General features: G+C 39.7%; 43 protein-coding genes. 16 read left to right on the top strand and 27 right to left on the bottom strand.

The features are described 5' to 3' along the window. Nucleotides 1-42: 42 nt before the first annotated feature. The 3 genes from QNI22_RS39510 (at nucleotide 43) to QNI22_RS39500 (ending at nucleotide 1,987) form a co-directional block, all read left to right on the top strand. Nucleotides 43-375 (top strand): hypothetical protein, encoded by a 333-nt coding sequence (locus tag QNI22_RS39510; protein ID WP_314520100.1) that lies wholly within the window; start codon nucleotides 43-45, stop codon nucleotides 373-375. A gap of 3 nt (nucleotides 376-378) precedes the next feature. Beyond that, on the top strand, nucleotides 379-1,143 hold the full coding sequence (locus QNI22_RS39505; protein ID WP_314520098.1) for a hypothetical protein: 765 nt from the start codon (nucleotides 379-381) through the stop codon (nucleotides 1,141-1,143). A gap of 484 nt (nucleotides 1,144-1,627) precedes the next feature. Then, nucleotides 1,628-1,987 (top strand): hypothetical protein, encoded by a 360-nt coding sequence (locus tag QNI22_RS39500; protein WP_314520096.1) that lies wholly within the window; start codon nucleotides 1,628-1,630, stop codon nucleotides 1,985-1,987. A 335-nt stretch (nucleotides 1,988-2,322) separates the two neighbouring features. Here QNI22_RS39500 and QNI22_RS39495 read toward each other — a convergent pair whose 3' ends face one another. Continuing rightward, on the bottom strand, nucleotides 2,323-2,952 hold the full coding sequence (locus QNI22_RS39495; protein WP_314520094.1) for a hypothetical protein: 630 nt from the start codon (nucleotides 2,950-2,952) through the stop codon (nucleotides 2,323-2,325). Nucleotides 2,953-3,272: 320 nt separating this feature from the next. Here QNI22_RS39495 and QNI22_RS39490 point away from each other — a divergent pair, with 320 nt between their 5' ends. Then, entirely contained in the window at nucleotides 3,273-3,926 is a 654-nt protein-coding gene (locus tag QNI22_RS39490) for a phospholipase D family protein (protein ID WP_314520092.1), read from the top strand. 72 nt (nucleotides 3,927-3,998) lie between these two features. Here the strand turns inward: QNI22_RS39490 and QNI22_RS39485 are convergent, their stop codons facing one another. The 8 genes from QNI22_RS39485 to QNI22_RS39450 all read right to left on the bottom strand — a co-directional run bounded on the left by QNI22_RS39485 (nucleotide 3,999) and on the right by QNI22_RS39450 (nucleotide 10,702). Beyond that, nucleotides 3,999-4,553, bottom strand: a complete 555-nt coding sequence (locus QNI22_RS39485) for a hypothetical protein (protein ID WP_314520089.1) — start codon at nucleotides 4,551-4,553, stop codon at nucleotides 3,999-4,001. 211 nt (nucleotides 4,554-4,764) lie between these two features. Further along, the gene (locus QNI22_RS39480; RefSeq protein WP_314520088.1) at nucleotides 4,765-7,422 is read right to left on the bottom strand and encodes a COR domain-containing protein; all 2,658 of its coding nucleotides are present in this window, start codon (nucleotides 7,420-7,422) and stop codon (nucleotides 4,765-4,767) included. Nucleotides 7,423-7,612: 190 nt separating this feature from the next. Continuing rightward, nucleotides 7,613-8,101 carry an N-acetylmuramoyl-L-alanine amidase gene (locus QNI22_RS39475; RefSeq protein WP_314520087.1) on the bottom strand — a complete coding sequence of 163 codons (489 nt, stop codon included), beginning with the start codon at nucleotides 8,099-8,101 and terminating at the stop codon, nucleotides 7,613-7,615. A 76-nt stretch (nucleotides 8,102-8,177) separates the two neighbouring features. Further along, the gene (locus QNI22_RS39470; protein ID WP_314520086.1) at nucleotides 8,178-8,363 is read right to left on the bottom strand and encodes a hypothetical protein; all 186 of its coding nucleotides are present in this window, start codon (nucleotides 8,361-8,363) and stop codon (nucleotides 8,178-8,180) included. Between the two features lie 3 nt (nucleotides 8,364-8,366). Next, complete coding sequence (locus QNI22_RS39465) at nucleotides 8,367-8,693, bottom strand: hypothetical protein (protein WP_314520085.1); 327 nt, start codon at nucleotides 8,691-8,693, stop codon at nucleotides 8,367-8,369. Between the two features lie 147 nt (nucleotides 8,694-8,840). Continuing rightward, nucleotides 8,841-9,257 carry a hypothetical protein gene (locus tag QNI22_RS39460; protein WP_314520084.1) on the bottom strand — a complete coding sequence of 139 codons (417 nt, stop codon included), beginning with the start codon at nucleotides 9,255-9,257 and terminating at the stop codon, nucleotides 8,841-8,843. Between the two features lie 158 nt (nucleotides 9,258-9,415). Continuing rightward, nucleotides 9,416-9,661, bottom strand: a complete 246-nt coding sequence (locus QNI22_RS39455) for a helix-turn-helix domain-containing protein (RefSeq protein WP_314520081.1) — start codon at nucleotides 9,659-9,661, stop codon at nucleotides 9,416-9,418. Between the two features lie 591 nt (nucleotides 9,662-10,252). Further along, nucleotides 10,253-10,702 (bottom strand): hypothetical protein, encoded by a 450-nt coding sequence (locus QNI22_RS39450; protein WP_314520079.1) that lies wholly within the window; start codon nucleotides 10,700-10,702, stop codon nucleotides 10,253-10,255. A gap of 95 nt (nucleotides 10,703-10,797) precedes the next feature. Here QNI22_RS39450 and QNI22_RS39445 point away from each other — a divergent pair, with 95 nt between their 5' ends. Further along, the gene (locus tag QNI22_RS39445) at nucleotides 10,798-11,052 is read left to right on the top strand and encodes a hypothetical protein (protein ID WP_314520076.1); all 255 of its coding nucleotides are present in this window, start codon (nucleotides 10,798-10,800) and stop codon (nucleotides 11,050-11,052) included. A 22-nt stretch (nucleotides 11,053-11,074) separates the two neighbouring features. Here the strand turns inward: QNI22_RS39445 and QNI22_RS39440 are convergent, their stop codons facing one another. The 5 genes from QNI22_RS39440 to QNI22_RS39420 form a co-directional block, all read right to left on the bottom strand. Beyond that, nucleotides 11,075-11,422, bottom strand: a complete 348-nt coding sequence (locus tag QNI22_RS39440; protein WP_314520074.1) for a hypothetical protein — start codon at nucleotides 11,420-11,422, stop codon at nucleotides 11,075-11,077. Between the two features lie 303 nt (nucleotides 11,423-11,725). Continuing rightward, nucleotides 11,726-13,906 carry a VapE domain-containing protein gene (locus QNI22_RS39435; protein WP_314520072.1) on the bottom strand — a complete coding sequence of 727 codons (2,181 nt, stop codon included), beginning with the start codon at nucleotides 13,904-13,906 and terminating at the stop codon, nucleotides 11,726-11,728. Nucleotides 13,907-13,993: 87 nt separating this feature from the next. After that, complete coding sequence (locus tag QNI22_RS39430; protein WP_314520069.1) at nucleotides 13,994-14,509, bottom strand: BT4734/BF3469 family protein; 516 nt, start codon at nucleotides 14,507-14,509, stop codon at nucleotides 13,994-13,996. A 60-nt stretch (nucleotides 14,510-14,569) separates the two neighbouring features. Continuing rightward, the gene (locus QNI22_RS39425) at nucleotides 14,570-16,165 is read right to left on the bottom strand and encodes a DEAD/DEAH box helicase (RefSeq protein ID WP_314520067.1); all 1,596 of its coding nucleotides are present in this window, start codon (nucleotides 16,163-16,165) and stop codon (nucleotides 14,570-14,572) included. Nucleotides 16,166-16,180: 15 nt separating this feature from the next. Then, a complete protein-coding gene (locus tag QNI22_RS39420) occupies nucleotides 16,181-16,552 on the bottom strand; it encodes a helix-turn-helix domain-containing protein (RefSeq protein ID WP_314520065.1) in 372 nt (123 codons plus the stop codon). Between the two features lie 2,551 nt (nucleotides 16,553-19,103). Here QNI22_RS39420 and QNI22_RS39415 point away from each other — a divergent pair. Continuing rightward, nucleotides 19,104-20,630: a hypothetical protein gene (locus tag QNI22_RS39415; protein ID WP_314520063.1), complete on the top strand. Its 1,527-nt coding sequence runs from the start codon at nucleotides 19,104-19,106 to the stop codon at nucleotides 20,628-20,630. Nucleotides 20,631-20,825: 195 nt separating this feature from the next. Here QNI22_RS39415 and QNI22_RS39410 read toward each other — a convergent pair whose 3' ends face one another. From QNI22_RS39410 to QNI22_RS39400, 3 genes are all read right to left on the bottom strand, one after another. Then, the gene (locus QNI22_RS39410) at nucleotides 20,826-21,287 is read right to left on the bottom strand and encodes a hypothetical protein (protein ID WP_314520060.1); all 462 of its coding nucleotides are present in this window, start codon (nucleotides 21,285-21,287) and stop codon (nucleotides 20,826-20,828) included. 346 nt (nucleotides 21,288-21,633) lie between these two features. Next, nucleotides 21,634-21,870: a hypothetical protein gene (locus QNI22_RS39405; RefSeq protein ID WP_314520057.1), complete on the bottom strand. Its 237-nt coding sequence runs from the start codon at nucleotides 21,868-21,870 to the stop codon at nucleotides 21,634-21,636. 86 nt (nucleotides 21,871-21,956) lie between these two features. Continuing rightward, nucleotides 21,957-22,139, bottom strand: a complete 183-nt coding sequence (locus QNI22_RS39400) for a hypothetical protein (RefSeq protein ID WP_314520055.1) — start codon at nucleotides 22,137-22,139, stop codon at nucleotides 21,957-21,959. A gap of 418 nt (nucleotides 22,140-22,557) precedes the next feature. Between QNI22_RS39400 and QNI22_RS39395 the strand changes: the two genes are divergently transcribed. Both QNI22_RS39395 and QNI22_RS39390 read left to right on the top strand, forming a co-directional pair. Beyond that, a complete protein-coding gene (locus QNI22_RS39395; protein ID WP_314520052.1) occupies nucleotides 22,558-24,438 on the top strand; it encodes a M1 family metallopeptidase in 1,881 nt (626 codons plus the stop codon). Nucleotides 24,439-24,533: 95 nt separating this feature from the next. After that, nucleotides 24,534-25,904, top strand: coding sequence for a leucine-rich repeat domain-containing protein (locus QNI22_RS39390; protein ID WP_314520050.1), 1,371 nt, complete (start codon nucleotides 24,534-24,536; stop codon nucleotides 25,902-25,904). 784 nt (nucleotides 25,905-26,688) lie between these two features. Here the strand turns inward: QNI22_RS39390 and QNI22_RS39385 are convergent. Further along, nucleotides 26,689-27,012, bottom strand: a complete 324-nt coding sequence (locus tag QNI22_RS39385) for a nuclear transport factor 2 family protein (RefSeq protein WP_313981682.1) — start codon at nucleotides 27,010-27,012, stop codon at nucleotides 26,689-26,691. Nucleotides 27,013-27,035: 23 nt separating this feature from the next. Continuing rightward, complete coding sequence (locus QNI22_RS39380) at nucleotides 27,036-27,827, bottom strand: SDR family oxidoreductase (RefSeq protein WP_314520048.1); 792 nt, start codon at nucleotides 27,825-27,827, stop codon at nucleotides 27,036-27,038. A gap of 128 nt (nucleotides 27,828-27,955) precedes the next feature. Here QNI22_RS39380 and QNI22_RS39375 point away from each other — a divergent pair, with 128 nt between their 5' ends. Continuing rightward, complete coding sequence (locus QNI22_RS39375; RefSeq protein WP_314520045.1) at nucleotides 27,956-28,363, top strand: winged helix-turn-helix transcriptional regulator; 408 nt, start codon at nucleotides 27,956-27,958, stop codon at nucleotides 28,361-28,363. A 122-nt stretch (nucleotides 28,364-28,485) separates the two neighbouring features. On the opposite strand, the gene QNI22_RS39370 is transcribed toward QNI22_RS39375, so the two are convergent. Both QNI22_RS39370 and QNI22_RS39365 read right to left on the bottom strand, forming a co-directional pair. Continuing rightward, nucleotides 28,486-28,986 carry a hypothetical protein gene (locus QNI22_RS39370; protein WP_314520043.1) on the bottom strand — a complete coding sequence of 167 codons (501 nt, stop codon included), beginning with the start codon at nucleotides 28,984-28,986 and terminating at the stop codon, nucleotides 28,486-28,488. 132 nt (nucleotides 28,987-29,118) lie between these two features. Further along, nucleotides 29,119-29,313, bottom strand: a complete 195-nt coding sequence (locus QNI22_RS39365; RefSeq protein WP_314520041.1) for a hypothetical protein — start codon at nucleotides 29,311-29,313, stop codon at nucleotides 29,119-29,121. A gap of 213 nt (nucleotides 29,314-29,526) precedes the next feature. On the opposite strand from QNI22_RS39365, the gene QNI22_RS39360 reads away from it, so the two are divergent. Both QNI22_RS39360 and QNI22_RS39355 read left to right on the top strand, forming a co-directional pair. Then, on the top strand, nucleotides 29,527-30,450 hold the full coding sequence (locus QNI22_RS39360) for a helix-turn-helix domain-containing protein (RefSeq protein ID WP_314520038.1): 924 nt from the start codon (nucleotides 29,527-29,529) through the stop codon (nucleotides 30,448-30,450). A gap of 106 nt (nucleotides 30,451-30,556) precedes the next feature. Next, complete coding sequence (locus QNI22_RS39355; protein WP_314520037.1) at nucleotides 30,557-31,090, top strand: VOC family protein; 534 nt, start codon at nucleotides 30,557-30,559, stop codon at nucleotides 31,088-31,090. 305 nt (nucleotides 31,091-31,395) lie between these two features. Here QNI22_RS39355 and QNI22_RS39350 read toward each other — a convergent pair whose 3' ends face one another. Beyond that, the gene (locus tag QNI22_RS39350) at nucleotides 31,396-31,758 is read right to left on the bottom strand and encodes a winged helix-turn-helix transcriptional regulator (RefSeq protein ID WP_314520036.1); all 363 of its coding nucleotides are present in this window, start codon (nucleotides 31,756-31,758) and stop codon (nucleotides 31,396-31,398) included. Nucleotides 31,759-31,869: 111 nt separating this feature from the next. On the opposite strand from QNI22_RS39350, the gene QNI22_RS39345 reads away from it, so the two are divergent. Continuing rightward, nucleotides 31,870-32,733, top strand: a complete 864-nt coding sequence (locus QNI22_RS39345) for an SDR family oxidoreductase (protein WP_314520034.1) — start codon at nucleotides 31,870-31,872, stop codon at nucleotides 32,731-32,733. A 593-nt stretch (nucleotides 32,734-33,326) separates the two neighbouring features. Here QNI22_RS39345 and QNI22_RS39340 read toward each other — a convergent pair. From QNI22_RS39340 to QNI22_RS39320, 5 genes are all read right to left on the bottom strand, one after another. Further along, on the bottom strand, nucleotides 33,327-34,202 hold the full coding sequence (locus tag QNI22_RS39340) for a hypothetical protein (protein WP_314520031.1): 876 nt from the start codon (nucleotides 34,200-34,202) through the stop codon (nucleotides 33,327-33,329). Nucleotides 34,203-34,553: 351 nt separating this feature from the next. Continuing rightward, a complete protein-coding gene (locus QNI22_RS39335) occupies nucleotides 34,554-34,940 on the bottom strand; it encodes a hypothetical protein (protein WP_314520028.1) in 387 nt (128 codons plus the stop codon). A gap of 431 nt (nucleotides 34,941-35,371) precedes the next feature. After that, entirely contained in the window at nucleotides 35,372-37,918 is a 2,547-nt protein-coding gene (locus QNI22_RS39330; RefSeq protein WP_314520025.1) for a TonB-dependent receptor, read from the bottom strand. Between the two features lie 558 nt (nucleotides 37,919-38,476). After that, nucleotides 38,477-39,655, bottom strand: a complete 1,179-nt coding sequence (locus tag QNI22_RS39325) for a T9SS type B sorting domain-containing protein (protein ID WP_314520022.1) — start codon at nucleotides 39,653-39,655, stop codon at nucleotides 38,477-38,479. Continuing rightward, on the bottom strand, nucleotides 39,652-40,224 hold the full coding sequence (locus QNI22_RS39320) for an RNA polymerase sigma factor (RefSeq protein ID WP_314520020.1): 573 nt from the start codon (nucleotides 40,222-40,224) through the stop codon (nucleotides 39,652-39,654). The genes QNI22_RS39325 and QNI22_RS39320 overlap by 4 nt, the downstream gene beginning before the upstream one ends. 216 nt (nucleotides 40,225-40,440) lie before the next feature. Between QNI22_RS39320 and QNI22_RS39315 the strand changes: the two genes are divergently transcribed. The 4 genes from QNI22_RS39315 to QNI22_RS39300 form a co-directional block, all read left to right on the top strand. Continuing rightward, entirely contained in the window at nucleotides 40,441-41,373 is a 933-nt protein-coding gene (locus QNI22_RS39315; protein ID WP_314520018.1) for a PorP/SprF family type IX secretion system membrane protein, read from the top strand. Between the two features lie 96 nt (nucleotides 41,374-41,469). Beyond that, entirely contained in the window at nucleotides 41,470-44,355 is a 2,886-nt protein-coding gene (locus QNI22_RS39310) for a leucine-rich repeat domain-containing protein (RefSeq protein ID WP_314520017.1), read from the top strand. A 67-nt stretch (nucleotides 44,356-44,422) separates the two neighbouring features. After that, nucleotides 44,423-45,589, top strand: coding sequence for a T9SS type B sorting domain-containing protein (locus tag QNI22_RS39305; protein ID WP_314520016.1), 1,167 nt, complete (start codon nucleotides 44,423-44,425; stop codon nucleotides 45,587-45,589). Between the two features lie 318 nt (nucleotides 45,590-45,907). Further along, on the top strand, nucleotides 45,908-46,107 hold a 200-nt coding region (locus tag QNI22_RS39300; protein ID WP_314520014.1), incomplete at its 3' end, for a hypothetical protein.

Genomic DNA, 46,107 nt, shown 5'->3' with positions numbered 1-46,107 from the left:
TAATATAATAATACTAATGCTTCAAATACGTATTTACAAGTAGTGGGATTACCTTTTGTAACTACTGATTTAAATTACATAAATGACCAACGTTCTTTTATTATGAAGAGACCAGATGAATACGATCTAGTTGTAAGATATAAATTAAAAAAAGGAACTATTACTACTCTTGAAACAGTTGGTCTTAAATCGGGGACCTCAGGTTCTAAAGAAACACAAACACTGGAAGCAAAGCATATTCCGCTTGTTAAGAGAGAAGGCAGTGGACGAATTACAGGAGGGGCTTTAAACTTTGGGTTTAGAACACAAGAAACAGTAAGAATTCACTTGAAACCTAAGGCTATAGGAAGTCCAGAAATAATTTGGAGAAGATAAATTATGAAAAGAAATAAGGAGTATGAATTGCTTTATAAAAGCTTTTATAAACTGAGAAGATCATTTGGACTTTTTTTTGATAAAGCCACATTCTATAAATATAGCAATAAAGATTTGTATTCAATCTTTGACTTGGGTGCGATGTCAGCAAAAATTAGGCTTTTAAGTCAAGAGAGTGTAGAAAAGTATTTTAATGCTTTTGAGCAACAGTGCTACAAAGAATATCAGGAAAGTGATTCTGAATATGAGTTCAATAGGTTCTTCGTTCAAAAATTTGTTGAACACCTTTTAAATGAAATAGAAAGGAACTATTCAAAAAATGAGTTCTTTATTCGAATGAGCTATCTTTTTGATTTATTTTATTTTTTTCATGGTAAAAACATATCACTCGTTTGTGCTGCTTTAATTGACAGGTTAGTTGGAGAATATCATTTGAAAAATACTACAAATAATCAAAAGGAACAATATGTTGGCTTAGTCGAAGGTATTGTTGATTTTGCAGCAGAGGGAGATGCGCAAGTTGATAATCGTTTGCTCAAATCTGCTTCAAGCGTATTTGGTCTTTTGGAAGGAGCACATAATAGTAAAACATTTCGTAAGTGGGATCATTTTATGAAAACAGTGTTTTTACTAAAAAAAATAGGTACACCTGAAGCATATGAAGTACTGGTCAGACAGCAAGACCATCCAGATGAACGAGTAAGAAAAACGATTCAAAGAGTATTAACTTCTTGGAATCAAGACTTAGAGTCTACAAGGATTATTTAGTTGAATATAAATTGATTTCTACGGCATACCACCCCAGCTCTACATTCGGGATTTGTATTCCCGAACAGTTCTTCTGACCCATTTGCAATGGGTTCTGCGTTGCAGTCAGGTAGTAGGGTAGAGCTGTTTTTAGCTCAACCAAGTACATAAAGTAAAACGGCACAGGTATGAATCTGTGCCGTTTTGTTTTAGGAGATACGGAAGCTTGTTTGGCTTTTGTATCTCGAATAAAGGCATCAATGTTCGAGAATATCTAACTCCTTGAACTAGGTAGGGGCAAAAAAACTTGGACGACCTTTGTTGCCGAAATAATTATCTTCATCAACCTTGCAAAGTCAGGCGTTATTGTCTGACTTTTGCTTTTTAGGAATAAAGTATCATTTCATATAGCTTGCAATTGCGTATATGGTAAGCATTTGAACAGGAATGTGTTTGCCAGTTAGCCTAAATAGAATACTTTTCCTGCTTATTAATTATATAAAGTATGGCAGTTTATCATGATGCCGCCATAATTACACTGGAACACTTTTCTGCTGATGAGTTAGTGATTCTGCTCTTAACACCCTTAAAAACTAAAATTAAGCTTTCCTTTACAGGAATATATGACTGGGGGTTTACACCATTTAGTACACAAAATGAATTGTTTGATCTTCATGTGTATGATAAAAGGGTGCCTGTTCCTCAAACCGTGGCAGATATTAATGATATTCCTGAGTCTTATTTACAAGCAATACAGGAGTATGATTATACACTTGTTATTTTAGATGCTTCAGTAGGGATGGGTGGGTTTGTGATTTGTGAAAAGTTCACTGAAAGTATACTTGATACCTCTCCCTCCGAATAAGACTTTCAACTGGCGTTACCTTATTTTTTTCCAACAGCTAGGAAGCTGCTCGGGTTAGATTGCTTTGCTTGAAACGTTGAAATAGCCGAAACATTCGAGCTTGTAAAGGTAAGCTGTCTTTCATTCCGCACAGCTATCAACTCAACTGCTCTCTTAGAGTATAGTGTGGCTTGGATGGTTACAGTAGGTAAGTATCCTGCTGGATGGGATTTGCCCTGTTCAGAGCCTGCAATATTGCTAAGATTTGCGGTATTAGAATGAAGCTATCCAGTGGAGTTGCCAGAAAAACGGACTTTTGGAATAATAAAAGTGGCTCTGCTATAGAGCCACTTTTATTAAAAATCTTTTTTTATTTTCTCTGATTTTTCTTCTTTTCTAAGGTGTTCTATATTTTTAATTAACTCTTCTCTTTCTGAGGACTTAAAGTATAAGCTAATATAATCTTCCGCTTCTTCAGATTGTCTTTCTTTGTAAACTGTTTGAGTAACCCTTAAACTAGCTTTCTGACTTTTCCAGTTCCATTGTTCTGAATCAGAATGCTTTTCTTTCCATATATGATGCTGGTTATTAAGAGGTGGTCCAAAATACTCTTTTAAACTTGTAATGATATCTGGATCATATTGGCATATTACCTCAATCCCGTAAATACTTTCCTTATAAGCTTCTACTTTTATATAGTATATCTCACTGTCTCCAATATGAGTATATTTCTTTCCATCATAAATATATTCATCCAGGCCATCAAGTGATACAAAATGAAAATAGACGGATTTTCTAAAGCCACTAGCATATTTATGATCTGCTTTAACTAACGTAAATCCAGATATTCCAGGCATAGGATATTTTCTGCTAAATGCATCCATAGGCAGAAACTCAAACTCTCCATAACTGTAAACATTACTTCCCAGTTTCAAGTCTTGAAAGCCATTCTTTTCGTCGATTTTTGAAATATTATTCTGACCCAAGCAAGTTTTTGAAACAACTTGGTATAGAATAAATACTACTAGGCTTTTGATAATAAAAGAAAGTGAATTCCTACACATGAGCAATATAAAGTACAGTTTAACAAGAGACAGTCAAATATACTCAAAATAGATATCTTTTTGTTGTTCCTGAAACCAGGCATTTTACCAAAAAAGATATCTATTTTAGCAGCTCCAGGTGACTGGCTACCAAAAAATAGATATCTATACAATCTTACATTAGTGTTATTACTAATATAAATTGAAAGTCTAGATTTGTTTTATTTATGATCTTTAAAGTCTGCACTTTTAATTTCTTTTATATGGCTAAATTCTTAAACACATCCAATATAAGCAGTGCTATATCAGATGTAATTGTAAAAGCTAAAGAGTACATAGTTATTATGTCACCTTATCTTAAACTAAGACCACTACTAATACAAAGGTTAAGAACAGCAGGAAATAAAAATGTTGATATACATTTCATCATTGGTAAAGAAAAGCCTTCTGAAGATGAGATAAAGCAACTTAGAACAATAAAGAATCTGGAAATAAGCTACTATCAGGAGTTGCATGCAAAATGCTATCTAAATGAAAAAACGGCTATTATTGCATCTATGAACCTGTATGAGTATTCAGAGTTAAATAATAGAGAAATGGGTATATTGGTTAATAGGGAAAAGAAAGAAGATGAAGAATTATATAACGAAATATTTGAAGAATGTAATGACATTCATGACCATTCAGCAGAATTCTATAAAAAATTCACATTTGTTAAAACTACACATTGTATTAGTTGTAAAGCTTCACGTGGTTTAACCAGTTGGCAACCTTACTGCACTATTTGTTATACTAACTGGGTTAATGATGGGAAGCCTAATAATAGAGTAGAAACATATTGCAACAAGTGTGGTAATAAGAGAAACGGTATTACATATAGTAAGCCTATATGTTACGATTGTAAATCCATTAATTGATATTATATGATGAACGAAAAAGCCCGGTTTTTGACCAGTTTTTTTGAAAAAAACGAATGATATACAATTGGATTACTGGAAAGGTGTATAGTTATCCTTTTTTAGAGATGTTAAAACATTCATCAACACTTGGTTGGAAAACTTGAAATTCTCCATCTGTTCGGTTAGGTTTGACGGATCTTTTACACCATGTAACAGGTTATTTCTCAATCTGTAGACAATGCAAAGCAATCCTAATAGATTAATTCCAACATTATTTGAGGTGTCCTTTAAAAATTCTTCGATAGCTATCTGTAAATCATTTCCCTTCTTTGCTTTTGTACCGTATAGACTAGTTAGTTTAATTTCATCCAGATTTCCATCTGCAAGGATATACCTATTTTTAAAATACTTAATCTGCGCTTCAAAAACTGTGAAGTCAATTGTTGAACTAGTTAAAAGTTTATCATTGACTACTTGTGTTAGAGCCGGAAAGTTCGCCTCTGTATTACAAGCATATTTTTCGAATGACATCCAAAGCAAACAGAAACTAAGAATCCTTTCTTTGTCTTTCATATTTTTAAGAATGGAACCTTGTGGAAAGAAATTCTCAATCCATTCAAATTCGGTATTGGTAGATGTATCCATATTCTGTTAGATAAGTATGTAGAACAATATCAGAATTACTCTCTATTCTTAAAAGAAAATTTGGTATAACAACGAGGTGTGTCGCAACCTTCATCAGTCATTTACTGACACACTTTTCTCAGAATAGTTTCTTAACATAAGAGCTATTACACTACCTTCTTAATAGGCAAACTCTTACTCTGAGGCGATTCATCTACCTTTGATGCCTTAATCACTTGGTGAACATATTTACAAAAAAATGGTACAAACGACTTTTTTCGGTATTTCGCTCATGATACGATAAACATATTTTTATTTCTGCGCCAGGACTATATAAGTCTGACACATCTTTGATGTTTCCAATTAAAGGGTAATCAAAATCGATATCTTTTATATAATTTAAATATTTATTCCATAAGTCTATGAAGCTAGAGGTTTCAGCATATATAACTATGTAATTTTCTTTTAAACCATTTGCGTCATAATTAAATATTTTTTTCAAATGTCTACTTATAGTTATTTTGTCTAAATATGATAGATTGAATCCTTCAAAAATTCCTATAGTCATCCGATTAGAATTTTCAATTTTTATATCTAGCTCACCGGCAGATAATCCTGATTCTGATTGTCCCCATCTTGTTTGATCTTTACTGATAAAATTTCCATTATCAATAAGCCCAGCTACATAACTGTTTCTACTATCTTCCTGCCTGTTAACTATTTTATAATTTCCTTGTAGTCTAGCCAACGCTGCAATAATGTTTTGTAATAAACTAATCTTTGTATTTCTTATATCGTAACCAGTTAATAAGTCATTTATAGAAACATCATAGGTACTTTGTTGACAATCAATAGTACGCTTTCCTTTACGTTCAAAATTCTTAACAACGTTATATTTAAAATAGTATCCTGCATTTGAAGAAATACAAGAAGGACAGATACATGGAATCATTTCATTGTAGTCTACATACTTTTCCAAATTGAGCGTTTTATGGATGTTCTCAAACTCATTCCTAATAATTGATAGAGTTCCATATTTGTCTGAACCAAAAATCGATAACCTTATTTTTTTATCGTAAGGCTCATTAATTACTAATGCAAATGTTTCTTCATGTTTAAGAAGAACTCCATTCCTCCAAAAAATTTCATTCTCAATTAAATAGTAAAGTCTACATATAAATCTGCTCAATATTCCTGCTGGCATGAAGTTATATCGATATTCAAATCGTAAGTTATTTATACTATCATGACTAGTTAAATCAAAATTTATAGGTTTAGCAGAAGGTAATAACTCTGGAATTATGTAATCCTCAGTACTTACTATATTAAAGCATATGTCGAATTTCTCCATTAAGCGGACTAATGTATGATGCTTATCAGTAGGATACTTCTCCTTATCCCAAATATTTCTTAGATCACGAATTTTAAACCTACCTTTGCTAATTTGTATTATCTTTGTATCAATCAATTTATATACTGCCTCTGTTGCCCATTCAGGATTTAGTATAACTATGTTTTCCAACATTGTATCCTTTATGAAATGAAGTATTGATCCTAAATCATGTAAGTATTCGCTTAGAAAAAGAGCTTTTTTTGTGGTTAAGTTATACTCCTTACAAATACTAAAATATTCTTCTAATGTTATATAATCTTTGTTTAACTCATACAGGTTATCTCGAATATTGACCCAGGTTTTAGGGAGTCTATCTGCCAAATGTGGTAAATGAACCAAGTTTCTTTGAATCATTTCCATGAGCTGCATTAAACCTTCTCCAGTCAAACAACTTACCTTAGTAAATGTAATTATATTGTTGAATTTTTTTTTAAGCCCAAATTCATCTATGTCTTTTAATCGTACATCGCATTTGTTCATAACTACTATTACAGGACTATTACGGCTTAAATATTTAATTATATTTAACCAATAGTCAAACATATTATAATCTTCTTCCTTTCTCGCTTCCCATACTAATAGATAGATTGGTCTTTTAGTTAAGAAAAATTGATGTGTGGAATGATATATCTCTTGACCTCCAAAATCCCAAATATTTATTTTCACCTCTTTTTTTATAGTTTCCTCTTCAGCATCATACCCATTAATTAAAGAGGCAATAAGATTTTTCTTAGATTTATTAGGTCTATTCGATTTAAAATCAAAATCGAGATACTCCTTATAGTCATCATAGCTATCAAAATATTCCTCTTCTTCCTCTTCTTCCTCTTCTTCCTCATATATAAGATTAAGATCTTCGAAAGCCATCATCCTATAGTAATCAGAAATATCTAAACCTTTTTCATATAGTTCTGCTTTTAAATTAAAAAATGGTTCAACAGCTGGAAACGTAGATTTAATTTTCCATGTATGAATATTAATACCATGAGTTGTAGGTTCTTGCCCAACAATAACTTTATGTGAGAAATTGGACATCAGTTTTTTCATCAAAGTAGTTTTGCCAACTTCTCCATTTCCGACCAGTAATAATTTTAACTCAAATAAAGTAGTTGTATTTTGATAAAAGGTTATATCATCACTGTAATTCAAAATAGCATCAATTCCATGGTATTTTATTTCATCCGGAATTTTTTCAAAAGCAGGGTTGCCATACAGGTACAAAAAGTTAATATGTTGAAGTTTGCTAAGACTCTGAAAAGTATCAAAGCTTAGATAATTGTAAGTGAGATTTAATTCAACTAAGTATGGAAGATCATAAATCTCATCTGGAATTTGATATAGGTAATTATGGCTAATATTCAAGAATCTCAAGTGAGTTAATTGTCCGACTTCGCTTGGTATTTTTCCCAAATACATGAAGCTTAAATCTAAAAAATCTAATCTTTTCTCTTTTACTTCTTGAATTTTATCCAGAGCTTCCTGATATCGACTTTTCATTGGTTATAAAAAAGTGTGTAAATACTAGTCTTGTCTATAACTCAAATAGGTATTTATTCTGCAAAAACGCAATGCTGGTATGCGTTTTTTATGTTTTTATAGGACTTTCACATGTATGAAGCTTAGTTTATTTTACGTTCAGACTTTGTAGGTATAATATTATTTATTGATTTAGTGCTGTGAATAGCCTTTATATCCCACTATAAAGTTTTTCCTCAATATTCCTTTCCGCAATCCCCACCTTCCTCAACCAGTTAGGCACGGAGAAGCTTGGACAGGCTTTGTTGGCAAATTGGTTATGTCCGGCAATCTTGATGTTAGGAGCATAGGCGAGTACTTCATGGATAATGGCTAACATCGTTTCGATTTGCTGAAGGGTACGGGTGTCTTCCGGTTTTAAAGTTTTGTCCAGTCCGCCTACATAGCACAGATGGCGGGAAATAGCGTTGATGCCTGCTACTCCGTTGGTAATCTCGAAGGGGTCTATAGTCAGGTCGTTGTTGTGTTTGACGAACTGGTGACGGGAGCCGTCTAATAGAATCAGATCAGAGTAGCCGACTTGTTTCCAGCCGTTGCCGTAGGGGTTAGGTGCAGTATGCCAGCGTTTAACATCTTCAGGAGAGACCCAGCGTCCGGCAGGAGTGGCGGTGCAGTGGATAATCAGGTATTGGAAGGGCATGGTGTAGGTGGTGGTTTATTATGCGTAGTGGTTTATTGAAAGAGAACAGGACGGGTTGTGAAGCCGTCCTGTTGCATTATTTAGGGTCTCTCATGGAGAAGAAACCTACTGTTGAAATGAAGGCCAGCAGCGAAACGAAAGCTTGTGTATCGATTCTGTTAGCCAGCCAGAGAATATATCCTGAGAAGGTAAATAAACCCAGGGTTGAGGTTTTCCAGTTGTCTAACACAAACTGGAGGTAATCGTATATCGATTTTGCCATCGGTTACTTGGGTTTAGGGTGAAGAAATGCTGATTGAGTAATGATCTGCTTGAGAACTGAATCCTGAGCCACTATTCCTGCCCACGGTGGGGCAAGTTGCACTGAATAGACAGGTGCGTAAGTAAAACTTTTTACATGTTTGATCTTTTCCACGTCCAACGGTTGTACCGTGTGAGCTGCTACTTGTTTCGCCACAATCTGCTCAATCTGACTATAGTCAATTACCTCACAGGAGTAGACCTCATCCGGGTTAAGCCTGTGTTCTGTAAAGACGCCTACAGCTAATCCGAGCACAAAACATAGGGCACTGAGTAAAATACGTATCTGCATTTAATAGAGTCGTTAAATGGAAGAAATGGAAATGGAATTAGACGGTGTACTGACAGTGCGGCCTGAAAGAAAGAAGCAGTAGGTTACTAGTCTACTGCTTCCCGTTATCACATCGTTATCATACAAACTCAACAGTACTACCTTGGGTTAGGCAGGTAGTGTAGCCTTGTGAGTGGTGATAGAAGACATCGAGCCATCAATTACAAACAGTCGTTGCTCGATCTCGTCCAGCTGCGATTCGTAGAGAATGACCGCTGTGGTACCATACTGCAACTTACGTTGCTCAGCCGTGAACAACTTGTACTCTGCCTTCACTTTACGCGTCTCCATCTCGGTCTTGGTAGAGCCTTCGGGCAATACAGCGATAATAGCTGTCAGCGAATCTACTTCTGCTGTAGCAGAGGCCAGAGTTGCTTCGATGTCACTGGCTCTATCAGATGAATTATCCCGACTACGGGTTACGGAAATCTGCTTGTATTCCAGTTCGCTTTTTTGTTTACTCAGATCGTCGAGTACTTTGTCACAATCTGCTTTGGATGTCAATAAGGTTAGTGTTAATGCCATAATTGTATAAGTAGTTGAATAGTGAAACCTAATCACCAGTCAGTGTCCGGACTACTTGCTGATTGACTTTACAAATATCGGCATTAAACACACACGTTTTTGAGCGTTGTTTTGATTATCAGAACTACGCTCAAAACAGGGGTTTGACTTACTTTTATCTACTTTGAGTTACTGTTTGTTTTACAAGACACTTCCCCAGCACCTGTCATGATCCAATTCAGGTTCACATCATAGGTAATATGCATGCTAAACAGAAAGAAGCAGGAGGGTAGGCTCTGGCCTTTTTCCAGGGTAGAGATATTGCTTTGATTAATTCCCATACGGCGGACGAATTCGCGTTGAGAGAGTCCCGTTATTTCGGTGCGTACATGGTGTATGCGTTGGCCTATTTCCTGTAAGTTCATGGTCAAAGTTTTTTAGATGAATTGATGGGTAAATAAATGGATATGTGTGTTGCGGTTTATTCACCGCACGAAATGTTTTGCGGTAAATAAACCGCAGGGACAGTTTTGCGGTGAACTCCACTCGCTGTATCTGTGGCTGATAGCATTTGCGGTGTATTCCGATCACATCTGTGTTTGCAGTGAATAAACCGCAGTTTTATTTCTGCGTTGAATTTACCGCAGAAAAATTTCTGCCTTGAATAAACCGCAAACCATCCGATGCGTGGAATACACCGCAAGGTTGGTACTTATCTGGTCCGATAAATTTTTCAATTTTGAGGGTTTTAGGGAAAAATTCACTTTTACCCTCTCAACCTCCTTCCTGTCCTTCTGAAAGAATCTTGTGACAAATAGAGCCATGCCTGGGTTCTGAGAAAAACAAGTATCTCCAGTCGGAAAGGCCGCTAACCTTGCCAAAAGTTTCTTTCAGAAGGACAAAAAAGGGATTTCTTCTATGAAAATGTTTTTCCTTTATTTACAGTCTCCATTTTGAGTAAAGTTATCGGACACGATAGGAGTTGGCACTTCGGTAAATTCAATGCAAGACCTGGTTTACCGAAGTTTAAAGCCGAAACTTTGCTGTTCTTCTATCCAGTTGTCCAGCGCTGTGAATGCCAGCTTGAAGGCAGCCGTTTCAGCATCGTATCGGGTAGGGTAGCCGCGTTTGCAGGCCAGGTCGTCGGGATCGGTGATCTGGTAGTTGGCATTGGTGTCTTGTAGGATCTGGAAGGTATAGACGATCTGTTTGTCTTGTAGTTGACCAAGGATGTTTATCACTAACCCTTTGGACTGGAAGAACTCATAGACCATACTCGAATAGCGTCTGTTTTTGCCTGTGATCGATAAGCGTATTGGTGACTTTTGCGGGTCTGGATGTTGCAGCCCCCATTCGAGAAAATGCAGGTAAGCGTTTTCATAGGTTTGGGTGGCTCTGCGCCAGAAGTTGGTCGATGATTGGTGACTTTGTTGGTATTGCTCGTAGGCTTCAGCGTCAAAATACATATGGGTTGTGGGTTTTAGGGTGAATAATAGATGTTGTGTTTTTGGTAATTGGATAATAGGATTTTGTGTGATTGTATTTGTAGGGGCGCACCCATGTGTGCGCCCGGTGTCCCAAAGGCTATGATTGGATTAATCCGACACCTGTAGGGGCGACTGGCGGTCGCCCTGGTTCCATTCGCGAAGGATCAGATTTAACAGACAATCCTTTCGGATGTATCCCATGCCGTGTCTGTGGGAATGTGGGCGATCTGCCAATCGCCCCTACATTGGGTCGGAATCATCCCAATCGTTCGGTGGGAATCTGGGCAGGGGCGAGCCCTGCCCCTACAGGGTTCGGATTGTCATCATAGATTGTGTGTGATTGTATTTTTTTCATCGGTGGTGGCCTGTATGAATAGTGGTGATCAATTGTTTAAAAGCCTCATAGCTGCGAATAATGTGATAGTTTCCACCTTGTTCTTCAATTCTGGACTGGAATAGTTTCTGTTCTTCACTCTGAATGCCCTCTTGTGATTTTAACTCTATAAAATGGCCTGTAGAAGCAAAGAAGTATTCCAGGTCTGCTACTCCTTTGACAACTCCCATTGAGCGGTTTAAAGCGCCTTTAATGGCGTTTTGGGCGGTGTTGTTGTTCATATGTAATAAGCCTCTGTAGTGAGGAAATGTGTTCCAGTGCCATTGGAAGCACAGGCCCTGTAAACGAGATTCGTTTGGTTGCATATTGTAAATCAGAGAGTTAGATGATGGAAATGGTGTTTTTTTACTGGTGGGGTAAGTGGGGTATGATAGGGGTAGAATTTGGGGTAGACTTAACTGCCTGATACAGAGTGCGGGGTAAGAGGGGTAAGATTCCCTTATATATGTATATAAAGAATATTATAAAAAATACTATATATAGTATATACATACCCCACTATTCCCGTCTGTTCCAGGAGAGTTTCCGGCCAAAAATGCTCCCCCTCTTACCCCGCCTCAGTATCAGGTAGTTAACCTACCCCTGAATCTTGCCCCACTTGTCCCCACTTACCCCAGCTTACTTAGTGAGAAACTCCGTTCTTTTACCCAGTACCCGTATCGCTTGGTTCGATCTCGCCCCTGAGTGATTTTTTTCCACTTGAGTGCCGATATCGCCCTACCCAGATTGACTGTATTCATGTTTTTGATGTTGCTACTTCCTAACAGCATATTCAGAATCTCAGTAGTAGTTCGGAATATGCCTGTTTCTTCATCGGCTTCTTCATAGAACTTTAATAACAGTTCCTGTTCAGGTGTACGACGCAGATAGCTGTCTGCCACCTCATTGATCAGCTGGAAATCGTTTGCATCAAATTTTGAATCCGGATTTTGCAGATAAATAAAGTAAGCCTCTTTCCAGAGTTCATATTTATCAATGGTATTGTAACGGTCCTGGTCTATTTCTCCTGTTTCAATGATAGGAAAGCGACGGTTTCCGGTTGGGTCTTTCAGAAACGTGTTTTCATTGCTGGTTCCTACCAGGTTGCAGAAACGGGGAATGTTTTCAGGCACCCGTTCAAAGGCAAAACGAACGTTTACACTTGTCTGGGTGATATAGGCTTTGAGGGCATTTTCACCAATTTGTTCGATGGATTTAAATTCGTCATCCACTACGATCCAGCGGGTAATCAGCAGCAGCTTGTTATTCTGAGAGTCATTCCGTTTGAAGTTGTCTTCACAAATCAGTTCACTCCGAAAAGGAAACGATTCAGGAAGGATCTTCAAAAAGAAGACACTTTTTCCCTTTCCCTGTTCTCCACAAAGAGTCAGCATGACCTGACTGGACCTGCCATAGACAGAGGCAATGCAACTCATCATCCATTTGGTGAGCATATACTCGGCATAGTCATGTCCCTGAGGGCTTCTGAGGCATTCGGCCATTTGCCGGATGTAACCAGACTTTGGATTGCTCATTCCCTCAAAAAACTCACACAGGGGATTAAACTCTGGCACCATAGACGATTTCATCATGTCGGCAACCGTCTCTTTGGGTACATTGATATTGAGCTTCTGAGATGCATCCATATAAATGTCCATCAGATCCCTTTCGGTAAGCTGTATATTGCCCCGGTAGCATTTCTTGCTGATTACATTACGCCGTACATCTGTCTGGTACTCTTTCCAGTATTTCTGAAGCTGTACCACAATCGGCAGTTGATCATCGGACTTCTCGGAAGGAGACGCATAGACCTGTTCTACAATAGGACGGGTGATCTCAGGGTCCATGCCGTATACTTCCTGCAATACATTGACAGTACCCTCTGCTGTATTACTTCCATTCTTACCCAGTTTGGCTGACTGCACAATGGCTTTGGTCTGGTCGGAAATAATGCTGATACCTTGTTGTTTGCAATACCACAGAAAGGTGGCAATGGTGACCTTCTTCACACTGGTAGCATTATGTCTGAGGCAGGCACTAAACTGCATGTCCGCCTTTTTGGCATCATACAAAGACGAATACTGACTCACAGCCAGAAAGCGTTCTCTACCTGCTTCCCCAAAATAATCAGCCAGGGCAAAGGCAATAGTACACCACTGATGATAGCCTCCTGTAATATCGATCTGGCGACTCTGGATCTGGTCAAAGACATGGTCAATGTCATGGGAGCCAAAGAATATATTCCGTGTATCCGGGCGTTTCTTTTCTTTCTCCGGGTATTGCTTAAATACCTTCGACTCTTCATTGAGAAACAAGTCCGGATCATAGCTGACAAACCGTAGACGCGAAACATTACGACCCGATGGATCAACGATTTGTCCGTACAGCTGAAAATAATACTGTGTCAGTCCATCAAAGGCTGGCTTGTGTTTTTTACCTTCAATCTTCACTACAATACACAACCCTTTGCCCCGGCAACTGGTAAAGACAGCATAGGTGTAGGGGTCTTCTTCCAGAAAGGCTTTCACCTTTTCCACATCGGTTACATAGTCCAGGTCAATAGCCAAAAAGTTGGAGTGCTTTTGAAGGTCACTATCGCTTTTACCTCCTTTGAAAAGTCCCGAAATAGTCACAGCAGGCAACTTTTCCTTTAGCTTTTTCTGAATGTCTTCATTGGTAGAGTTGCGCACTTTTTGTACAGCTTTTTTCCAGGTTCCGTTGTTAATGTTTTCCAGAAAAGTGTTCAGGGAGTATTCCTGTCCGGTTTTGGCGTAGGCGTCTGAAAATAGAGTGATCGTATGGTTAGTCATGAATGGTTGTGAGGTTGATTATTTAATTCTGCTCTTTGTGGGTAGTGCAGGGACGATCACAAGAATCGTCCCTGTGAGATAGCTGATTCAGACATAGAAAACTTCTGCCTGGGGATTTGCTCTCAGATCCGGATCATAGGTGACAAACCGCAGCTTGGTGACTAGCTGATCCATCGGATCAGTAATAAGTCCATAGACTGCCTCATAATACTCGCTAAGCGCCTGATAGGCCAGTCCATGTTCTGATGATCCAATACGCACCAGCACCGTTAGCGTATTACCCGAATAATTGTCAAACACGGCATAGGTATACCGATCTTCGGCCAGCATCTGTTTGCCCCGATACAAATCACGGAACCCTTCTACATCGATGCCGATGAAGCCTGAATGTCTGTTTAGTGAGATACCGTCTTTATGGATAGTAAACAGACCTGACAAGGCTACTACTGGTAGCGAGATTTTTTCATCTTTTTCAGGGGACAGGTGTACCCCTTCCACCATCGGACGCCAGGCCCCATCCTGCACATGTGACAGGTATAAGTCTAGTGGATAGGATTGGGTAGTAACCGCATCGATAGAGGAAAAGAAACTAATCGTTGACATATGATTGATAAGAGAATAAAAGGTTAGAAATAGAATTAGAGAATGATAAATGAGGCGTTATTACAGGTATCGCCTGTAGGCATTTTCCTGCATGAACTTGTCTACCCAGCCGGGGCGGTAGCCCTTGATGCGGGCAAATTCTTCCAGCAAGGGACGCGGATTTTCCCGCTCCATAATGCAATACAGAATCCATTGCTGCTTGTAGGGTCTGCCTGTGCGTGGATTGCCTAACTGTGCCCGAAGCATAAGCTCTTTGACACTCATCTGTGACCAGCTTTTTTGTTTGAGAGATGGCCAGTTTACATCCACTTCCTGAGTGTGAACTTCTACTTTATCCTGTTGGTCCTGAGTAGTGCGTTCAAACACATACTTACAATGAGGACAGCTAACACTGCTTAAGGCAATGATCGAGTCACAGGCCGGGCATTGTCGGGTGGGTGCTATATCCAGCGCTTTTTGACTCTTACCATTCCAGAACAGCCCGCTCCAGTCACGCACATCATGCCACAGCCCATGTTCTGAGAAGTTATTGCCCATGTCAATCAGAATGAATTCCTTCTTCTGAGCTGTAGTGCGTGAACCTCTGCCACACATTTGTAGGTATAGAGGCAGCGACTGAGTAGCCCGGTTAAGGATGATACACTCTACAGTCGGTTCGTCGAACCCTGTTGTGAGAATGCCACAGTTAACCAGAATGGCCTCCGGAGTGTTCGCAAACCAGTGTAGAATAGCTTGCCGTTCGGGCTCAGGTGTATCAGAAGTCAGCGTGCGTACCTGCTCATGCACCTGAGCGAAAGCCTGGGCGGTATGAAACGTATGGGCAATATTGACACAAAAGATCAGTGTCTTTTTACCTGCCGCATGCTTTTGCTGATTGGCTACACACCCCTGATAGAGGATACTCTTATTAAAGTCATTATAGAGCTCACTGCTTTTATAATCCCCGTCATAGCCTTTCGAGGCGGTGATTTCCATCGGCACAGCAAAGTAGCGCGGTTTGGCTAAATAGCCTGATTCGATCAACAGGTGGATCTCAGTACCGACTACGATATCCTCAAAATAGTCTTTGAGTGGTTGTTGCTTACTGGCAGCCACGGGCGTCGCGGTAGCTCCAATAATAGACAGCTCCGGATGCAAGCCAATCACCTTCCGGAAGCTACCTTTGTGGGCTTCGTCTATAATCATAAGGTGAAGATTGGGCATAGTCCAGCCTTTCTTGGCTCTACGGTAGTACGTCTCGACCATGGCTACCACCACCCGCTGGCGAGGCATCGCTTTGGCTCCGGCGCTGAGTATACCCACCTGTAAGCCTGCTTTCTTGAGTGTCGCTGCTGCCTGAGCTAATAGTTCAATCCGATCTACTAGTATTAATACACGACCTTTCGCCACTGTTTTCAGGGTACGTCGGGTAATCTCAGAGAAGGTTACGGTTTTCCCTGCACCGGTAGGCAGGCACAGGATCACACGTTTGGTGCCTCCATGCTGTTTGTCGGCAAGAGTCTGGATACACTCGTGCTGATAGTCCCGCAAAGCCAGTTTGTTTTTACCTGCCTGTACAGGCGCACTAGATACAGATGCACTAGATACAGGCGCAACATTTTCGTTCGGTAAGGGCAAAGCTCCGCCACTCACGCTACTAGCGTGATGTAAAAACATATCCTGTCTCATGGATTAGCTGTTTTGGGTGGCTGATGGGTTCCCGTTTGCCTGATCCGGCTTATCTGAATTGCCTTCTTCTGACAGATGGCGCTGTATCTCCTCTTCCAGTTCGTAGAGCGTTTGCAGGGTGCCTTCCAGAATCCAGGCCTCTAATTGTGGCTTGCTAAAATACAGCTTGCGTCCCCGCTTAATATGCGGAAACCTGCCTTCGGATATCAGATTATAAATAGTAGATTGTGCCAGGCCGGTAATCTGCATGGCGAGTTCGATGCCACCAAGCTGCTTGTCAGTTGGGGCAACAGGAATAGTCACGGATTGGAGCTCTACTAGTATAGCCTCCAGGCGAATAAGCCTCAGTTGAAGCTCTTCAAAGGGATTAAACATGAATAGATGAGGTTGTGGTAAAAATTAATTACACAGAACCCCCTCTTGTGAGGATAACCAGAAACAGTACAGATCAAAACGCAGGCAACTACGATCAGCTCAGCAAATAGCGACTGTTGCCTTTTCGATGAAAAAGCCCTAAGCCTATTTACTTTTACTGACAATGTTGCTACCTTTGTTTTGTCAGCATCAGAATACGTATGTAGTCTCCATTGACATTCCAATAGATTTTTACTTCATATATAGTGCAGAGCATTCGAAAGGAATACTCTTTTGCTTTGTTTCTGACTAAAGATAAAGCAGCCTTTCTGTAAAACAGAAGGTTGATTCTAAGTCCAACTGTAGTTCTGTCGCCAAACTTCGCTACATTGGCCTACTATCAGGATCTCTCACAAAAGGGGAGGTCCTTTTTTATTGTTTATGAGTAAGGTTTTTTACTGGATAGGCACTAGCCGTTAGGGGCTGTATACAATACTGTATACAACGAGTATGCAAATAGATATGCAATGAAAGCGTATAAGAAAAATACGGTTTGAGGTGAAAAACACCAGACCAGAAACCGGAGGTAAGAACTCTAAAAATCATGCAAAAAAACTGTAAAAAGTAACGAAAAATTTGAAAGTAAACGGTGTGTTGAAAGTATGCGTTGAGTTACTTCGATTCTTTTTAACTAAAAAGCCAGCCGGATAACAGGCTAGTTTGGTTGTTTTTGTACCTGAATTTGTACAAATGTGCTTCTGTAGTAACTCGACAGCAAATTTACGCACGAAAAGATAGTTTGCAAATTCACGAATATAAATTTTCGCAGAAATAAGAAAAAATAAAAGGACTAATTATGGATTCCGCTGTTACACAGGAAACTAAGAAGTTGGATATTTTGATCATTATAATAATTAAGATTTCTGTTGGGCTTTTATTCTGATAAAGGTGCGGAGTATTAGTGTATTGGAAAAATAGTTGAATTGCATTTATTCTATAAGTGAATCTATTTTTGGTTTCCATTGGGAGCCATGTCGGAAACGGTATACGGTTTTTAAATCGGATTTGAGGCCTCATACAGGCGCTATAAACGATTATCACCCCACTGTCTATGTCTTAGGTCTTTTAGCAGGTACTTTTCCTCAGAAGCGTTCTAATGCCTTCTAAAAGCGAAATGTACTAAAATGGGTTTTCCCTAAATCCTGTTCTGAGGGGTCCACCTTTCAAAGAATAAAAGCTTCTTCGCAAGCTTCTACTGTACACTAAAAAAGTCTTTCCTGTGAAAGAAAGGGCTTCTTTTCCTGATAGGAGTACCCTCTTCTTATACTAAAACACTCTTTTGTTCTTCTGAAAGAATATTTCCGCCTTTACCTTGTCTCATTTCTTTTCTGGAAATGACATTTGTAAAAAAAGAAAACCCTTTTCCTGTCCTTCTGATAGTACATTCCCTTTTTGTCATTCTGAAAGAATCCCGTGACAAGACCGGGGGCCTTTCCTTTTGGGGATATTTCTCTCTCAGAGAACAAACATCGCTCTATTTGTCACAGGATTCTTTCAGAAGGACAGGGAAGTATGTTCTATATAGAAGAACTGCAAGGAAAGGCGTGTTCTTTCCAGGAGTACAGGGAGGAAGTGTTCCCGATATAGGGACAGAGAAGGGTAACCTTTTAGTGGGACAACTTCTTTCTTTTGTGAGCACAAAAAAAAGAAGTTATCGCAGCTTTAAACCGTCTGAGAATGGAGTATACGCGTTCTGGGTCAGGATTTCTCTCAAATATGCGATTCTGGCGCGTTTGGGTTTATATATTTTTTTAGGGGTCTGCGCGATTTGGCTCAGAAATACGATTTAAGGCATGAAAAATCGCTTATAGGCCATTTTCCGCTGCGAGTCGATTAATAGTTCCAAAACTTGGTTAAATCGCTCTAATGGCTTCTAATGTACTCTAAGTAGGTGAGAGATTGAGATATGCGAAATAGCCAGACTTGTAGATAGACACCGGTAACTATCTGATTTTAAATGTTTTGCGCTTTTGCTGATCCGGAGTTTATATAGTATGTTTTTTGAATGGATATTTTTGTGCTATTATATCATTTAAAAATAGAGAATTTTGTTGTTTTTACTAAGGAGAGTTTCCTGTTCCACACTCCATTGGTTTGAGAGGTTTACTCAGTTTCCTGATTTGTTAGTTAATTTTTGTTCTTTCTCCGCCAATGATTTGTTTCCGGAATACAAGGGGGACATTGGCAAAGAGGGCCAATATGTTTGGAATAGCCAAAGTAATATCCCAGACATATCGGATGTGAGTTGGATTTGTAAAAAAATAGATTGTGTTTTTTGGATGATACTACCAGAGAATTGCAAGTAACAATTTCATTTGTGGCGCTTTATGTTTGTGAATGTCACTTTTGTGTATAGCTGGATAGAAACCCGCTGATGTATTAGTGATAAAATTGCCTTCAAAGGTAAAAATAGTCTGGAAAACTTACATATGGTTCTGAATAAGCATGTTTTAGGATGTAAACTTTTACCTATATTAATGCACAAAAAACGATTCTCTGGCCTTTGTCCTATATGAAACAATTTCTTTTGGTGCTGCTTCTTTTATGGAGTCTAACACAACAATCCTTTTCACAGGTTATCAGCATTCCTATCTCCTTTGGTTCCGGAAGGCCGTCAGTGTCAAGTTTTGCGGTAGATAGTGGCAGGCTGATAACTATTAAGTTAAAACATGGTACTTCGTCTTCTTCTCAGAGTGTTAATACCGCGTTGACTTTTGCGGAAATAACCCTTTATAACCCGGCATTACAAGTTATCGGGCAATCATCTTGCAGCATTTCTATGCAGAGCCGGCCGGTAAAAGTCTTAGTTGATTCAGAAGGATATGGTATATTGTTTTATTCTGACACGCAGGCAGATATTCATATGCTTACCATTCATCGCAATGGCACAGTGGCCAATCTGATGCGCATGCCGGTACACTATCGCTTTGGAGATATAACATTGTTCAGTAATCCTCAGGAGAAAGGGTTTTATCTGGTTCATCCCAAAAAAAAGAAAGTCTCTCAGATTCAAAAGTTTGATTTAAACGGACACTTGTTCTGGACAACAGAGTTACAAACCGCTCGGCTAGGTACGATTGCTTCCTTTATGAGTGGGATTGAAAATAATATTCTCCGGTTTGACTACTCCCCCAAAGATGGCATTGGACGAAACCTGGTCCAGATGAATGCAATCGATGGTAGTATTGTTTCCAATACCCCATTTTACCAAAAAGCGGCTAAGACAGAAAAGGAAAATATTCTGACCAATGTGGTAGTGAAAGATAGTCTGATCTATCAGATGGGAGTCTATTTTGAGAAAGGCTCAAAGAAACATAAACATGATGGACTTTTTCTGACTGCTACGAATATAAAAGGAGACAAACTATTTACTCACTATTATGCTGCTGATTCACAGATCGCTTCTTTGTTACCCAAAGAGACCATGCGGGAAGAAGCCCGTAAGATTTTACCCCGCTTTCTGATACCGACCCAACAGGGATTGATTCTTTGTGCAGAGACAGTAGATAAAGTTCCCAAAGGTAATTTCGCCATTGGCTTGGCTAGTGGTATTGCTTTGGGTATGATAGGTATTCCTCTGGCAATCATACCTCAGGGGGCAGCCTATAAAGTACAGGACATGCTTTTCTTTTCCTTTAACGTTGGTGGTCAGTTAGAAAAAATTACCAGGGTAGACAAATATACCTCTTTTAAAACAACACCGATACCGATAAATGAAGTTGCGATCAACCTTCTTGATGCTTTTTCGGTGTTTGATGCCAGCTCCTATCATAAAGATGATACCAGATCTATGTATCACGTTCTTTTGAAAGAAAATCCTGCCAAAAATCAAGGTACACCCCGCATTGGCTGTATCAGCATGGATCAGCAGGCAACATCCTTTCAACTTAAAACCAGAATGCTGACCGATTTGATTGTAGAAGAGAAAAAAATCAGATCCATCGATTGGCTTATGCTTCCCAATGGAGATGTGCTGTTGCAATACCTGTCCAAAGACAATCTGCATCTGAGTAAAATTCCGCTGGAAGAATTTCAGTAAAGCAATCTGTCATCAGGTAGTGAACGTACACCTGCACAAAGGTAAATTCAATATCTCCTGGTTTGAGGTGACAAAGTGATGTACACTCAAACGTATGATGTATCTGATTGACAAAACAAGAAATGTGTCCGGAAAATTGAGGAAAAGACTTTTACTAAGTCAGGGAGCATTATAGATGCTATCTGCTTTAGGATTTCAAAATATGGCTCGCTTCAAAGTACCAAATACATATTTTGAACCCTTGGGTATAGTAGACTTTGCAGGTATCAAAAATTGACTGCTCACCTTAGAAGATTTCTCAACCATAAACAGACCCTGGTCTTTATTTGTTGGTAGTATTTCTTTGCAAGTCTCAAATACAAATAATGTGTCCAACTGGTGAGCGATTTTAACCTTGTAAACAGTAGCACTTAGCGCATCTTGCTTACAAGGTGCAGCTTCAAAACTTTCCAAGATAACAACTGGAATACCCTCATCAGATGTTGGGAACGGTTTCAATCTTCCAAGATCAGCTTGTATCATCTCTATATTCTGGTCAGAGCAGCTCATTAAGAAAAGAGCTACGCAATAACAAAAACGGACTACTTTAGTCTGCATTGAACGGGGATAATGTTTTCTGTTTAATTTTCCGGCTTCACTTTTTACTAACTGAGTCATCTGTTATTTTTTTCTCAGATTTTGTAAACAGATCATGATATTCTCCCCAACTAGATCCTATTCTTTCATCCTTTGTCTATGCTCCAAAAACAAGCAGCGAATCCCATTTGAAAGTAGTTAAAGAATCTACTTGGATGCCTAATGAACCAAAGAGAATTGTAAAAGAATTGATTGAAGCTTCTTTACTTACAACAGAGCTAAAACAGAAATTGAGCGTGAATTAAATTGTACATACTTTTCCAAGACGATTTCTCAATTTAAATATTCCTTTCTACTTATTAAGGGCTGAATTCTGCAAATGTCTTGTCCAAAATAGAACCAGGTAGGTATTTTATGTAAGTATATCTCAATAATCAATTAAAATTTCACCTGATGCATTTTTCTTTGCGATAAAAACAGCAGATTGTGGAGTAAATGCTTCTTTTCCATCATACCCAAAGTAACTTTTAAACGCCAGCCCCTTCTTCTCGCTATTTCTACCGTTAAAGTACACAAAAGCTACCACCTTCCTGCTTTTGAGGAAAACAAACATATGATCTCTTTCATCTACATCACAGGCCCCTTTCCATTCATGACCTGTCATTTTCTGTATATCATAGGCTGAACTAGGCCATTTAAAGATTCTCAGTGAATCCCATTTAAAAGTGGTTAAGGTACCTACATGGATTATCAGACTATCTTTTCTGTCATCCCTTCTATCTTTCTGGCTTCTTGCGTAAATGCTTTTTCAAATTGCTCATCTTCTTTGGGTCTTGGCTTACGTTCTTCTTTGTAAAATACATACCCGAACACACTTAGCAAAAGGGTAATACATCCTAAATAAAAATACCTGTCAACTCTGTCGTTTTTCATTTGTTTTATTTATTGAAATGCTCGGGTCTCTGATGATATCATACCAGTTGATAGGGTCTCATAAAGAGTAATTGGAGTTTAGATAAACAAGTTTAGAATTCTTCACCTGTCCTTGGTTTTGCGTTTGGATACTTACATTACACTATTTTTTGGTAAGTTACTATATTTTCAGAAAGCCCTACACGATTGGGACTAGGTTTGTCAGGAGAAGGAAGTATGCTACACTCTAGCAGACCTCGTTGATTTAGAATAAGTACGGAATCATTATAAAACCATCTTCCGGATTATATTTGCTATTGGAAATTTGGCGAAAAGAAAATATCACTATAAACCTTTCGTTATAGCCACAAGTATTTTCGCTCTCTGAAGTGCGAAAGAATCCATTCAAACCCTACAGTACTTATATGTACAAAGCAGTATGTTTACAGATCAAAAGCGATTTCTACTTCTTTATTTTTTCTTTCTATCCAATCTGCTCTTTGCGCAACAGGTTTCGCTTCCAATAGCAACCAACTTAACCAAAGCATACACTACGCATACCCGAAGTTTAAATGGTTCGCCAAGCAAATCCTATTGGCAAAATAAAGTAGATTATACTATTCAGCTTACCTTTGATCCCCTTACAAGACAATTGGCAGGAGATATGACTATCTCTTATCAAAATAATAGTCCGGATACACTGACACAACTCGTTTTTAAGCTCTTCCCTAATCTATATAAAGCAGGGGCCATGCGAAGTACTTCACTTCAAGCTAACGATCTGACCGATGGTGTTGAGATAAAGTCCCTGCTACTGGAAGGACAATCTATCGCCTCCAAAAATCAGGTAATCCGAGGCACAAACATGTATATCAGAGGTACAGAGATACATCCGGGACAGCTAATACAGATTAAGGTATCTTTTGCGTATGTTGTAAACAAAACTTCATTTGTTCGAACTGGTCAGGTTGATTCAGGTGCATTTGTAATCGCCTATTTTTTTCCACGTATAGCTGTGTATGATGATCTGGACGGATGGGACCAATATCCCTATACCGGAAAAGAAGAGTTTTACAATGACTTCTGTAATTTTCAGGTCACTATTGCCCTGCCCGGAAACTACCAGTGCTGGGCAACAGGTACACTTCGTAATCCGCAGGAAGTCTATCAACCTATCATTCAGCAACGCATTGAGGCTGCTCTCCATGGTGATGGCATTACAGACATTATTACTACAGAGGATCTGACAAAAGAGGCTGTTACTCAAAAAAAATCGGTAAACACCTGGAGGTTTGAAGCCAAAGACGTATCCGATTTTGCCTTTACAGTGAGTAATCACTATATCTGGAAGGCTTCCGGTATAACAGTGGATACACTCACGCATAGGCGTACTCGTGTGGATGTGGTCTATAATCCCGAGCACAAAGCCTTTGAGCCTGTCATTGATTATGCCCGAAAGACAGTGGAACTCATCAGCTATTCGCTTCCAGGTATTCCATTCCCATACGCTACACAATGTATATTCGAAGGATTGGATGCTATGGAATACCCAATGATGGTCAACAACCTTCCTTTTGAAGCCGATGAGGCTATTTACTTTACCGTTCATGAAATATTTCATTCGCTATTTCCCTTTGTGGTAGGGAGTAACGAAACCAAGCATTCTTTCATGGATGAAGGCTGGGCAACCTGGTCAGAATTTACACTAGCACCTATGATAAAACCGTCACTGGCCGATATGTACGATATAAGTCCTTTCACCAGCAGTGCGGGTTCGGATCAGGATGTGCCTATTATGACGCTTACCCCGCAGTTATATGGAAAAGCCAGATATTCCGATAAAGATCTAAAACCTGCTTTAGGCTTGCATTACGTTCGGGAAATGTTGGGGGATAGCCTTTTTTTAAAGGCTCTTCGCTATTATATCCAGCAGTGGCAGGGAAAACATCCGACTCCGTATGATTTTTTCTATTGCTTCAATGCGGGTTCTGGTAAAAACCTGAACTGGTTCTGGAAAAACTGGTTTTTCGAAAAGTTTACTCCCGATTTAGCTATTGAACAGGTAGTCAGGAAACGTAATCAGTATAAGGTAGTCATTCTGAACAAAGGCGGATGCATGCTACCCGTTCATCTCACGGTTCTATTTACAGATGGAACTAAGCAGGAGGTAAGTTCGAGTATAGCCAGTTGGTCTGACGGAAAAGACAGACAAACGCTTACGTTTAAATCTATCAAAGTGATACAGAAATTAGTACTTGGTAAGCCGTATGATGCAGATAGCAATTTGTCGGATAATATATGGGAACCCGCCAAGCATTGAAAGCCCTTTTTCCTATGTTTATCTGTAGAGTTTAAACCCATTTTTCTACCGAATAGCTCCCCATGTTATCAGAACACAGCGAAGAAGAAAACTTAATGAGACTATTATTTTCTGGTCAACTGGAAAGTATAGAGCTTGGATTGGTTATTGCGCAGTCGTTACAAATGAACTACGAAGAATTGACACGGGATATTGAGTTGGTATGTAGTTGGTTTCCAATAAAAACAGTATTGACTTTGGCGGAAAAATTCCAGTTTGTTTCTTCGCAAAAAATAGTGAGTTTGCCAGATTGTGACTGGAAGGTTATTCCTCCACAAATTAAATATCTGATAAATCTGCAGGAATTAAGCATTTGCCGTAGTCAGGCAACGGAAGTACCTGCAGAGATAGGAATGCTTAGGAATCTGATTCATCTGGACTTGTCCGATAACCAGATTACGCACTTGCCTGTTGAAATTGGAAAACTTACTTGTCTTTTAACCTTAAAACTAAGCTCTAATAAGTTACAGTCATTGCCAGCGGAGATTGGCAATCTTACTCAGCTGACATATTTAGGCTTAAGTGGGAATCAGTTCCGTTCACTATCACAGGAAATAGGTAATCTAAGTGAACTTGTAACGCTGTATGTAGGTTCGAATCAACTCATTTCACTACCTAAGGAAATAGGAAACCTGACTGAACTTGTGACTTTAGATATAAGCCATAATAAACTAACACTGCTTCCCACAGAAATAGGAAATCTGACTAAGCTGAAAACATTATGGATCAGTTACAATAAACTAACTGCTATTCCTTCTGAAATAGCTAATTTAACCGGACTTGAGTCTTTAAATTTAGACAGAAACAAGTTGGTTGTTTTTCCTTCTGCAATACCTGATTTAAAGAATCTAACAGAGTTGAATGTAAGTCGTGCACATCTGGCTGAATTACCCTCAACAATTGGCAAACTTACCAAACTTACAAAACTGTCCCTGGAAAGTAATAAATTGATTTCCTTACCTGCTGAGATAGGAATGCTGAGTCAACTTACCAGCCTAAGTATACCCGATAATCAGTTTAGTTCGCTTCCTAAGGAAATAGGAAAGCTACGTAAGCTAACCTGGTTGAATATAAGTACAAATCAACTGAGTGAACTTCCATCAGAAATAGGAAAGTTAACCAGACTTACAGGACTCCATTTGGATAAAAACTTGCTGAAAGAACTACCTTCAGCGATAAAAAAGCTGAAAAAGCTTACCCATCTGGAAGCCAGGAGGAATCAGTTAACCAGTGTTCCTGTTGAGATCAGTTGCCTGGTTAAACTGGAAAAGCTGTCATTACGAAACAATGAACTACTACATATTGGAGAAGAAATCGCGGCATTGACCCACTTACAGGAATTATCATTGGAAAATAATCCGCTTCCAGCAGAGGAAAAAGAGCAGATTAAATCCTGGTTGCCTACCTGTAAGGTCACATTTGACTAAATACAGCTTCTTATAAAGAAACAGACTAAAGTCCCTTTGTGTGAATGAACTCTTCAGCCCACTTTCCTTTATTGGAAACGTATCTGTTTCCGATATAAATGTTTTTCTTTCTGTAACGTTATTTTATTTTGATACCATATTACTGTTCAATCTGCTTACTATATAAGGCTGTCTCAATACCTGAAAATCTACATCTGGAAAAGAGGTCTATAAACAAAGAAAATCTTATTCCTGTCCTCCTGAAAGGACCTTCCCGCCCTTGTCGGGACAGGCGTGACAAGACCGGCGACTTTCCGACTGGAGATAATTTATATCTCAAAAAACAAGCATGTCTCTATTTGTCACGAGATTCTTTCAGGAGGATAGAGAGGGGAAGGTGGTTCTGAAGGGATGAAGAGAGTTTTTTAATCGGTACAAAGAAAAACATGATACCTTCAATCTCGGATGGAAGTGTAGGTGCGTAGGGAATCTTTTCTCCGCGAGGTTGGCCTTTGGCCTGTGGGGGGGAAGGATCGGAGAAAAGTGCCCTTTTTTGGTTACTTTTTTGGGCAAGCAAAAAAAGTAACAGGTGGTAGGAAGAGTGATGTAAGAGACTATAAACCAATTTGGGAAAAGGTAAGCAAAAAATGAAGAGGTTTGTGGAAGAATGATGAAAGGGGCAATAAACAAACTCAACTAAAAAGATTGCTTAAAAATAAACCAGCGTCTATTCTTTTCAAAAGAATAGACGCTGGTTTTGTAAAACAAACTCACATCCAAAATTCGGGATGATTCCTGTTCCTGCCTAAACTGTAGTTTTCAATGACTGTATCAATTCATCAGCTATTTCAAAATGAAACGTCATTAAAATTGGACTTCCGGGAAACGTTCCTGAGACTTCTGCTTTTAAAAGGCTTTCCGTTTCGTTTTTTTCAAAGCTGACGGGCTTCATGACAGCCTTGTATCGTTCGTTGGCATCTGCAATCCAATGTTCTATTTCTTTTCTTCCTTTGTGCGTTTTTCCCTCATCAGATACTACCGCTGTTTCGGAAAAACAATTGGCATAGGCAACACTATCAAAGGTGTTCTGTGCTGCGACTAAGTCGTCTACTACTTTAGGTAAGGTCATTTTTGTACGCTTTTAAATTAAGATTAGATTGTTGGTACTGTGCCACCGTCAATGACGAAATTTGTTCCCGTTAAGTAGTTGGCTCTGGGTGAAACCAAAAAGCCAACAAATTCGGCTACTTCTTCCGGTTCGGCGGGTCTGCCGTAAGGTATTCCACCCAATGCATCCATGACACTTTGCTGAGCTTCTTCTACAGTACTATTTGCATTTCTTGCAATCTCGCCCAACCAGGCTATCGATGCTGTGGTATTTATCCATCCTGGCGAAACAGTGAGCACGCGGACACCTTTCGGGGTAACTTCATTCGATAAACTTTTACTGTAATTGATCAACCCTGCTTTTGAAGCTGCGTACGGCAAGGTAGAATCGTGTAGCGGCAGCTTGCCTTGAATAGACGCAATGTGGATAATGACACCGTTTTTTCGTTCAATCATTTGCGGTAAAAATCCTCTGTCCAGCCGAACGGGGGCCAATAGGTTTGCTTGCAGGGTTGACTCCCAATCTTTATCCGTTAATGCGGCAAAACCACCAGCGGGTGTTTCGGAAGAACCAAGGTTGTTCACTAGAATATCCAGCCTTCCATAAGTCGATAGCACTTCGCTGACTACTTTTTGTGCTCCTTCTTCCTTACTTAAATCGGCGGCAATAAAATGCAGTTGGCTGTTTTCTTTTTCCGGTGCGTTTCTTGCGGTAATGATAACCGTTGCACCCGCTTGTAAAAGCCGTTCTGCAATGGCTCTTCCGGCGCCTTTTGTACCTCCTGTTACCAAGGCAATCTTGCCTGATAACTCATTGTTGAAATTAAATTGTTCCATTGTTAAGAATTGTTTATAAGGACAAAATTGGCGTGTAAAAACAGTTTGCACAAGTACGGAATTACGATTCACATAGGGATAAATTAGTCCCCTATTGCACTAATGGAGACATACGTTTAACTTGCAACATGTATGAAAGGAAAACACTACCGAATCTGAATTGTGGACTTGATCTGATAGGTGAAGTCCTTTACGGCAAATGGAAGATACGTTTGCTTTGGTTTATCCATCAGGGTCATAAACGCCCAAGCCAATTGCAACGCCGAATCCCTGATGCGGCAAGGCGTGTGTTGAATATTCAGCTGAAAGAGTTGGAAGACCACGAATTGATCACACGAAAAATTTATCCTGTCGTGCCACCAAAAGTAGAGTATGATTTAACGGAATTAGGTAAAACCTTAATTCCCGTAATTTCTGCATTGGGAAATTGGGGTGATACAAATGAGGAGCACTTAAGGTCAGTTATTTTAAAACGGCTGAATTCAGAAAGCAATAGTTTGATTTCGGAACATGAGGTCGAAAGTGATAGCCACTAACGTAACTGCTACCAATCTATCCATACTACAGTATATACTTTTTAGTTCATCCGTTCTTATTCATGATTAGCACTACATACACATCTAAAATGAGGAGCTTTGTAAACTATCCTAGAACAAAATCACTCTTTTAAAGAGTGTTTCTTTAGTTCTCTTACTACATTTCTACGATTCTTATGGATATATCTAAAAAGGCCATCTGCGTGTGATCCACAATCACTACTTATTGCATCAATTTGGTAGTGAAATATCATAAAGAATGGAATACCATCTATTCGATCAAGGGTAATATAAGCAATATCTCCTTTAGTAAGGATTACTTCATTTGCACAATCCCTAAAATTAAGAGATGTTGTATCTGCAATTGCCTCACACAGTTGTTTTTTATACATGGGTTGTTTCTTAATATGCTCATACAAAGAATCTTCCACTGGAAAGGAAGTAGCTATGTCCCAGTTAACGGCTAGTGCATTGGTTAATTGAATACGTACAATTCCTGGCAATGCAATAGAATCTTTTACTATGGGTTGCTGTTCTTTTCTCTGAGTATTTGAATTGCATCCCCAAAAAAGAGTTACTACCAAACTCATCATTCCTGAAATGGTAAAATATACGTTTCTCATTGTAAGTGGATTGGCACTAATTTATGAGTTAAATTACTACTATCAGAATTACTACTAATCAAGTAACATTGATTCATTTAAATTTGGAAAATGTCAATATTTAAGGCTTTGTATTGTTGCGATAAATGAAGGTTACAACCGTCGATAAGGTACTTTCGCTTTGTCTGTTAAATCCGCTTTCCAGAAATTGAGTACTTCTTCTGGTACTTTATCTGCGGCTTCTATCAAAAGTGTTAATACACCAGAGCTAAATCTAAACCAACTTGTTTTCCATACCTCTGGGATAGATGGTATGGCACCATTCTCTAACGAATGCTCTTGCCGCATCCCAATCTGCGAGTTGCTTTAAACAAGTTCAAAGAGAATAACAAAAAATCAGTTTGAGCAAGGGAAGAGAGCATGATTGTCGTTAAATACCTTACAAAATAGTGTATCTTGAATTTGGAATGAATCCTGACTGACAAGGTTTCCTTGTAATCTCTAAATCCTATTTAGCTGAATTATCAATTAAAAATTTTGTTTAAAGAAAGTAACCACAGAATGACAGGAATACCTCTCCTTAAGGAAATAAACGAGGCATATGAAAGCACTGGTCTTTCACTTCGTACAACTAATCCCTCTTTTCACATATTTGACATGCGTGATGCAAACCAGTTGACAGTCAATCATTACCCTCCACATAGAGCAGATTTTTTTATACTTATCATTAGCTTTGGTACAAAGAGATTAAACTTTACACTCAACACAACCACATTCGAAAATGTGGATCATTTTATTGTGTGTGCTGCTCCGGGCCAGATAATGAAGTGGGAAAAAAACGACGACTGGTTTGGCTTTTGCATCTGTTTTAAATCTGATTTTACTAGGTATGAATCAGAAGTAAACTTTTTAGAAGACTTCCCGTTTTTCAACATCAAACAACCCAATCTGTTTTCTATAACTGAAAGTGAGTTCAAAGATCTGGCCCCAAACTGTCAGCAGATTGTAAGTGAACAGCGAAACTATTACAACTACAATTTTCAGATAATGAGGGCTCTATTTCAGGCTGTTCTCTGGAAGGTTCGAAGAATTTACGAGGAATTTAAACCCAAAACCCTTGAAAAGAAAAATTTGGTCCTTGCCTCTCAATTTCAATATCTGGTGAACAGGCATTTTATAGATAAGACGTTGGTGGCAGACTATGCGGACATGCTCAACATTACAGCGAACCATTTAAGCCAGATAATAAAAGAAGCAACAGGTAAAACAGCAAAGAGTATTGTAACCGAAAGAAGGCTCGAGGAGGCTAAATACCTGCTTCGGTTTACCAATAACGATATTTCGGAAATCTCTTTTCATTTAAACTTTTCAGAGCCAACTCATTTTACAAAACTTTTTAAAAAGGAACTTCTTCTGACTCCACTTCAGTATCGGCAAATGGATAAATTGACTAACCCTATTGGTCTATTTACAAAAAAACACTGACGAGAAACCAAGATTTTTGCCATTCAATCCAACTTTCTTATCATAACCATCTGGAAAGAGGCAACTAGTTTTGCTGTATGAAAATGATGTATTAAAACACACAATCATGTCAGGCAACAAAACACAAACAATTAAAACAGTGCCGGATGGTTATACGGCTGTAACACCCTGGATCATTTCCTCTTCTACTGAAAAGATGATCCATTTTTTAACAACTGTCTTTGATGCACAAGAAGTGCCCAACAGTAGAATTAAAAATGAAGATGGTGTAATCATTCATGCTGTTGTAAAAATTGACAACGCAGTGATGATGCTTTTTGACTCAAGAGATGGATGGGGACCCACACCAACTTTTCTGAATCTATATGTGAAGGATATCGATAGTGCTTACCAGAAAGCCCTGGAACTTGGAGCTACATCTGTGACAGAGATAACCACACTCTGGTTTGGTGAGAAGGTATGCCGGATAATAGATCCAATGGGTAATCTTCTATGGATCAATCAGCGTGTGGAAGAGGTGGATTTTACCAACCCTGAAGAAGTTAGAAAAAGAGCCTCTTCACCAGAAGCGATTAGTGGAATCGCATACATACAGAAATCCCTTGATGAGGCTATACGAAAGCAAAAAAGCTTGTTGTAACTGTCATATTGAAGCCTCCTTTCCTGCTCTACCTGGCGTTGGTGTTATTCAATATGGCTGTTGTGCCAAGAAATAAATATCGGATCGTTAATTTATTACTTAAATGAATTAATGGGTTCTTCTTTACGTCGTATTCGTTCTTCGTGGTATTCTACCTTGAAGTTTGTTTGAGGGAGTGTTCCTCTTCCCAGGATAGAAGAGAAAAGCCCATTTCTAGGCCAGCAGTTACCTTCTAATCGGGAATGAAACACTCCCTTAAAGCTGCTTCGGAGTAGAATACTCCAAAGAACAACGGAAATAGAGGGTTACTTATAGCTTTTGTCATCTTTTTCACGGGTATTTAAAAGATTCTCATTTCCCCATTGAGCAATTTCTTTAAATACAGCAACAAGACTTTTGCTTTTATCAGTTAAAGAATACTCAACGCGTGGGGGAATTTCTTTGTACTGTTGGCGTTCCACCAATCCATCTTTCTCCAGCTCTTTCAATTGTTCAGTTAAAATCTTTCTTGATATTTTCGGAATACGTGCAGCAATTTCACCGAACCGCCTGGTACCAAAAGTCAGATTATACAAGATTATCGGCTTCCATTTTCCACCGATTACCTCCATTGTTGCCGTTATTGGGCAATCTTCAAAGTCATTACAGTGCTCTTGCTTAGTTACCATATCGTTACCACTATTTTTGCCAGTTACCAAAAGGTAACAAGTTACTTTTAGAAACTGTTTTAGTTTCTTTGTGTAACAAATATAAAATGTAAACTTTAAAATGACAAAAAGATGATCTTAGTTACAGGAGCAACCGGACATTTTGGAAGACTAACCATTGATTTTTTGCTTCAAAAAGGAGTTGAAGCAAATCAAATTGCTGCCTTGGTGCGAAGTCCTGAAAAAGCAACAGATTTGCAAGCAAAAGGCATACATATCATCATGGGCAATTATGATGAGTATGATTCATTGGTAAGAGCATGCCGTGGGGTAGATAAGCTTTTGCTTGTATCAGGAAATGATTTATCCAATCGCTTTTCCCACCATGAGAATATGATAAAGGCTACAATGGAAGCCAACGTGAAACATGTGATTTACACAAGTGGTGCCCATAAAGCAGAAAATTCAACTTCTCTGTTATGGTTGTTTGTGGAAGCACATATCAAAACGGAGAGGTTGCTGGAAACAAGCGGATTATCATACACCATTTTACGAAATGGATTGTATATGGACCTTGTTCCTGCTTTTATAGGCAATGCGTTAGAAACAGGCATGATTTATTTGCCTACTGGCGAAGGTAAAATAGGGATGGCTTTACGGTCGGAAATGGCTGAGGCCGCGGCTACAGTACTCGCTTCAGATGGACATGAAAATAAAATCTATACCTTTGTCAATACCGAAACATTCGGCTATCAGAATGTTGCAACGTACCTTTCGGAAATCACAGGTAAACCCATTCAGTATATTTCCCCTACCAAAGAAAAGTTTATGGCTACCTTGTCAACGGCTGGTATACATATGCCGCAAGAATATGTCAATATATTATTGGCTCAGGCACAAGGAGAAGGTGATTTAGCAAGTGAAGATCTGGTAAAACTTCTGGGAAGGAAACCCATGTCATTAAAACCGTTCTTGGAGCAGCTATACCAATCCTAATCACAACATGAGTAATCCCTAATTTTGGATATGAGTTTGTTTTACAAAATCAGCACTTATACTATTGAAAAGAGTATAGGTGCTGATTAATTTTTAGAAATTTCTCTTCCTATATTTGTTTATTGTCACCTACCTTCCTCTTCCACAAGCCTCTTCATTTTTTGTTTTATTCTTCCCAAGTTAGTTTAAAGTCCAGAACATCACTTTTTTTATCGCCTTGTCACTTTTTTGTCACCCCACGGCGTGATAACCAAAAAAGGCAAAAAATTCCAAAGCTTCGCCCCACAGGGCTAACGCTAGGCCCGCGGAATTTTTATCCCTACGCACCTACCTAACCACACACGATTGAAGTTATCTTTACTCTCTTTGTAACTCATTTGTTTCTCTTCTTCTAAAGGATGTGATATCCTTTTACTCAAAATTCGGAATTACTTATGTTGTCCTTCATTAACTGAAATTTGAACTATGTCTCTTTTATTCGCCATTGGTGTGAGATCCTTCCTGGAAGGGTTGGCAGTTACAGGCTATACCCCTCGTTTACACCGATATGTCGTTGATTGCTTTCTCCTTTTGAAGAGTTAATATCAATAAAGTTAAAGAGTCCATTGAACATTTACATTCTGACCATTGAGTGTTGCAGGCTTAATCTGTCCAAACTGTATTAAAGATCTGATTAAATCTGTCATAAGGGAGGGACAATAATCTAATTCACTTTCAGCGTACGAGTTTTCAATATTTACGATCCTACCTTCTTTGGTAACCACAAATGTTACCTTATCTGTCGGCGGAGGGGGAGGGGGTGGAAGAGATGGACAGACACTTTTGGGGATTCCATTGGTGCTTCCATAAATGATTTTAAGGGTGTCTCCATTCAACAGAGTGGGAGGGCTGTCAACTTTGTCTTTAGTGTATATAGTGCCCTTAACTTTTGTTTTATGCAATGTTAAGGGAGAATAGTCTACTGAATGATCTATTATCCATAAGGTATCTATTTTGTCCACTGTTGTTGTTATGGATAGTCCAACAAATTCAAGTGGAATCAGTGATTTTGTAAAGCCACATATATACGTATTATCGTAATACTGCTCAATAAAATACGTGTTACCTTGCTTTTTGTAATGCCATACTTCCCAGTCATCATCCCAAACGTCTAAGGTACTGTCGCTTGTTATCTGATAGGTAGTTCCATAACAATTTCTGTAGTTATCGTAATAGTAGCAGTATTCAATTCGTTTGTAAGTAGGAGAAAAAACGATATCCTCTCTTGCACGCGTTAAACTTGCTAACCTCGCAGCTTTTGCTTTTCCCCAGTGGGGGTCTTTGTCTCTGGGGTAATAAAAACTTGGTTCAACCTTGATGGTATCCGGAAAGTCTTTTCCATACGTTAACGCGTCCCTGTTGGTGTCCTGTTTGAAACAGGTTGTAACCCATAGAAGAAAAGTCGTTACAAATACTATAAACTTAGTCATTGTATTTTCTGTCAGTTGAGGTGTACTATCGCAAAATTAGCAACTAACTTGTAAATAAATGCATGCTTTGCTCCTTTTCCCATTCGCTTACAAGTCAGTGCATTTTTGTCAACATAATATTATTTTTTTATTACTAATCAATCTATTAATTGATAGTAACTAATATAGATTACCTTCTCGAGGAGCCTTTATCCTAACTCGATTGCGGCAATTGACGAACATAACGTTTATCCTGGTCTACGAGGTAGCATTTTCAGACTTAACCAATGAAATTTTACAAACCAAGAAATCGAGAGTACCTTACTTTTTTCCGACACATATACCTTCTAACACATATACCTTCTAAGGACATTAGTCCTGGCAAGGGGTTGTATCGGCATTGTTGGTAATTTCTATGGTTGTGCCCTTATGTGTCTTCCGGTAAGATTTACACAACTGAAACGGTGTGGAAATAATCAATGTGTCATGGGATGTCTGAAAATGAAAGGAGTTTTCCTTTGTGTACAATGCATCATTGATGAAAAAATCAAAGAGATTGGTCGTATCGGTACCGATGGAAACTTTGAATTCGATCCGGTAATTGTCAAGGCCAGTCTGAAAAGCCGAATACAGAAATGTTTCCTCTCCGATCTGTCCAACCTTCTGGGTTGAGATAAAGTCGTTTTGGTCAAACCTCGAACAGCTGGCGGGTAAAAGTCCGAGTGTGCACAGAAAGAGGATATTTTTTATAGTACGCATGTTTTTCGCGAATGTAATTTTGTGTACTTATTCACATTTCTTCTATTAATAATCTTTAAGAAAAGTAAACGTTATTAATTCATTTTGCTGCTAAGTATCTGGATAGGTTGGTAAGTAAACAGCTGCTGTCCAAGCATAAAATCGGAAAAGACAATTAGGATATAATACATCTTTGTATCAGTTGCTAAGCAATGTGCACCAGATTCAGGTCTGATAATTTAGTATTTTATGTACCCGGAATGGCACTTTTAAAGTGGCTGAACGAGCAGATTTTGTAGCCTTTACCAGCTAACCATCTTAAACAATTTCTATCAAACGAACCATTATAGTCTATTCTATGGCTTTAAATAAGCAAAACATGCCTCCTGCCAATTCCAAATAGGAAAGAGCAGAAGGCATGTTTAGGAAGGTCTTGATGATTGCGTTATCCCTTATAAAGAGTAACGTAACGTAATGCCATATGTAGCAGGATCACCCAGTACAGCTGCATAATGACCTGCGTTACCGGCAGCAGGAAGTAGTTGTTCGAAATAATTTTTGTTAAGTAAGTTGCGTGACCAGATAAAAACAGATAATCCATCTGTTGCCCGGAACCCTGCTCTGGCATTTAACAAGGAATATCCGTCAATGTTAAGATAACGGGAAGGTGAAGGGCTCGAAGAGAACGAAGAACGAAAATATCCATCTGCTGCGATAAAGAATTTACCTGCCTGGTTAAGGAGGCGTTTTGATCCTGTACTAAGTTCTCCACCTACAGATCCTGCCCACTTGGAAATACCAGGTAACTCTCCACCAGAAATATCTTTAAAGGAAGACGATGCACCTGTTTCTTCCAGAGGTACAGGAGCATTCGGGAAGGAAATGTATTTTCCTATGGTGTAGGCAGCTGCACCATACAGAGAGAAATAAGAACTTACCCGAATATTTCCATCCAGCTCAATACCATACACACGCACCTTATCTGCATTAGCCAGATAGCCCCGGTTTACACCCACTTCTGCTGTTTGTACCTGAGTCTGGTAATCACGGATATCCGTGTTATGGAATACCAGATTTAGTGATGATTTAGAGGTGGGAGCTGTCTTGATACCGATTTCTACGTGATTTACATATTCCGGTTTGATTCGTGCCAGATCAGTTAGTACTTCACCCTTGTCAGTAGGCAAGCCTCCCAGGTTAACCCCTACCGGTTTGTAGCTGGTTGAGTAAGTCACGAAAGCATTGATACCTTTATTAGGTCTGTAAGCTACTGTCAGTTGACCTGATAGGTTAGACTCATCCACATCTGCCTTAAATGCCTGATCTGTGTATACCAGTCTCTTTAAGGCTATCAGGTCTGGATCATCTGTCTGTAATCCTCCATAGGTCTGGCGGTTGAAGTCAACCTCTTTCTGATCATAATTATAACGCAAGCCAGGAAGCACATGGATGGTCGGAGTAATAGCCCAATCCAATTGTCCGAATACGGCAGCGCCAAAAGTTTTCAGTCGGGAATAGGTCTTTATACCATACCCATCAAAGAGGCCAGGGGTTTTCCATTTTTCACTGGTAGTACTCTGAGAGAAACGCCACTGTGCGGCACCAGATTCTTCAATGTGGTAAGGATCTGTTTTCAGGTCTTGTCCAATGACAAAGGCACCAATGACACCACTCAGATTAGACGTCACATTACCTGCATAACGTACCTCCTGTGTCCACTGCTGGTGTTTGGAAGTTGCCTGTGACAATGTCAATACAGGAAGCCCTGTAAAGTCACGGTCATTGGATGGGTCCCAGTTCCAGTATCTCCATGCTGTAGTGGAAGTCAGTGTACCTGATCCGATTGAAGCTTCCACATTCAATGCAACGCCCCCCAGATCATTGCCAGAACGCCAGGTTGTATTATGGTCTATCTTCCTGTCAAACGGATTGCGGCTTGGCAGCTGATAGTTCAGATCTGCAATAATCTGATCAAATTGACGATAAGCCGCACGCTGAGTTTGTACTACTCCTGCTACAACCTGTGCATAGCCTTCTGGTCGTTGCCGAGATGCGTCACCAGTCAGTGTAATCTGTACGGTAGAACTTGGGATATAAAGCAATTGTGCCCGGAAACCGAGGTTGTTCAGATCATTTATGTGTTTCTCAGAGACTACATTATAGATTGTACCATCCCGCTGTGTTCCTGAAAACGATAAACGACCAGCAAACTTTTTACCCAGAGGCCCTGTCACCGCACTTTTTGCCTGAATGTAGCCGTAATTTCCATAGCTGACCTCAAAGCTGGCGCCAGGTGTAAAGCTGGGTTTACGGGTGGTAATATTAAACGCACCGGCTGTTGTATTTTTTCCAAAGAGCGTTCCCTGTGGGCCACGTAATACTTCAATGCGTTCGATGTCAATAAAGTCCAGCGTAGTTGCTGCCGGACGAGCAAAGTAAACTCCATCTACATAAAAACCTACACCTGGGTCAATACCGTCATTGGTAAGTCCGAAGGTTGAACCCACTCCACGAATGTTAAGGGTCGTATTACGTGGATTGGAGGAATATAGCTGTACGGTAGGTACCAGTTCCTTTACACGGTTCACGTTAAATGCACCCGTTTCTTCCACTACTGCTCCACCAACTACAGAGATAGGAATAGGGACTTCCTGCGCTGTTTCGCTGCGTCTGCGGGCGGTCACGACTACTTCGTTTAGGATATTGTCATCCACAAGGGTTATTTCCAGTGGGGTTGCGGATACTTCAGCTACCTGAACCTCCAGGGAACGATAACCGACAGAACTGATACGAAGTGTAAAAGGAACTTTGCTGGCAGTTATTTTAAAGGCTCCCGTGCTATCAGCGGCTGCATGGGTGTTGGTTCCTTTGATTGTTACATTGGCGCCAACTACGCCTCCGCCTTTGCTGTTTTTAACAAATCCGGAAATGGTTTCCTGAGCAAATACATTGGCTATCCCTATGAAAATGAGGATAGTTACCAATAATGATTTTTTCATTGTATTTCTTTTTAGGGTTGAGATTTTGGCTAAGCATTTAAAAAATACACTAGCTGATTGTCTGTGCGGCAGCAAGTTAGTAGAAATATTTATAAAATCTATAGATTTAGTAGAGATAAGTTTTTTAGAGTAGTTTTTTTGTCTTTATTGCTTCCTATACTATTTCATATTTGTGATTACTGCCCTACTTGCGGCTTCTTCATTTTATGCATGTTTGTATCCATGTTGGTTTAAAGTCCAGGACCTATCTATTCTTATCACCCTGTCACTTTTTTGCTCACACACAAATCTGGCTCACCAAACTTTCGTTTGGTACCCTGTTTTTTGGGCAAGCAATAAATGAAGAAGTCAGTGGAAGAGTGAGGTACAGTACAATAAGTAAATGTAAGTGAAAGAGATATCTTCTGAACACTAGACACACATGAACCTAAACATACAAAGATCAATGGAAGAAGAATGATTAGGAATCTGAATAAACGAAGAACAGAGCCTATACAAAACAGCATAAGCTCTGTTTATATTTCTAATTCAGGCTGCTATATTCTAACCAAAAAGCTCTTATCTCAATACAGAAACACTTCCCTGTGTCTGCTTTCCTTTTCCTTCATCAAACAAGAACCGATAGTGTCCCATAGGTACAGGTATCCCCTGATTCCCTTGCCCGTTCCATTCGCCCGGAAATCCATTATGAATCTCTGTGCGATACACCAGTACTCCCTCTCTGTTAAAGATCTGTAGGGTACCCTTTGTATCATTCCCAAACGGAAAGGTCCATACCTGACCCAAGTCGGGGGAAAAAGCATATTCCTGGGGTGCAGTACAATCTTTGGCCTGGATTTCAATGCCTTCTGCCAATGTATACTGGCAGCCACTGGCATCTTTGATCGTCAGGTAATATATGCCGGGGGAGAGGTATTCAAACTGACGTGTTTTCCGAAAGGAAGCTCCTTTATTGATAGAAAGCTGATACGGAGGTGTGCCGCCTTTTATCGAGGCCAGGTCACAGATAATCTTTCCCGAAGACCCATCTGAGCAGCTTTTCTCTGTCTGAACAGCTATCGTAAATTGTATGCCTGCACAATTTACTTCTGGCTGTTTGAATGCTGGTGGTGTTATTTTGGAAGGAGTATACCTACTACCTTCTTTTGTAACAGGATGTTCAACTGGTTTTGCGGATTCCTTCTCAGGGATAGGGATAACTGATATCGGAATAGACACCAACGCTGAATCTTTTGCGTTTGTCGAATTATTTTTAACAATACTTACACTATGCTCAGGCACAGGTTTCTTTGGTGTGTTATCCGGAACTTCTTTTGGCTTTGATGTACTTAGTTCTGGTACACTCTCAGTTGGCAGTGAGGCAGGTTTTTCCGTTTGAGGAATAGGTTGTATACTTATCTCTTTTGAGCCAGAGGTGGATTTGTCTTTGAAATAAACTACACTCCCCACCAATGCCACAAGTACCACAATACCTGTAACCAGCCAGATACTACCTCGGTTTCCTCTCAGGTAGTTGGTTTGCTGATACTGGGGTCGGTATTGAGTGATCATCTTTGCCTTCAGATCAAGTAAGGCGTGATCTACAATAAGTTCATTTGCCATCCGGTGGAGTTCCACTTCTTCAGACAGCGTAGGGTCTGTCTGTAGTTGTCGAGTAAAAACAGCTTTCTGCTCAGGTGACAGGCTATCTGAAAGATAGGCTTCAATCCAGTCAATACGTTCGTTTTCTGTGTTCATCCTCTGAGTATTTCCTGTGTATACGGCGTGTTTTTTACCAATTGAATGAGGCGTTGCTTGCATTTGTAATGCTTTGTCTTGGCAACGTCTTCTGAACTAAACTCCATTTTCTGGCTGATCTCCTTCATCGATAACCGATGAAAGATAACATACGTCAGTAACCGATGGCAGGTCTCTCCCAGCGAAGAGAGCAGTTTGACCACCATATCCTCCCGTTCCTTTGTCATTAACTGAGTCAGCATGTTGTCATCCAGTTCCAGCGGAATTTCGGAATCTGTTATTTCTACGCTTCGTTTTTTGCGTTTTACCTGATTGATCCACAGGTTGCGACTTATAGTATAGACAAATCCGGCAATAGAGTAGGTTTCATTAAAGGAGTTCATCTTTACCTGTTTATAGAAGATCAGAATGGCATCCTGAAAAATATCCAGTGCATCATCCTGCCCACCTCCATTTTGTCGGATCAGGTTCTTTATTTTGGGCAGCAGATTCTTATACAAGGCTGATAATGCCTTGTCATCCTCTCCGGAACGAATAGCCTGAAGTATTTCTTTGTCTGAATAATTCACTAATTGGCGTAGTTGTATACAGGTACTACACATACAAAAAGTAAAAGTAACCCATGAATCTATTCTTTTTCAGGAAAATGATAGATTGTAGTGTAAATACTACATTTAGCTATTTTTTACTTTTTTTTCTTCAAAAGGGTTACTTTCTATTGTTTTATTTGTAATACCTTCACCCGAAATAGGGTTTAGTCAATTTGTGAACAAAAGATTTTTTTTATGAAGGCAATCTGGGCGTGTATTGTCCTGTTTCTGCTCTGTATACAAACTTATGCCCAGGAGGTAATTGGTGTGCCAGTTGCCTTTAATCAATTCAGTAACAATTACTTTCTAATCAATCCTGCCAGCATTTCTACACAATCGGATATGGCTGTTAATATCGGCAGACAATTCAATACCAATGCGTGGAGTGATATTTATACCCATTATGCCAATGCTACGCTGAAATTTACATCGTCAAAGAACCAGGAAGAGCAGTTCCCGCGCCATGTGGCAGGATTTAATTTTATAGGAGATAAAGAGGGACAGTATCTGAGTCGCAACCGGATGTATGCATTGTATAGCCTGCAGGTTCGCCTTTCCGAAAAAATATTTCTTGCCAGTGGCGCCTCTGTAGGCTTCGCCTTCTATACTGTATCTGGAACCAGTGTGAGTCCTTCCGGATCTGCTACTACACCGGATGCGGGACTGGGTTTGTGGCTATATGACAAACAAAACGGACATATAGGAGTATCTGTCAACCAACTGACTGAAGGAAAGCTCAGGCCCATTGAGGAAACTACCCGATTGAAACGATATTATACTCTAAGCCTTCGCAAACATATTCCTCTTAGTTCGCAGGTAAGCTTATATCCGGCTTTGCTGATGAGGCATGTGCCAGCTTATCAAACTTTGTGGGAGGGTACTATGGGACTGGTCCTAAATGAGTTGTTTATGGCAGGAGTATCGATGAAGTACCGTGAGAATTTTACTTTTCAGGCAGGACTGGAACAGTTGCCTGTGTTGGGTGGCTATGTGAAGGCAGGTTTTTCCTATACAGCACCTGTACCTAACAGACTGGTGGCCCGCTTTAATTCGTATGAGTTTACACTTAGTTTTTATATGGTGAGAAAGAGGAAGATAACAGAGAAAGGAGAAGAAGAAGAAAAATAAGTAAGATACAGGGGTTACTTTCAAAAGAGAAAGGATGTAGTACTAGCATACACTACTACTCAAACTTTTATCAGTCATTTAATGAAAACTAACTACATGAGAGATTTTTACTCTACCACGAGTGATACGATCCGGTTGCTAAACAGACAGATCTTTGCTGCTTTGTGTGTAATGATTCTGTTTTTGGCCAGTGCTCAAACGGTGTTTGCCCAAACCGTACCCATTCCGGATGCGAACTTCCGTCAATACCTGCATGACAAGTTTCCACACACTCTTACTTCCAGTGGTGAGTTGATTGTTGCGGAAGCCGCCGCTATCGATACAATTTTCTGTTACAATCGCCAGATTTCAAATCTGGCAGGCATTCAATACTTCACAGGACTGAATTTTCTGGGTTGTGGTGGCAATCAGCTTACTTCTTTACCGGATCTTTCTCCACTCACTAACTTAAAAAGCCTTGACTTTTCCCGGAATCAATTCACTGTATTTCCTACTCTTTCCCAGAATACAGCTTTGATCGAGGTGAATTGCTCTGCCAATCAGATCAGTTCATTGCCAGACTTATCGTCACTTCCCAAGTTGGTTTTTCTAAGGTTTGGAAAAAACAAGTTTACCTCTTTTCCTGCATTCTCGTTGCCTGTCAAATCACGTCTGGCATTGATTCAATGCGACAGTAATCAATTAACCGTTCTGCCTGATCTATCCGATTTTAAAAATCTGGTTACACTGGATGTATCCTACAATCAACTGACACAATTGCCTTCTCTTGCTGCTCTTACTCAGCTGGACGTGCTACAATGTCATGGCAATCAGCTAACTTCATTACCTGATTTATCGCACAATCTTGTGTTATGGGGAATTGACTTTTCACAAAATCAATTCACTGAGTTTCCGGATATTTCAGCCAATACCAAACTTGGCTTTATCTCCTGTGGAGGCAATCAACTGGATTCATTGCCAGATCTGACTAACTATCCCGACATGCAGTATCTGCGTTTGGCCCATAATAAATTTACCTCTCTGCCAGATATCTCTCATCTGAATATGGAACAACTTTTTGTCCAGGGCAACCAGCTAACCTTTGATGACTTACTGACACTGGTACCTACCCGTGAGAAACTGCTGAAAAAAGGAAACGGAACCAATCGGTTTTACAGCTATAACCAGGGCGAAATCGGTACCACAAAAACTGTCAAGTTGAAACAGGGAGATGCGTATACAATTGATCTGGATATAGATGATACCGTTACGACAAGTACCTATCACTGGTATAAAAATGCAGTACTGGTAGCAACTACACAAACCAACAAGCTGGTATTTTCGTCTCTGACACTGGGAAATGCGGGTGTATATACTGCTAAAGTAACCAACCCTGCTTATCCTAACGATACACTAACCAATAATCCTGTTACGATTGAGATTGAGTCAAACGGTCCCTGGACTCCTGTGATTGGAGGAGGTGAAAATCACCTGATTATCCTGCCTGCCACACTGACTTCTTCTATTGAAGGCAGTCCGCTGAGTGTTGGAGATTATATTGGTGTATTCTTCACTGACAATGCTGGGAACAAGGTCAATGGAGGAATGGTGAAATGGACAGGAGACAATCAGGTACTGAATGTCTGGGGTACAACTGCTACTCCTAAAAACGGGTTTACAACAGGTGAATCGTTTGTACTGAAAGTATGGCGTGCTTCAGACCAGAAAGAAATAGAGGTAGTGGCAACCTACACTACAACAAGTCCTTACACGCATGCAGGTAGCTATGCAGCCAATGGCCTTAGCAGTATTTCTGCCTTACACACAGTGGCACCATGTGTTCAACAAGTTATATCCTTACACAAGGGCTGGAACCTTATTTCACTAAATGTTCAGCCCGCAGATACAACTATGAAAACTATTTTCGGTTCTATTCAGAATATTCTGGTAAAAGATGCCGCAGGCAAGATATTGTATGCTCCACAGAACGGCATCAGTAATGGCAGCTGGAATATCCTGGAAGGGTATAAAGTATTGGTAACACAGGAAGAGGTACTGACGGTTTGTGGTAAAAAGATTGACCCGCAAACTCCTATAAGCATTCCCTATACTACCTATCCGTATTTTCTACCTTATTTCGGAAGTAATCCGGTTTCACTTACAGCTGCATTGGGTGCTATTGAGAACAGCTTTAACTTTGTGCAGAGCAACGAATATCCGGCAGGATCAGCGAATGTAGTCGCCTATAACTACCTGCCTTCTCATATTATAAATCCTCCTATTGATCAGATAGGTACACTGAAACCTGGTTTGGCTTATAAAGTTTCGATGAATAAGGCTATTCCTGACTTTCGCTATCCATCACTGGCAGGTATGAGAACAGGAGCAAGTGCAGCCAGAGAGAAAAGTACCAGTCACTACGATTTGCCTGTAACGACAACAGCTAACAATGCATTGCTTGTGTTGCCAAATGAAATTCTTGGTAAGGTACTGGTAGCAGGGGATGAGGTAGCTGTCTATACAACAGAAGGAACACTGGCAGGAGCCGGACAGTATACAGGCGAAAACCTGATTGTAACTATCTGGGAAAATGAAAAAATGCAGGCCAATACCCCATTTAATCTGAAAGTATGGAAACAGGATCGTCAGCAGGAAATAGAAGTGGCTACAACGTATAAAAAAGGCAATGGAGTATTTACCTCTAACTCGATACAGGTTACCAGTCAGGTTACATTGCTTACAGGCGACAAGGTAAATACACAGCTGCTTACGTTGTATCCAAATCCAACCAGAGAAAGCGTTCAGATACGGACATTGACTGAACAAACCGGTCCGGCTACCGTTCGTATCTATACACTGATGGGTACAAAAGTGCTGGAAGTACAGAAAAATTCACTGCAAGAGTCTACACTATCGGTAGGGCAACTAGCTCCGGGACAATATCTATGTGTGATTCAAACAGGTGATCAGCAGTTGAGAAGTAAATTGCTCATTGTAAAATAAGGAAATTGAAGAAACAGGCGCGGCCTGAGAGGCTGCGCCTACTTTCCAAAGTTATATGTGTAACAAGATGACAAACAGACATATCTGGGTACTTTTATTCTGGTGCTGGAGCTGTATGCTCACCGCACAGAGTATACCCTGGAAAGTACGTCCTACAGGTGTCAATCATACGATATTTATCAAAAACAGCATTTCGCTTACTGTTAACGGAGTAACACTGGAAGCAGGAGATGCCATTGGTGTGTTTTACGATTCTTTGGGTGTAAAAGTCTGTGGTGGCTATATCGAGTGGCAAAAACAATCGGCTGCACTCACAGCGTATGGTGATGATGGTACAAACAAAGGATTTAAGACAGGGGAGGTATTTACATTCAGAGTCTGGAAAAAAAGTACAAACTGTATTAGTGAAAATGTACAGGTGACCTATGCCAGTGGAGGAATCATTAGTCATACCAATCAGTTCGCACCAGATGGTATTAGTGAGTTAAGTACCTTACAGGGCACGGCCAGTACAATCCGCTATAACAGCAGTTCGTTTTGCCAGAATGCTGGTTTGCAGGCTCCTGTTTTTACAGGCTCAGTGAGTCAGATTACCTATACCTCATCAGAGGGACTGATCCTCAATGAATCTACAGGTACAATTGATGTGACTCGTAGTGAGCCGGGTAATTATATCGTTACGTTTTCGTCTCCGGTGTGTCTTACACAGCAGCAGATAAGTGTTTCTATTGCTCCTGGTATCAATCTGACACAATTGGTGACTACGTTTATAGATGCTACCTGTGAGAAACAAAAAGGCACTCTGGAAATTGACATATCCACTATTACAGGTGGAACTAAGCCCTATCGTTTGGCTTTACGGGAAACTAGTCGCAATGAGACAATTTCTGCTGTCGGGAATCGCTTTGACAATCTGATTCCCGGCAGTTATGAACTGATTATAACAGATGCACTCCAATGCCAGCAAATAGCCAGTACACCTATCAATGTAAGCACTCCAACAGATTGTGTTCCTGTCATTTCTCCCAATGGGGATGGAGTAGCTGATGCTTTTTACATTCCCTCTCAGGGGGTAGTAAAAATCTACAACCGCTACGGACAACTACTCAAAACCCTCTCTACACCTGCCGAATGGGATGCTACCGATGAGTCCGGCAACCTGGTTCCTATGGGCAATTACGTCATTGTCGGAAGCAATGCTGCTGATAAAAAAGTAATTACTGTGATTCGGTAATCTATCATTCCTGTGCATATTTCTACTATTTGACAATTGAAATAACGAACCTTGGATTTATCCGAGCCTTTCCCGTCAGCATATCTGCTCTATTCTTACTTGAGAAATAACCTTCTTGTGTACTTATATTACACAATTATAGCGTAAAGACTTTTGGTCTTTGCCTATCTCAACATCTTAAAATATAACATGTTCATTAAATGCTAAAATTGGTATGTTTATTGTGGTTCTCAGAGATCTAATCTGAACCCCAATTCAGGCTTGTTATAGTATATTGAATCAGTGTTTTGAGCTATAATCTTTGTTGCCAGAAATGTGATGAACCAATTACGAAACCTACAGACCTTTCGTATGGTCTGGCAGTATTACAAGACAATAACGTTTGTTAACCTTCCCTTCTCTGGATTAATAGGCATTCTGTTGAAAAGTATTCCTTTCTTTATGGTGTCATTCAGCATTTTTGGTTTTGTTCTGGCTATTCTCTTCTTCCATCTGCGGTATGCCAATCAATATTATTT

The sequence above is a fragment of the Xanthocytophaga agilis genome, from assembly GCF_030068605.1.
GTDB classification, from domain to species: Bacteria; Bacteroidota; Bacteroidia; order Cytophagales; family 172606-1; genus Xanthocytophaga; species Xanthocytophaga agilis.
Note: the sequence above shows the minus strand (reverse complement) of the source record. Positions and strands in the feature narration are given on the sequence as shown.

Excerpts from the sequence above, each read along its gene's own strand:
- QNI22_RS39505 (WP_314520098.1), top strand. The coding sequence starts at position 379 with ATGAAAAGAAATAAGGAGTATGAATTGCTTTATAAAAGCTTTTATAAA.
- QNI22_RS39500 (WP_314520096.1), top strand. The coding sequence starts at position 1,628 with ATGGCAGTTTATCATGATGCCGCCATAATTACACTGGAACACTTTTCT.
- QNI22_RS39490 (WP_314520092.1), top strand. The coding sequence starts at position 3,273 with ATGGCTAAATTCTTAAACACATCCAATATAAGCAGTGCTATATCAGAT.
- QNI22_RS39485 (WP_314520089.1), bottom strand. The coding sequence starts at position 4,553 with ATGGATACATCTACCAATACCGAATTTGAATGGATTGAGAATTTCTTT.
- QNI22_RS39480 (WP_314520088.1), bottom strand. The coding sequence starts at position 7,422 with ATGAAAAGTCGATATCAGGAAGCTCTGGATAAAATTCAAGAAGTAAAA.
- QNI22_RS39475 (WP_314520087.1), bottom strand. The coding sequence starts at position 8,101 with ATGCCCTTCCAATACCTGATTATCCACTGCACCGCCACTCCTGCCGGA.
- QNI22_RS39470 (WP_314520086.1), bottom strand. The coding sequence starts at position 8,363 with ATGGCAAAATCGATATACGATTACCTCCAGTTTGTGTTAGACAACTGG.
- QNI22_RS39465 (WP_314520085.1), bottom strand. The coding sequence starts at position 8,693 with ATGCAGATACGTATTTTACTCAGTGCCCTATGTTTTGTGCTCGGATTA.
- QNI22_RS39460 (WP_314520084.1), bottom strand. The coding sequence starts at position 9,257 with ATGGCATTAACACTAACCTTATTGACATCCAAAGCAGATTGTGACAAA.
- QNI22_RS39455 (WP_314520081.1), bottom strand. The coding sequence starts at position 9,661 with ATGAACTTACAGGAAATAGGCCAACGCATACACCATGTACGCACCGAA.
- QNI22_RS39450 (WP_314520079.1), bottom strand. The coding sequence starts at position 10,702 with ATGTATTTTGACGCTGAAGCCTACGAGCAATACCAACAAAGTCACCAA.
- QNI22_RS39440 (WP_314520074.1), bottom strand. The coding sequence starts at position 11,422 with ATGCAACCAAACGAATCTCGTTTACAGGGCCTGTGCTTCCAATGGCAC.
- QNI22_RS39435 (WP_314520072.1), bottom strand. The coding sequence starts at position 13,906 with ATGACTAACCATACGATCACTCTATTTTCAGACGCCTACGCCAAAACC.
- QNI22_RS39430 (WP_314520069.1), bottom strand. The coding sequence starts at position 14,509 with ATGTCAACGATTAGTTTCTTTTCCTCTATCGATGCGGTTACTACCCAA.
- QNI22_RS39425 (WP_314520067.1), bottom strand. The coding sequence starts at position 16,165 with ATGTTTTTACATCACGCTAGTAGCGTGAGTGGCGGAGCTTTGCCCTTA.
- QNI22_RS39420 (WP_314520065.1), bottom strand. The coding sequence starts at position 16,552 with ATGTTTAATCCCTTTGAAGAGCTTCAACTGAGGCTTATTCGCCTGGAG.
- QNI22_RS39415 (WP_314520063.1), top strand. The coding sequence starts at position 19,104 with ATGAAACAATTTCTTTTGGTGCTGCTTCTTTTATGGAGTCTAACACAA.
- QNI22_RS39410 (WP_314520060.1), bottom strand. The coding sequence starts at position 21,287 with ATGACTCAGTTAGTAAAAAGTGAAGCCGGAAAATTAAACAGAAAACAT.
- QNI22_RS39405 (WP_314520057.1), bottom strand. The coding sequence starts at position 21,870 with ATGACAGGTCATGAATGGAAAGGGGCCTGTGATGTAGATGAAAGAGAT.
- QNI22_RS39400 (WP_314520055.1), bottom strand. The coding sequence starts at position 22,139 with ATGAAAAACGACAGAGTTGACAGGTATTTTTATTTAGGATGTATTACC.
- QNI22_RS39395 (WP_314520052.1), top strand. The coding sequence starts at position 22,558 with ATGTTTACAGATCAAAAGCGATTTCTACTTCTTTATTTTTTCTTTCTA.
- QNI22_RS39390 (WP_314520050.1), top strand. The coding sequence starts at position 24,534 with ATGAGACTATTATTTTCTGGTCAACTGGAAAGTATAGAGCTTGGATTG.
- QNI22_RS39385 (WP_313981682.1), bottom strand. The coding sequence starts at position 27,012 with ATGACCTTACCTAAAGTAGTAGACGACTTAGTCGCAGCACAGAACACC.
- QNI22_RS39380 (WP_314520048.1), bottom strand. The coding sequence starts at position 27,827 with ATGGAACAATTTAATTTCAACAATGAGTTATCAGGCAAGATTGCCTTG.
- QNI22_RS39375 (WP_314520045.1), top strand. The coding sequence starts at position 27,956 with ATGTATGAAAGGAAAACACTACCGAATCTGAATTGTGGACTTGATCTG.
- QNI22_RS39370 (WP_314520043.1), bottom strand. The coding sequence starts at position 28,986 with ATGAGAAACGTATATTTTACCATTTCAGGAATGATGAGTTTGGTAGTA.
- QNI22_RS39365 (WP_314520041.1), bottom strand. The coding sequence starts at position 29,313 with ATGCGGCAAGAGCATTCGTTAGAGAATGGTGCCATACCATCTATCCCA.
- QNI22_RS39360 (WP_314520038.1), top strand. The coding sequence starts at position 29,527 with ATGACAGGAATACCTCTCCTTAAGGAAATAAACGAGGCATATGAAAGC.
- QNI22_RS39355 (WP_314520037.1), top strand. The coding sequence starts at position 30,557 with ATGTCAGGCAACAAAACACAAACAATTAAAACAGTGCCGGATGGTTAT.
- QNI22_RS39350 (WP_314520036.1), bottom strand. The coding sequence starts at position 31,758 with ATGGTAACTAAGCAAGAGCACTGTAATGACTTTGAAGATTGCCCAATA.
- QNI22_RS39345 (WP_314520034.1), top strand. The coding sequence starts at position 31,870 with ATGATCTTAGTTACAGGAGCAACCGGACATTTTGGAAGACTAACCATT.
- QNI22_RS39340 (WP_314520031.1), bottom strand. The coding sequence starts at position 34,202 with ATGACTAAGTTTATAGTATTTGTAACGACTTTTCTTCTATGGGTTACA.
- QNI22_RS39335 (WP_314520028.1), bottom strand. The coding sequence starts at position 34,940 with ATGCGTACTATAAAAAATATCCTCTTTCTGTGCACACTCGGACTTTTA.
- QNI22_RS39330 (WP_314520025.1), bottom strand. The coding sequence starts at position 37,918 with ATGAAAAAATCATTATTGGTAACTATCCTCATTTTCATAGGGATAGCC.
- QNI22_RS39325 (WP_314520022.1), bottom strand. The coding sequence starts at position 39,655 with ATGAACACAGAAAACGAACGTATTGACTGGATTGAAGCCTATCTTTCA.
- QNI22_RS39315 (WP_314520018.1), top strand. The coding sequence starts at position 40,441 with ATGAAGGCAATCTGGGCGTGTATTGTCCTGTTTCTGCTCTGTATACAA.
- QNI22_RS39310 (WP_314520017.1), top strand. The coding sequence starts at position 41,470 with ATGAGAGATTTTTACTCTACCACGAGTGATACGATCCGGTTGCTAAAC.
- QNI22_RS39305 (WP_314520016.1), top strand. The coding sequence starts at position 44,423 with ATGACAAACAGACATATCTGGGTACTTTTATTCTGGTGCTGGAGCTGT.